This is a genomic window from Candidatus Epulonipiscium sp. (genome assembly GCA_012519205.1).
Classification (GTDB): Bacteria; Bacillota; Clostridia; order Lachnospirales; family Defluviitaleaceae; genus JAAYQR01.
In genome coordinates this window covers 1-57,671 of the sequence record JAAYQR010000004.1, presented here as the reverse complement: position 1 = coordinate 57,671, position 57,671 = coordinate 1, and the positions used below count along the sequence as shown (strand labels likewise).

General features: G+C 33.5%; 54 protein-coding genes (1 of these 54 running past the window's edge). 46 read left to right on the top strand and 8 right to left on the bottom strand.

Annotated elements, in window-relative coordinates; translation table 11 throughout:
* A protein-coding gene (locus GX308_01030) for a S8 family peptidase (protein ID NLK20675.1) crosses the window boundary here: on the top strand, positions 1–46 show its end. The gene continues 1,025 nt to the left of window position 1, outside the view; the window shows 46 of its 1,071 coding nt (coding positions 1,026–1,071); the start codon falls outside the window, past its left edge; it ends in the stop codon at positions 44–46.
* A complete protein-coding gene (locus GX308_01025) occupies positions 30–368 on the top strand; it encodes a hypothetical protein (GenBank protein ID NLK20674.1) in 339 nt (112 codons plus the stop codon). Before GX308_01030 ends, GX308_01025 begins: the two co-directional genes overlap by 17 nt.
* A 46-nt stretch (positions 369–414) precedes the next feature.
* Here GX308_01025 and GX308_01020 read toward each other — a convergent pair whose 3' ends face one another.
* Both GX308_01020 and GX308_01015 read right to left on the bottom strand, forming a co-directional pair.
* A complete protein-coding gene (locus GX308_01020) occupies positions 415–576 on the bottom strand; it encodes a hypothetical protein (GenBank protein ID NLK20673.1) in 162 nt (53 codons plus the stop codon).
* A gap of 178 nt (positions 577–754) precedes the next feature.
* Positions 755–964, bottom strand: coding sequence for a hypothetical protein (locus GX308_01015; GenBank protein NLK20672.1), 210 nt, complete (start codon positions 962–964; stop codon positions 755–757).
* Positions 965–1,340: 376 nt separating this feature from the next.
* On the opposite strand from GX308_01015, the gene GX308_01010 reads away from it, so the two are divergent.
* The 12 genes from GX308_01010 to GX308_00955 all read left to right on the top strand — a co-directional run bounded on the left by GX308_01010 (position 1,341) and on the right by GX308_00955 (position 16,545).
* Positions 1,341–2,138 (top strand): hypothetical protein, encoded by a 798-nt coding sequence (locus GX308_01010; protein NLK20671.1) that lies wholly within the window; start codon positions 1,341–1,343, stop codon positions 2,136–2,138.
* 14 nt (positions 2,139–2,152) lie between these two features.
* Positions 2,153–2,395, top strand: a complete 243-nt coding sequence (locus GX308_01005) for a hypothetical protein (GenBank protein ID NLK20670.1) — start codon at positions 2,153–2,155, stop codon at positions 2,393–2,395.
* Positions 2,396–2,635: 240 nt separating this feature from the next.
* Positions 2,636–3,997, top strand: coding sequence for a 2-isopropylmalate synthase (locus tag GX308_01000; protein ID NLK20669.1), 1,362 nt, complete (start codon positions 2,636–2,638; stop codon positions 3,995–3,997).
* A 29-nt stretch (positions 3,998–4,026) separates the two neighbouring features.
* Positions 4,027–6,312 carry a hydratase gene (locus GX308_00995; protein NLK20668.1) on the top strand — a complete coding sequence of 762 codons (2,286 nt, stop codon included), beginning with the start codon at positions 4,027–4,029 and terminating at the stop codon, positions 6,310–6,312.
* Between the two features lie 129 nt (positions 6,313–6,441).
* Complete coding sequence (locus GX308_00990) at positions 6,442–7,530, top strand: isocitrate/isopropylmalate dehydrogenase family protein (protein NLK20667.1); 1,089 nt, start codon at positions 6,442–6,444, stop codon at positions 7,528–7,530.
* A 182-nt stretch (positions 7,531–7,712) separates the two neighbouring features.
* Positions 7,713–8,366, top strand: a complete 654-nt coding sequence (locus tag GX308_00985; GenBank protein ID NLK20666.1) for an HAD family hydrolase — start codon at positions 7,713–7,715, stop codon at positions 8,364–8,366.
* Between the two features lie 426 nt (positions 8,367–8,792).
* A complete protein-coding gene (locus tag GX308_00980) occupies positions 8,793–10,097 on the top strand; it encodes an extracellular solute-binding protein (protein NLK20665.1) in 1,305 nt (434 codons plus the stop codon).
* A gap of 81 nt (positions 10,098–10,178) precedes the next feature.
* Positions 10,179–11,060 carry a sugar ABC transporter permease gene (locus GX308_00975; GenBank protein NLK20664.1) on the top strand — a complete coding sequence of 294 codons (882 nt, stop codon included), beginning with the start codon at positions 10,179–10,181 and terminating at the stop codon, positions 11,058–11,060.
* Complete coding sequence (locus tag GX308_00970; protein ID NLK20663.1) at positions 11,061–11,900, top strand: carbohydrate ABC transporter permease; 840 nt, start codon at positions 11,061–11,063, stop codon at positions 11,898–11,900. It abuts the gene before it with no gap.
* 17 nt (positions 11,901–11,917) lie between these two features.
* Positions 11,918–14,026 (top strand): glycoside hydrolase family 3 protein, encoded by a 2,109-nt coding sequence (locus GX308_00965; protein NLK20662.1) that lies wholly within the window; start codon positions 11,918–11,920, stop codon positions 14,024–14,026.
* 168 nt (positions 14,027–14,194) lie between these two features.
* Positions 14,195–15,787 carry a histidine kinase gene (locus tag GX308_00960; GenBank protein NLK20661.1) on the top strand — a complete coding sequence of 531 codons (1,593 nt, stop codon included), beginning with the start codon at positions 14,195–14,197 and terminating at the stop codon, positions 15,785–15,787.
* 11 nt (positions 15,788–15,798) lie between these two features.
* Positions 15,799–16,545, top strand: a complete 747-nt coding sequence (locus GX308_00955; GenBank protein NLK20660.1) for a response regulator — start codon at positions 15,799–15,801, stop codon at positions 16,543–16,545.
* Between the two features lie 29 nt (positions 16,546–16,574).
* Here the strand turns inward: GX308_00955 and GX308_00950 are convergent, their stop codons facing one another.
* Positions 16,575–18,482: an ABC-F family ATP-binding cassette domain-containing protein gene (locus tag GX308_00950; GenBank protein NLK20659.1), complete on the bottom strand. Its 1,908-nt coding sequence runs from the start codon at positions 18,480–18,482 to the stop codon at positions 16,575–16,577.
* Positions 18,483–18,655: 173 nt separating this feature from the next.
* Between GX308_00950 and GX308_00945 the strand changes: the two genes are divergently transcribed.
* Positions 18,656–19,315 carry a redox-sensing transcriptional repressor Rex gene (locus GX308_00945; GenBank protein ID NLK20658.1) on the top strand — a complete coding sequence of 220 codons (660 nt, stop codon included), beginning with the start codon at positions 18,656–18,658 and terminating at the stop codon, positions 19,313–19,315.
* 30 nt (positions 19,316–19,345) lie between these two features.
* Positions 19,346–20,839 (top strand): DUF445 family protein, encoded by a 1,494-nt coding sequence (locus tag GX308_00940; protein ID NLK20657.1) that lies wholly within the window; start codon positions 19,346–19,348, stop codon positions 20,837–20,839.
* Between the two features lie 38 nt (positions 20,840–20,877).
* On the opposite strand, the gene GX308_00935 is transcribed toward GX308_00940, so the two are convergent.
* A complete protein-coding gene (locus GX308_00935; GenBank protein NLK20656.1) occupies positions 20,878–21,375 on the bottom strand; it encodes a hypothetical protein in 498 nt (165 codons plus the stop codon).
* Positions 21,376–21,628: 253 nt separating this feature from the next.
* Here GX308_00935 and GX308_00930 point away from each other — a divergent pair, with 253 nt between their 5' ends.
* The 14 genes from GX308_00930 (at position 21,629) to GX308_00865 (ending at position 33,966) form a co-directional block, all read left to right on the top strand.
* The gene (locus GX308_00930) at positions 21,629–23,338 is read left to right on the top strand and encodes an S-layer homology domain-containing protein (GenBank protein ID NLK20655.1); all 1,710 of its coding nucleotides are present in this window, start codon (positions 21,629–21,631) and stop codon (positions 23,336–23,338) included.
* 91 nt (positions 23,339–23,429) lie between these two features.
* Complete coding sequence (locus GX308_00925; protein ID NLK20654.1) at positions 23,430–23,927, top strand: GNAT family N-acetyltransferase; 498 nt, start codon at positions 23,430–23,432, stop codon at positions 23,925–23,927.
* Positions 23,905–24,525: a hypothetical protein gene (locus tag GX308_00920; protein NLK20653.1), complete on the top strand. Its 621-nt coding sequence runs from the start codon at positions 23,905–23,907 to the stop codon at positions 24,523–24,525. The genes GX308_00925 and GX308_00920 overlap by 23 nt, the downstream gene beginning before the upstream one ends.
* A gap of 4 nt (positions 24,526–24,529) precedes the next feature.
* Positions 24,530–24,913, top strand: coding sequence for a holo-ACP synthase (locus tag GX308_00915; GenBank protein NLK20652.1), 384 nt, complete (start codon positions 24,530–24,532; stop codon positions 24,911–24,913).
* Positions 24,910–26,463, top strand: coding sequence for an NAD(P)H-hydrate dehydratase (locus tag GX308_00910; protein ID NLK20651.1), 1,554 nt, complete (start codon positions 24,910–24,912; stop codon positions 26,461–26,463). The genes GX308_00915 and GX308_00910 overlap by 4 nt, the downstream gene beginning before the upstream one ends.
* Before the next feature lie 11 nt (positions 26,464–26,474).
* Positions 26,475–26,921: a CBS domain-containing protein gene (locus GX308_00905; protein NLK20650.1), complete on the top strand. Its 447-nt coding sequence runs from the start codon at positions 26,475–26,477 to the stop codon at positions 26,919–26,921.
* 17 nt (positions 26,922–26,938) lie between these two features.
* Positions 26,939–27,586, top strand: a complete 648-nt coding sequence (locus tag GX308_00900; protein ID NLK20649.1) for an outer membrane lipoprotein carrier protein LolA — start codon at positions 26,939–26,941, stop codon at positions 27,584–27,586.
* Between the two features lie 22 nt (positions 27,587–27,608).
* Positions 27,609–28,778 (top strand): alanine racemase, encoded by a 1,170-nt coding sequence (alr, locus tag GX308_00895; GenBank protein ID NLK20648.1) that lies wholly within the window; start codon positions 27,609–27,611, stop codon positions 28,776–28,778.
* A 71-nt stretch (positions 28,779–28,849) separates the two neighbouring features.
* Positions 28,850–29,065, top strand: coding sequence for a hypothetical protein (locus GX308_00890; GenBank protein NLK20647.1), 216 nt, complete (start codon positions 28,850–28,852; stop codon positions 29,063–29,065).
* Position 29,066: 1 nt separating this feature from the next.
* Positions 29,067–29,408 carry a type II toxin-antitoxin system PemK/MazF family toxin gene (locus GX308_00885; GenBank protein ID NLK20646.1) on the top strand — a complete coding sequence of 114 codons (342 nt, stop codon included), beginning with the start codon at positions 29,067–29,069 and terminating at the stop codon, positions 29,406–29,408.
* Between the two features lie 120 nt (positions 29,409–29,528).
* Entirely contained in the window at positions 29,529–30,317 is a 789-nt protein-coding gene (locus GX308_00880) for an amidohydrolase family protein (GenBank protein ID NLK20645.1), read from the top strand.
* A gap of 21 nt (positions 30,318–30,338) precedes the next feature.
* Positions 30,339–32,249, top strand: a complete 1,911-nt coding sequence (locus GX308_00875) for a 4Fe-4S dicluster domain-containing protein (protein ID NLK20644.1) — start codon at positions 30,339–30,341, stop codon at positions 32,247–32,249.
* 144 nt (positions 32,250–32,393) lie between these two features.
* Positions 32,394–33,170: an ABC transporter ATP-binding protein gene (locus GX308_00870; GenBank protein NLK20643.1), complete on the top strand. Its 777-nt coding sequence runs from the start codon at positions 32,394–32,396 to the stop codon at positions 33,168–33,170.
* Positions 33,154–33,966 (top strand): ABC transporter permease, encoded by an 813-nt coding sequence (locus GX308_00865; GenBank protein NLK20642.1) that lies wholly within the window; start codon positions 33,154–33,156, stop codon positions 33,964–33,966. The genes GX308_00870 and GX308_00865 overlap by 17 nt, the downstream gene beginning before the upstream one ends.
* A 5-nt stretch (positions 33,967–33,971) precedes the next feature.
* Here GX308_00865 and GX308_00860 read toward each other — a convergent pair whose 3' ends face one another.
* The gene (locus GX308_00860) at positions 33,972–35,333 is read right to left on the bottom strand and encodes an MATE family efflux transporter (protein ID NLK20641.1); all 1,362 of its coding nucleotides are present in this window, start codon (positions 35,331–35,333) and stop codon (positions 33,972–33,974) included.
* A gap of 167 nt (positions 35,334–35,500) precedes the next feature.
* On the opposite strand from GX308_00860, the gene GX308_00855 reads away from it, so the two are divergent.
* The 5 genes from GX308_00855 (at position 35,501) to hydE (ending at position 40,904) form a co-directional block, all read left to right on the top strand.
* Positions 35,501–35,719 carry a PspC domain-containing protein gene (locus tag GX308_00855; GenBank protein NLK20640.1) on the top strand — a complete coding sequence of 73 codons (219 nt, stop codon included), beginning with the start codon at positions 35,501–35,503 and terminating at the stop codon, positions 35,717–35,719.
* Between the two features lie 127 nt (positions 35,720–35,846).
* A complete protein-coding gene (locus tag GX308_00850; GenBank protein ID NLK20639.1) occupies positions 35,847–36,911 on the top strand; it encodes a flippase-like domain-containing protein in 1,065 nt (354 codons plus the stop codon).
* The gene (locus GX308_00845) at positions 36,901–39,153 is read left to right on the top strand and encodes a glycosyltransferase (protein NLK20638.1); all 2,253 of its coding nucleotides are present in this window, start codon (positions 36,901–36,903) and stop codon (positions 39,151–39,153) included. The genes GX308_00850 and GX308_00845 overlap by 11 nt, the downstream gene beginning before the upstream one ends.
* 45 nt (positions 39,154–39,198) lie before the next feature.
* Positions 39,199–39,852 carry a DUF374 domain-containing protein gene (locus GX308_00840; GenBank protein NLK20637.1) on the top strand — a complete coding sequence of 218 codons (654 nt, stop codon included), beginning with the start codon at positions 39,199–39,201 and terminating at the stop codon, positions 39,850–39,852.
* Positions 39,849–40,904 carry a [FeFe] hydrogenase H-cluster radical SAM maturase HydE gene (gene hydE, locus GX308_00835; protein ID NLK20636.1) on the top strand — a complete coding sequence of 352 codons (1,056 nt, stop codon included), beginning with the start codon at positions 39,849–39,851 and terminating at the stop codon, positions 40,902–40,904. The genes GX308_00840 and hydE overlap by 4 nt, the downstream gene beginning before the upstream one ends.
* Positions 40,905–40,966: 62 nt before the next feature.
* On the opposite strand, the gene GX308_00830 is transcribed toward hydE, so the two are convergent.
* Positions 40,967–41,995, bottom strand: coding sequence for a 3-deoxy-7-phosphoheptulonate synthase (locus GX308_00830; protein ID NLK20635.1), 1,029 nt, complete (start codon positions 41,993–41,995; stop codon positions 40,967–40,969).
* A 131-nt stretch (positions 41,996–42,126) separates the two neighbouring features.
* On the opposite strand from GX308_00830, the gene GX308_00825 reads away from it, so the two are divergent.
* The 4 genes from GX308_00825 (at position 42,127) to GX308_00810 (ending at position 48,251) form a co-directional block, all read left to right on the top strand.
* Complete coding sequence (locus GX308_00825; GenBank protein ID NLK20634.1) at positions 42,127–43,317, top strand: anaerobic nitric oxide reductase flavorubredoxin; 1,191 nt, start codon at positions 42,127–42,129, stop codon at positions 43,315–43,317.
* Between the two features lie 132 nt (positions 43,318–43,449).
* Entirely contained in the window at positions 43,450–43,815 is a 366-nt protein-coding gene (locus GX308_00820; GenBank protein NLK20633.1) for a hypothetical protein, read from the top strand.
* A gap of 234 nt (positions 43,816–44,049) precedes the next feature.
* Positions 44,050–46,491, top strand: a complete 2,442-nt coding sequence (locus tag GX308_00815) for a hypothetical protein (protein ID NLK20632.1) — start codon at positions 44,050–44,052, stop codon at positions 46,489–46,491.
* On the top strand, positions 46,491–48,251 hold the full coding sequence (locus GX308_00810) for a hypothetical protein (GenBank protein NLK20631.1): 1,761 nt from the start codon (positions 46,491–46,493) through the stop codon (positions 48,249–48,251). The genes GX308_00815 and GX308_00810 overlap by 1 nt, the downstream gene beginning before the upstream one ends.
* 61 nt (positions 48,252–48,312) lie before the next feature.
* On the opposite strand, the gene GX308_00805 is transcribed toward GX308_00810, so the two are convergent.
* A complete protein-coding gene (locus GX308_00805) occupies positions 48,313–49,311 on the bottom strand; it encodes an ABC transporter substrate-binding protein (protein NLK20630.1) in 999 nt (332 codons plus the stop codon).
* 353 nt (positions 49,312–49,664) lie between these two features.
* Here GX308_00805 and GX308_00800 point away from each other — a divergent pair, with 353 nt between their 5' ends.
* The 7 genes from GX308_00800 to radA all read left to right on the top strand — a co-directional run bounded on the left by GX308_00800 (position 49,665) and on the right by radA (position 56,756).
* Positions 49,665–50,201, top strand: coding sequence for a zinc ribbon domain-containing protein (locus GX308_00800; GenBank protein ID NLK20629.1), 537 nt, complete (start codon positions 49,665–49,667; stop codon positions 50,199–50,201).
* 13 nt (positions 50,202–50,214) lie between these two features.
* Complete coding sequence (locus GX308_00795) at positions 50,215–50,682, top strand: hypothetical protein (GenBank protein NLK20628.1); 468 nt, start codon at positions 50,215–50,217, stop codon at positions 50,680–50,682.
* 112 nt (positions 50,683–50,794) lie between these two features.
* Positions 50,795–51,313 carry a hypothetical protein gene (locus GX308_00790; GenBank protein ID NLK20627.1) on the top strand — a complete coding sequence of 173 codons (519 nt, stop codon included), beginning with the start codon at positions 50,795–50,797 and terminating at the stop codon, positions 51,311–51,313.
* Complete coding sequence (locus tag GX308_00785; protein ID NLK20626.1) at positions 51,310–52,338, top strand: protein arginine kinase; 1,029 nt, start codon at positions 51,310–51,312, stop codon at positions 52,336–52,338. The genes GX308_00790 and GX308_00785 overlap by 4 nt, the downstream gene beginning before the upstream one ends.
* Positions 52,339–52,368: 30 nt before the next feature.
* Entirely contained in the window at positions 52,369–54,813 is a 2,445-nt protein-coding gene (locus tag GX308_00780) for an ATP-dependent Clp protease ATP-binding subunit (GenBank protein NLK20625.1), read from the top strand.
* A gap of 105 nt (positions 54,814–54,918) precedes the next feature.
* Complete coding sequence (locus GX308_00775) at positions 54,919–55,332, top strand: endosialidase (protein ID NLK20624.1); 414 nt, start codon at positions 54,919–54,921, stop codon at positions 55,330–55,332.
* Between the two features lie 65 nt (positions 55,333–55,397).
* Positions 55,398–56,756 carry a DNA repair protein RadA gene (gene radA, locus GX308_00770; protein ID NLK20623.1) on the top strand — a complete coding sequence of 453 codons (1,359 nt, stop codon included), beginning with the start codon at positions 55,398–55,400 and terminating at the stop codon, positions 56,754–56,756.
* 65 nt (positions 56,757–56,821) lie between these two features.
* On the opposite strand, the gene GX308_00765 is transcribed toward radA, so the two are convergent.
* Positions 56,822–57,235, bottom strand: a complete 414-nt coding sequence (locus tag GX308_00765; GenBank protein NLK20622.1) for a DUF1573 domain-containing protein — start codon at positions 57,233–57,235, stop codon at positions 56,822–56,824.
* Positions 57,236–57,671: the final 436 nt, after the last annotated feature.

Here is a 57,671-nt window from a genome sequence, read left to right as displayed (position 1 = left end):
TAGGAAGCTATTTGAAAGGGGGAATTCTTATGGTAGAAAATATTAATGCCACTGAAATAACCAATATGATAACTAATAGAGAATATATAAAAAATGATATGATGGAAATTACGAACATAGTAAGGAAACTTCTAAATGATAAATACATTTCAAGAATGGATGAACTTGTATCACGACATAAAGAAAATGTTACTAATAATCCACCTAAGGAAGTTATGCTTATGCAGGCAATAAAACCCTTTATGCAAAAAGAGGCACAAATAAATGTCGATAAAGTAATAGAAATGATGAATATCATAAATACTGCAAAAAATCTTCAACGAGAATTAGAAAGAGTTAAGAGTGAGAAAATGAATAGAGATATATAAATAAAAAATATGCACCTTTGAAAATAAGGGTGCATATTTTTTTGAATCAATATCCGTATCCGAAGCCAACTCCACCAAATAAAATTAGGAAAATTAATAAGAAAAAGAAAAGGGAGTTATCAAATTTAGCTCCATAACCTTGATTAAATAATAATAAGAAAAAGAATAAAAAGAAGATACTGTATTGATTATAACCTTTAGCTCCCATTGCGACACCTCCTTCCAAAAGGAAATTTAGATAATTACAACATGGTTCCCAAAATAGATTTCTAGCATTACATGACAAAACAAGGGGTATACAGTTTGAAATCTATAGTACATTCTATGAAATAAAAAAAACAATTGTTACTAAACAAAAAAGTCCCTGAAAGGACTTTTTAAAAGGATTACCATTTATAATCGCTTAAAAGTATAAAAAGAAGTAGAATTAAGAATAAGTCTTCTATGGCAAATGATGAGCGGGCGCTGCTAACGGTTGTTGATGTTTGGGGTTCAGTTGTATTAATCACGTTAATATTAGAAAAGTCTTTACGTTGCCCCCTAAACGGTTCAGGGATATCTTGAAGTCCATAGGAATTCTGATTTAAATGATTCATAGCTACCTCCTTATTCTATAAATATTAAACTTTAAAGTTGTTTCCTTATAAATCTATGTAGAATATTTTTATTTTATGACATAATAATAAGTAATGGTCCTGTACCATTTTCATATGATTTATGTATACCTTGTAACCAAATATCCACAGCTAAAATTTGTATACAAAATAAATGTGGAGTATGTGGAAAAATGGTACGAGCCTTTTAAAATGATAAATAGAGATGTGCATAACTTTGTGGATAGTGTGGATAAGATAAAAAGTTATCCACGGAATATATATAAATTATGTTAAATAGCGTTATAAGATTATAACAATTATGTAATATTAAATAGATTTCCCGTAATAAAGATAACCCTGTGAAAGGAAGAATAAATTGAGAATAAACACTTATATCAAAGATAGGGGACCTTTTGACATTATAGGGGATATTCATGGATGCTATAAAGAATTAAGCATTCTTTTAAAAGAATTAGGGTATCACAAAAAAAACGGAAGTTACATGCACCCTAAGGGAAGAAAGCTTATATCCCTAGGGGATTTAAATGATAGGGGACCTGAAAACTTAAAAACTATAAATCTTATCATTAATATGGTTGAAAATAACAATGCTTTATATGTGTATGGCAATCACTGTAATAAATTTTATAGATATTTATTAGGAAGGAAGGTTCAAATCACCCATGGATTAGAGGGTACGGTAAAAGAATACAATGAACTCACATGGGAAGAAAAAGAAAACTTTAAAAATAAGTATATTAATTTTTACGAAAAACAATCCCATTACTGGATACTAGATGAGGGTGATTTAATAGTAGTTCATGGGGGTATTAAACAATCCCTAGTAGGAAGAGATGATCCAAGAACCCATAAGTTTTGTTTATATGGAGATATAACAGGAAGGAAAGATGAGGAAGGTCATCCCATAAGAAGAGATTGGGCAAAGGAATATACAGGCAGGGCTATGATTGTTTACGGTCATACCCCTATATTAAAACCTATATGGATTAATAACACCCTAGACATTGATTTGGGCTGTGTATTCGGCGGAAAACTTGGAGCTCTTTGCTATCCGGAGAAAAAAATTATAACCGTAGATTCAACGAGGCCCGAAGATGAGGCCCAATTAATAAGGATGAAATCAAAGTATCAGGAACTTACAAAATCTAATTAGGAAGGAAAATCCATATGAATCTGGTTTGTCCCTTATGTAATGCCCTAAAGACCAAAGAAATAATCTGTGAGACTTGTCATACTAAGATGGAGGATGGGGGAATGATAGGTGATTACTATGATGATTACAGCCCTTATCTTCCCATATCCATAACCGCTAGGATAGACGGCTGTCCACCTAGTCAGTGTGTTCATTTATTTTATTGCCCTAAATGTGGTAGGGATAAAAGAGTATCTATAAACAAACAAGAAATATAATCTTGCTTTCAAGAAGTGTTTATTTGAAGGATAAAGATGACACTGATTCATTTTGGTGATAAAACATTCATGATAATATAATTAAATCCTTGGCAATCATGAAGAAATTAATGCATTTATAATATAGAATGCAACTTTCAAAAAGGTAAGATACAATTTCAAGAATATTCATTGACAAAATCGGCATAATTGTATACAATCATACGTAAAAATATAGGAAAAATAATGAGGGGGCACTATATGTTAGAATTTAATAAGAAAACGAATTTATTAGAAAGAACAGAATTTACTTATCCGCTTCAGGATATTAAAGAGCCGAATTTATATCGGAATTTATTTAATTATGAAGAAGTTCCAAAGATAGCATTTAACCATCGTCATGTACCAATAAATATGCCGAGTGAAATATGGATTACGGATACAACATTTCGGGATGGTCAACAATCAAGGCAGCCTTATACTACAGAACAAATAGTTCATATATATGATTTGCTTCATAAACTTGGGGGACCAAAAGGCATTATAAGACAGAGCGAGTTTTTTTTATATAGTAAAAAAGATAGGGATGCAGTTTATAAATGTCTAGAAAGGGGATATGAGTTCCCCGAAGTTACTAGCTGGATTAGAGCTTCTAAAAAAGATTTTGAAATGGTTAAGGAAATCGGGCTAAAGGAAACGGGAATCCTAGTTAGTTGCTCTGATTATCATATTTTTTATAAAATGAAAATGACAAGAAAACAAGCAATTGAACACTATTTATCAGTAGTAAAGGAATGCATCGAAACAGGAGTTAAACCAAGATGTCATTTTGAGGATATCACAAGGGCGGATTTTTATGGGTTTGTGGTTCCTTTTGTGTTTGAACTTATGAAATTAAGTAAAGAATCTGGAATGCCTATTAAAATCAGGGCATGTGATACTATGGGATATGGACTTAGTTTTCCAGGCGTTGCACTTCCAAGAAGTGTACAAGGAATCATTTATGGGTTACTGCACCATGCAAGGGTACCCTCAGAGCTTATTGAGTGGCATGGGCATAATGATTTTTATCGTGCTGTAAACAATGCATCTACGGCTTGGTTATATGGTGCATCTGCTGTTAATTGTTCCCTACTTGGAATAGGAGAAAGAACGGGAAATTGCCCCCTAGAAGCCATGGTGATGGAGTATGCACAGCTTAGAGGGACAACTGACGGTATGGATACAACAGTAATAACAGAAATAGCGGAGTACTTTGAAAATGAAATAGGATATGATATACCCCCTATGACCCCCTTTATAGGCAAGAACTTTAATGTTACAAGAGCAGGGATTCATGCGGATGGACTATTGAAAAATGAAGAGATTTATAATATATTTGATACAGGCAAACTTTTAAATCGTCCTTGTCGTGTAGCAGTATCCAATACATCAGGACTTGCAGGAATAGCCCACTGGATTAATTCTTACTTCAATTTTAAAGATGAAGAGGCTGTAGATAAAAAAGATGAGGTAGTTGTAAAAATTAAAGAGTGGGTAGATGCTCAGTACGATGAAGGAAGAGTAACAGTTATAACTGATGAGGAATTGGAAGAAGTTTTCCTCAAAGTAAAAGGGAACTAGAATTAGATAATAAACAGGAGCTGATTTAATTGATTAATTTGTTCAAAGGGGGAGCCTATTTAATTAATGGGCAAGAAATAGTTGAGGATAACATTAATGCACAGGAAATTATAAAATCAAAAATGGGAAAAACCATAGAAAAGACAGAAGCCTCCAAAAATACTATGGCCTATTCGATTCTGGAGGCTCATAATACTTCAGATAATATGGATAAACTTAAAATAAAATTCGATAGAATGGCCTCTCATGATATCACATATGTAGGTATCATACAAACCGCCATGGCCAGTGGGCTTGAAAGGTTCCCCATACCATATGTATTAACTAATTGTCATAATACACTTTGCGCCGTTGGGGGTACAATCAATGAAGATGACCATATGTATGGTTTATCTGCGGCCAAAAGATTTGGCGGCATATATGTACCTACTCATCAGGGAGTTATTCATTCATATATGAGAGAAATGATGAGTGGTTGCGGCAAAATGATTATAGGTTCTGATAGCCATACCCGTTATGGTGCTCTTGGCACCATGGCTGTAGGAGAAGGGGGACCTGAATTGGTTAAGCAACTTCTTGGTAAAACCTATGATATCGATAAGCCAGAGGTTGTAGGGGTATATCTTACAGGTACTCCCAATAAGGGAGTAGGGCCGCAAGACGTTGCCTTAGCGATTATTGGAGCTGTATTTGATAATGGCTATGTTAAAAATAAGGTGATGGAGTTTGTTGGAGATGGGGTTAAAAATCTTAGTGTAGATTTTAGATGTGGTATAGATGTTATGACTACGGAAACTACCTGTTTATCTTCTATATGGACTACCGATAATAAGGTTAAGGAATACTATGAAATCCACGGAAGAGTTAGGGAATATGCTGAAATTTCACCAAAAGATATCGCTTATTATGACGGGATGGTTTATGTTGATTTATCAAAGATTAAACCAATGATAGCTATGCCATTTCATCCAAGTAATGTATATACTATTGAAGATTTAAATTCAAATCTTTTAGAGATAATAGATAAAGTAGAAAAAACAGCAATCAAACAGTTAGATAATTCAAAGATTAAATTTACCTTGAAAGATAAAATAAGAAATGGAAAATTAATTGTAGATCAAGGGGTTATAGCTGGTTGTGCCGGCGGTACTTATGAAAATATCTGTGATGCAGCAGATATTTTAGGAGGAGTATCTACTGGAGCGGGTAATTTTTCTCTTAGTGTATACCCAGGCAGCCAGCCAATCAATATAACTCTTATGGAAAATGGTGTTATGACAAGACTTGCTACGGCAGGGGCAGTTATAAGGAGCGCTTTTTGTGGACCGTGTTTTGGAGCAGGAGATGTCCCAGCGAATAATGGTTTGAGCATTAGGCATACAACAAGGAACTTCCCTAACCGCGAGGGCTCAAAGCCGGGAGATGGACAAATAGCATCAGTTGCTCTTATGGATGCCCGTTCAATTGCAGCAACGGCGGCAAATAAAGGATTGCTTACAGCAGCTACAGATATTGATGTAAACTTTACAAATCCCAAATATTATTTCAAAAAAGATGTTTATGACAACAGGGTTTATAACGGCTTTGGCAAGGCGGATGATAGGGTAGAAATTAAATACGGCCCCAATATAACACCATGGCCTAATATGCCACCACTAACAGAGAATATTATGCTTAAAGTAGCATCTGTTATAACAGACCCTGTTACAACAACTGATGAATTGATACCCTCAGGGGAAACTTCTTCATATCGCTCTAACCCCTTAGGCCTTGCAGAGTTCACTCTTTCAAGGAAGGATCCTACTTATGTAGGGGAAGCAAAAAAGGTACAAATAATTGAAAAAGCAAGATTAAATGGGGAAAATCCTTTAGAAATTAGTAGTGATTATAAAAAGATATTTAAAACCGTGAGAAAAGTTTATACAGATATAGAGGTAGGCAGTACGGGAGTAGGTAGTGTTATATATGCCATTAAACCAGGAGATGGTTCAGCTAGAGAACAGGCGGCAAGCTGTCAAAAGGTGCTAGGAGGGTGGGCAAATATAGCAAAAGAGTATGCTACTAAAAGATATCGCTCCAATCTTATTAACTGGGGTATGCTTCCCTTTATATTTAAAGAAGAATTACCATTTGAAAAAGGTGATTATATATTTATCCCTGGAATAAGGGAAGCAATAACTAATAAAGCTAATGAAATTAAAGCATATGTTGTACATGACAAGTTAAAAGAATTTACCCTTGAAATGGCGGATTTGACAGACGATGAAAGAAACATTATACTTTCAGGGTGTCTAATCAATTTTTATAAATCCTAATCTAGTGCTTAGGACGTTAGGTATTCGGTTACTGGATGACTAAAAGGAGGGTTATTTGTGAATACGATAATTGAAGAAGCAAAAGAGAAATTTGGTAAACTTATTGAAGAACAGTTGGAAAGAGTAGAGATGATGAAAGCTCAGGAAGATTTTATCAACTATCAGGAACTTGATAAAATCATAATTGGGGTTGCTGGGGGAGATGGCATTGGGCCTGCTATTACAGCACAAGCCGGGAGAATCTTAGAATTTCTCTTAAAGGAAGAAATAGAAAAAGGGAAAGTAGAATTTAGGACAATAGATGGACTTACTATTGAAAATAGAGCAAAAGCCATGAAGGCTATCCCAGAGGACGTTTTAGCTGAACTTAAGGAATGCCATGTAATACTAAAAGGACCTACAACCACTCCAAGAGCAGGAGATCCTTGGCCAAATATTGAAAGCGCTAATGTAGCAATGAGAAAGGAATTAGATCTCTTTGCCAATGTACGACCTGTAAGAGTACCGGAACAAGGTATAGATTGGACTTTCTTCAGAGAAAATACCGAAGGAGCTTATGTACTTGGTTCTAAAGGATTTCATTTAAATGATGATATAGCTTTTGACTTTAAAGTAATGACAACCCAGGGAATTGAAAGGATAGCAAAAGCAGCTTTTGATTATGCAAGGGCCAATGGTAAGAAAAGGGTTACTGTCGTAACCAAAGCCAATGTTGTTAAAACAACAGACGGTAAATTCCTAAATATTTGTAAGGAAGTAGCTAAAGATTATCCTGAAATCGAAATGGATGATTGGTATATTGATATTATGACTGCTAAATTGGTAGATGAAAAAAGAAGAACTCAGTTCCAAGTTTTAGTTCTTCCAAACCTTTATGGGGACATTTTAACCGATGAAGCTGCTGAATTCCAAGGAGGAGTAGGAACAGCAGGAAGTGCCAATATTGGTAAAAGATATGCTATGTTCGAAGCAATTCATGGTTCAGCACCTAGAATGGTAGAAGAGGGAAGAGCAAAATATGCAGATCCAAGTAGTGTTATCCGCGGAGCTTCCATGCTTTTATCCCATATTGGATACATAAGAGAAGCTGAAAAACTTGATAAAGCAATGGACATCTGTTCCCGTGTCGAGAAAAAGCTAGTTATAACAGGAAGAGATACCGGAGCAACCAATGAGGAATTTGCAGATTATATAATGGAAACAATCAAATCCATATAAACCAAGAAAAAGGCTGACATATCGTCAGCTTTTTTGGCGCTTGTTTGTCCACACTTTTATATTTGGGTTGGAAAGTTGACTGTCGACACAATATAAATTATCCTTATAATAGGAATTAATTCATTAATGGTATAGGTATAAGATATTTATATTATGAAAAGATTATTAGGAGGAGTTAATCAATGTTTAAAGAACATGACATAATATTATTTGATTTAGATGGAACCCTTACAGATCCTAAATTAGGAATAACCAAATCCATACAATATAGTTTAAAGCATTTTGGAATTAATGAATCCTGCTTGGATCGATTGGTACCATTTATAGGGCCTCCTTTAAAAGATTCCTTCATGGAATTTTATGATTTCACTGAGGAACAAACGGAGGAGGCAATAAAGAAGTACAGGGAGTACTTTGCGGAAAAGGGCTTATATGAAAATGCTATCTATCCTGGTATATATGAATTACTTGAGGAATTATATAACGGGGGTAAATTCCTATATGTTGCTACTTCTAAACCTACAATTTTTGCTAAAAAGATTCTTGAACATTTTGGTATATCTCGGTTTTTTAAGTCGATTGTAGGGAGTAACCTTGATGGGAGCCGGGTTGATAAAGGAGAAATAATATCCGATGTAATAGAAAACATAGACAATCCAAATTATAATAAGATTGTAATGATAGGGGATAGAAAATTTGATATTATAGGGGCTAGAAAATTAGGATTAGATTCTATAGGGGTACTTTATGGATTTGGTCCATTAGAGGAACTTGAATTGGAAAAACCCACATATATTGCAGAAACAGTAGAGGATTTAAAAAGAAATTTGATTTAAAATATAAAAAGGAGATAAACTAGGCATCGGACATATTAGTAGGACCAAAGATTTCTTTGGTCATACTGGAATGCTAAATATAGATAGATAAGTGGAAAATTAAAAAAATATAAGAATATGTAATAATAATCTCCTCTATTGGTAAAAATATAGTACAAACCAAGGGGGATTTCTTATTGCTCTTGTTATATAAAGAGTAACAATGAATTTAGTATTTATCATAAATATTTAATGCTAAGTTCACATTTTTATTCTATAATCAATCTAAAATATGTGCAAGTTTAACACAAAAACAAGGAGGAAAAGACTATAATGATGGAAAAAGGTAAAAATATTACACATTCAAGTAAAGATTATCCCTTTTATTACCTATTAGAGCCCTCTATAATTAAATTATCAAATAAATTTTTGAGGGGGAAATTAAAGATGAGTAAAAAACTAGTAAGTTCATTACTATGCGTAGTTATGGCTGCTTCTATCTTCGTAGGATGTGGTAAACAGGCAAACCAGCCTAACCAAGGAGAAACACCCGGAACAGAGGGAAATACATCTACACAGGGGGCAAATCTAACCCTTTGGAGCATTGCTACAGAAAGTGACGCATTCCATAGTGCTTATACAAGGGCGATAGCTGATTTTGAAGAGGCAAATGCAGGGGTAAAAGTTAAACACGAAACTTTTGAAAATCAATCATATAAAACAAAAATTAAGTCAGCAGTAGCTGCTAACGAACTTCCAGATATATTCTTCACCTGGGGCGGAGGGTTTTCTAGACCATTTATAGATGCAGGAAAGGTTTTACCTCTTGATGATTATTTTGCACCATACCAAGGTCAAATATCTGATGCAGCCCTTTCAAATGTAATGTATGATGGAAAGCTATATGGTTCTACTTTCACAACTCCATTATCAGCAATTTTTTATAATAAAAAGTTATTTGATGATAATGGAATAAAGGTTCCAACGAACTGGGATGAATTTATAGCTGCTTGTAAAACATTGAAGGATAATGGTATCACACCAATAGGTATTAGTGCAAAGGATACGTGGGTAATTGCCATGACCCATGATAACCTAGTATTAAAATCGGCAGGACCAGAAAAGGTAAATGCAGCCCTCACAAAATCCGGACAAAGTTATAATGATGCCGATTTTATAAATGCCTCAGCTAAACTTAGAGAATTAATAGATATGGGTGCTTTTCCAGAAGGTGCAGCAGGGTTATCTAATGATGAAGCCAGTGCGATGTTCTATAATGGTACCGCTGCAATGTATACAACAGGAAGTTGGATGGCAGGTTCCATTCAAACAGACCCTGAAAATCCTGAAGACTTTGATGTATATCCATTCCCTGCGGTAGGAGGTAATGGGAAAGCAACTGACCTTATGGGTGGGGCAACGGATTCATTTATGGTAAATGCAGCAACTCCTAATAAAGACATTGCAGCTAAGGCAGCATTTGAAATAACAAAAGGTATTTCGAAATATGCTTATCTTGATGGAGCAGGCATAGCGGCTTGGCAGGTGGATTACGATGATAGTCCTGTTCCTGAACTTACTAAAAAAGTAGCAGAACTTGCATCTACAGCAACATCGTTTACAATTTGGTATGATACTTTAATGGAAGCGGAAGACGCAGGTGAATATTTAACATTATTACAAGAACTGTATATGGGTAATATTAGTCCTGAAGATTTTGCTAAGGGAATGGATAATCAGCTTAGCAAATAAAATTCATAAGAGCGTGCGATTTCTGCACGCTTTTATTATGAAAGGTTTTAATCTAAGAAAGCATTAGAATGGAGGTTTAAAATGGATTCTGTAAGAAGAAACAAACTTGCCATATTTTTATTTATCCTTCCCGCCCTTATACTATTTGCTAGTATTATAATTTTACCAATTTTTATGTCTGGATACTATAGCCTACTAAAATGGGATGGCATCACCAAGGGAACATTTATTGGATTTAGCAATTACTTAGAATTGTTCACCAGTAAGTCGGCAGGGTTCCAAAGAACATTTATTAATGCGTTTTTACTTGCATTTTTATCTGTATTTATTCAACTACCTATATCCCTTGGATTAGCATTGTTATTATCAAAAGGGGTAAAGGGAGAAGGATTTTTTGTATCGGTATTTTTTGTACCAGTATTGATTTCGACAGTAGTTATAGGACAGCTCTGGATGAAAATCTATAATCCTGAATATGGTATTATAAATGTTACACTAAGGGCTATAGGGCTTAGTAAGTGGGCAAAACCTTGGCTGGGAACTCAGGAAACGGCCTTAGGGGCAGTATTTGTTCCAATACTATGGCAATATGTCGGATATCATATGCTTCTTATGTATGCGGGCATTAAATCGATTTCAAATGACTACAGGGAAGCAGCTAAAATAGACGGGGCAACTGAATGGCAAATAGCAAGACATATTATTATTCCCATGATTAAACCAGTTTTGAAAATTAGTGTTATCTTTGCAGTAACGGGCTCCCTTAAGGCTTTTGATTTAATTTATGTCTTGACTAATGGAGGACCGGCTCATGCCAGTGAAGTACCAAGTACATTAATGGTAGATATGATTTTTGGGAGAAACCGATATGGTTTCGGTAGTTCTATTGCTATTTTTATAATATTCTTATGCTTTTTCTTTGCCATTGGGATTCAAAAGGCATTTAAGACGGAGGTGGAGTAGATGAAAAAGTCACGAAGTTCAGATATAGGAAAGGTTATAACATATTCTGTATTAATTATATGGACCTTAATAAATCTATTTCCTCTTTATTGGATGTTGACATTTTCCCTAAAAAGCAACAGAGAAATCTTTGGGCAAAATGTTATAGGGCTACCTAGGGAATGGTTGTGGTCTAACTATAGGGCTGCATTAACAACTGGTAATATGGGACTGTATTTTTTAAACAGCTTTATAGTTACAGCCATAACAATTGTATTAACAACAGTGATTTCATTAATGGCATCTTATGCTTTAACAAGGCTTGAATGGAAGGGGAGAAATGCTTTAAATAGCATTTTTATGCTAGGACTTACAGTTCCAATCCATGCATCTCTTTTACCTATATTTATAATTTTACGTAATTTAAAAATGACCAATTCCTATCAAGCATTAATTATACCTTATACTGCATTTGCCCTTGCTATGGCAATTATGATTTGCAATGGATTTATTTCGGGTATCCCTAAAGAATTGGAGGAAGCAGCTTGTATTGATGGAAGCGGAGTGTATGGGATTTTCTTTAGAATTATATTACCCCTTATGAAGCCAGCACTTTCTACCATAGCTATTTTTACTTTTCTACAAGCATGGAATGAGCTTATGTTTGCTGTTATTTTTATTAGTGAATCAAGATATAGAACCTTATCTGTAGGTATTCAAACCCTATCAGGGGCCTATACAACTGCATGGGGGCCCATAGGGGCAGCTCTTGTTATTGCCACTTTCCCAACCTTGATTGTATATATGTTTGCCAGCAGAAAAATTCAAGAAAGTTTAATGGCAGGGGCTATTAAAGGATAAACATAAGGAGGTATGTAATGAAACTTAACAATTCTTATATGGAAAAAGCAAAAAAATTGGTATCACAAATGACCCTAGAAGAAAAGGCAAGTCAACTTACTTATAATTCACCAGCAATTAAAAGACTTAATATTCCTGCTTATAATTGGTGGAATGAGGCACTGCATGGTGTTGCTAGGGCTGGGACAGCTACTAGTTTTCCTCAGGCAATTGGATTAGCGGCTATGTTTGATGAAGAATTTTTAAAAAAGATTGCCGATATTATAGCCGAAGAAGGAAGAGCAAAATATAATGAAAGCACAAAGCACGAAGATAGAGATATATATAAAGGGTTAACATTTTGGTCCCCAAATGTAAATATATTTAGAGATCCTAGGTGGGGAAGGGGACATGAAACTTATGGTGAAGATCCATTTTTATCTTCTAGACTAGGGGTAGCTTTTATAAAGGGCTTGCAAGGAGATAAGGAAGTAATGAAATCGGCAGCTTGTGCAAAACACTTTGCTGTCCATAGTGGCCCAGAGGATTTACGCCATGAATTTAATGCTGAAACAAACCAAAAAGATTTATGGGAAACATATTTACCTGCTTTTGAAGCCTGTGTAAAAGAAGGCAAAGTTGAATCAGTTATGGGAGCTTATAATAGAACTAATGGAGAACCTTGCTGTGGAAGTTATACCCTTCTTCGAGATATTTTAAGAGAAAAATGGGAATTTGAAGGCCATGTGGTATCTGATTGCTGGGCAATTAAAGATTTTCATATGTATCATATGGTAACTAGCACTCCACAAGAATCAGTAGCCTTGGCCATTGATTCAGGTTGTGATTTAAATTGTGGTAATATGTATTTGGTACTATTACAAGCTTTAGGCGAAGGATTAATAACAGAAGAACATATCACAAGGGCTGCGGAAAGATTATTTGCAACTAGGTTCAAATTAGGCCTTTTTGAAGGTAGTGAATTTGATAATATTCCTTATGAGGTAGTAGAATCTAAAGAACATATAGAGATTGCTATTGAAGCAGCAAGAAAAAGTATAGTATTATTAAAGAATGATGATATTTTACCTATTGATAAAAGTAAAGTTAAGACCATAGGAGTTATCGGTCCTAATGCCAATAGTAGGCTTGCTCTTAAGGGTAATTATTATGGAACATCCTCAAGATATATTACTTTACTTGAAGGAATTCAAGACGAGGTAGGAGAAGATATTCGTGTATTATATTCAAAGGGATGTGAACTGGTTAAGGATAGGACTGAAAATTTAGCCCAATCCCATGATAGACTTATGGAAGCAGTAACTGTAGCAGAACATAGTGATGTTGTAATTTTATGTCTTGGTCTTGACGAAACAATAGAAGGGGAGGAAATAGACGAGGGCAATAATTATGGCTCAGGGGATAAAAAGGATTTAGAATTACCGGAAGTGCAGAAAATGCTATTAGAAAGAATAGTAGCAGTGGGTAAACCAGTTATCCTTAGCCTTATAGCAGGAAGCGCCATTAATTTAAGTTATGCTCATCAAAACTGCAGTGGAATACTACTGGCTTGGTATCCGGGAGCAAGGGGAGGCAAGGCTGTAGCAGATATCTTATTTGGAAAGACTTCTCCTTCTGGAAAACTTCCCATTACATTTTATAAAACCCTCGATAATATGCCATCCTTTACAGATTATTCCATGAAGAATCGTACTTATCGATATATTGAAGAAAAGCCGTTATACCCTTTTGGATATGGGTTAACCTACGGGGAAATAGTATGCACCGGTGCAGAGCTTCTAGAAGTAGTTGAGATTGAAAAAGATATAAAAGTTGAAATTTCATTGGAAAATAAAGAAACGATAGCAACAGAAGATGTAGTACAAGTTTATATAAAAGATGAAGAATCACAATATGCAGTTAGGAATACAAGTTTATGTGGATTTTCTAGAGTTTTTTTAAATCCTAATGAAAGCAAAAAGATTACCATATCTATTCCTTTTGATTCTTTAAAGGCAGTCAATGATGCAGGAGAGAAAATCTTAGATAGTAAAAACTTTATTCTTTATGTAGGAACTTCAGGGGTCGATGAAAGAAGTGAAGAATTAACAGGGAAAAAATCTATTAGTATACCCATCACCCTATAATATTTAGAAAGGTATCCGATAGAAACCATGGGAAATATGATAAAAAAAATTAAAGAATGGTTTTACTCAAAAAGGTTAAAAGAAAAAGTAAGATTCTTATTCCTAATGTTAATTGTCTCCTATATCACTATATTCTTTTTGATATATTCTGTTTTCATTAGGAAGAATATGATTGAATATATGATGGATAATAATTATAACTCAATGGTTTCTATCGGGAATAACCTTAATATCGAGTTAGGAGCAATAAGCTCAATGAGTAAACTTATTATGACTAATAAAAATGTGGTGGATTATTTAAAGAGTAATAAAGATAAAAATAGCAGATTACCCCAAAATGCTATTACATCTATATATGATATTAGTAATACCTTTAATTACATATCTTCTGTGTATATATTTAGATTAGATGAGGATTATATAGATATTGGTAGGGAAGTTACCTATGTAGATAAAAAAATTATTAACAGTGAAAAATGGCGTGAAGAAATATTTGAAAAAGCAGGTTCTTATGTCATAAAAATTAATGGAGATGGGGCATTTTCAACAAGAACTGGGACTCCTATTATATCTTTTGTACGGGTCATTAATGATATGGATACTCAAAAACCCATAGGGTTGATAGTCATTAACTTAACTACGAATATACTTGAAAATACATATAAAGATATGATAAATAATGATAAGGGTTTTTGTTACTATGATAAAGATGCTAACATCCTATTTGGAGAGAAGATAGAAGAATTTTCCTATCAAGTAAAAATAGGCGACGAAAAGTTTAAACAGGTGGCAATACAAGGATTAATTAATTCCAAAGTATTATCCTATTATAATGTTCCGGATACCCCCTTTATTATAGCTAAGATTGAAAATCTTTATATTAGCAAATATATTTCTCCCCAGGGAATTATGATAATAACAATTATTATAGCCTTAACCATAGTATGTTTAGTTATTATTGGAGTTTTTATTTCTGTATATATTATTAAACCCATTGAAAAACTTGTACAATATATAGATATATCAAATTTCGGGTGGTCTAAAAAGGAAAGCACACTATTATCTGATAACCCAATGAAATACCTAAAAAAAATTAATGATAATAAATTGGTCGAAATTAATCGATTGGTTGAAGAATTATTAGAAAATGAAAAGGCAAAGCAAAGAGCCGAATTAGAAGTTTTACAAGAACAGATAAAACCTCATTTCTTATATAATACCCTAGGTACCATAGCAGATCTAGCTATACAAAATAATGATAATGAAGTTTATGATGCTATTGAAACCTTGGGAAATTTCTATAGAAAATTTTTAAGTAAGGGTAGCAAAGAAATCACCCTAAGGGATGAAATAGCCATTGTAAAGAACTACCTAAAACTTCAAAACTTAAGATATGAAGGGGTGTTCGAAGATATATATGATTTACAAGAAGAATTGCTAGATATTAGGGTACCGAAATTAATACTACAACCCCTAGTAGAAAATAGCCTATATCATGGAATAAGACCAAAAGGAGAAAAGGGAATTATAAAGATATCTGTTTATAAAAAGGATAAAAAGGTTCATATTACTGTTTATGACAGTGGAATAGGTATGGATAAGGAACAAATATCAACAATGATAAAGGGAAATAATAAAAAAAGCTTCGGCTTTAAGAGAACAATGGATAGGATAGGATATTATTATAGTATTGAGGATGTTTTCGATATTAGAAGCGAAGAAGGGGTATACTGTGAAGTTGATATTAAAATCCCCATATAAGGGAGGGTATAATGTATAAGGTAATGATAATAGATGATGAAAGAGCAATTAGGAATCTCCTAAAAAGGCTTATAGATTGGGAAGAACTTGGACTAGAAGTAGCTGGGGAAGCGGCTAGTGGTATTGAGGCCATTAATATCATTGATGAAGTACAACCAGATATAGCTTTTGTGGACATCAAAATGCCATTTATGGATGGTATTGAGTTTTCAAAACTTGCAATTAATCAGTATCCAAATTTGAAGGTTATTATTTTAACTGCTTTTGGAGACTTTGATTATGCGAGAGAATGCATAGGAGTAGGAGTATGTGATTATCTCTTAAAGCCCATTGTCAGAACTGAAATACAAGAAACCTTACATAGAATAATAAACAGATTAGAAACAGAGCCAAGGAAAGAGCGGGAAAATGAAATTACATATCAAGAAAGTAATACCACCCATAAAATAAAAGAATACATAAATAAAAATTATATTAAAGCAGATTTAAATTTAACATCCATAGCCCAAGTTTTCGGCTTTAACCCTAGTTATTTAAGTAGGCTATTTAAAGTTGAATCAGGAATGAATCTTAGTGATTATCTTTTAAAATGTCGGATAGAAAAAGCAATGGAATATGCAAAAAAAGGTAGCTTAATGTATATAACTGCTAAGATGGTAGGAATACCAGACCCTAATTATTTTGGAAAATGTTTTAAGAAATATACAGGAGAAAGTTATTCTGATTTTATAAAAGATAAATGTGATCAAAATCTATGAAAGAATGCAGAGTAAGAATCTGCATTCTTTCATAGATGATTTAAATTTTCCCATTCCAAATATAGGTTTTCCAGTTGTGCTTCTAATTTTAGCTTTTGTTCATATATAGATGTAGATTTTTCAGGATTGGTGTATATATCCTCAAGATTTAGCTTTTTATCACATTCTTTTATTTGATATTCTATTTCATGAATTTGATTTTCAATATCTTCGATTTGAGATTGGAGTCTTCGTAGATTGGTCTGTTCTTCTTTTTTTCTAAGCCAATCTTCTTTTATCGAAGAGGGCTTTTTATTTTGTGATGTTGTATCATTAGAGGTATTAGGTTTAAGTTGAGTCCTTTTTTCAATATAGTAATCGTAATTTCCAAGGTATTCCTTGATTCCCCTAGGATTAAGCTCTAGTATTCTAGTAGCTGTCCTATTGATAAAATATCTATCGTGGGATATATAAAGTACAGTACCCCTATAACTATTTATGGCATCCTCAAGGACTTCTTTAGATAATAAATCCAGGTGGTTTGTTGGTTCATCAAGGAGTAGAAAATTCCCTTCTGAAAGCATAATTTTAGCTAAAGATACCCGCCCTTTTTCCCCGCCACTTAAGGTAGAAATTTTTTTGAAAACCTCGTCGCCCTTAAATAAAAATGCAGCTAAAACATTTCTAATTTCTCCATGGGTTAATGTTGGATAGGAATCTGAAATTTCGTCAATAATAGTTTTGTTACAGGAAATATTTTGATGTTCCTGATCGTAATAGCCGATTTTTACATTAGCACCTAGATTAAAAGAACCATCATCGCAGTTAGTTTGATTTAAAATGATTCTAAAAAGCGTTGTCTTTCCTGCTCCATTAGGTCCTATAAGCGCTACTTTTTCACCTTTTTTTAAATCAAAGGATACATTTTCAAAAAGTTTTTTGCTATTATAAGCCTTAGATAGATTTTCTACATGAACAATATCATTGCCACTTTGAATTTTAGGCTCTAGATTAAGTGTCATAGAAGAAGGAAGTGCCTCTGGTTTTTCTATTTTATCGATTTTTTCTAAAGCTTTTTCGCGGCTTCTGGCCCTTTTTATTGACTTTTCACGGTTAAAAGAACGAAGGGTTTGAATTACTTCTTCTTGACGTTTAATTTCTTTTTGTTGATTTAGGTATTGATTAAGTTGTATTTCGCGATTAATCATCTTGTGTTTTGCATAAAAGGAGTAATTACCGTTATAGACCGATGCATTATTGTTTTCGATTTCAATAACCTTTGTCGTGATTCTATCTAAGAAATACCTATCATGGGATATTATAATAGCAGTTCCGGGGTAACTTTTAAGAAAGTCTTCCAGCCACTCAATAGCATTGATATCAAGATGGTTAGTAGGTTCATCCAAAAGTAAAACTGACGGGGAAGATAATAATATTCTTGCTAAGGCAATCCGGGTTTTTTCCCCACCGGATAAGATAGATACAGGTTGTGTAAATTGTTCTTCCCTAAAACCTAATCCCTTTAACACGCCTCTGATTTGGCTTTTGAAGCTATAGCCGTTTTTTTCTTCAAATTGATGTTGTAGGGTAGAATATTGATTCATGAGGTTAGTTAGGGTATCATTTCCATGGGTACTCATTTCTTTTTCAAGGAGACGAAGGTTTGCTTCCATTTCAATGAGATCTTGAAAAACTAAAAGCATCTCATCAAAAATATTATTATTAGTATTTATCTCCATATTTTGAGAAAGATATCCTAAGGATACCTCTTTAGGCTTAAAAATTTCACCGCTATCATAGGAGATTTCACCGGCCAGTATTTTAAATAGTGTGGACTTTCCGGCACCATTAATTCCTACAAGAGCAACTTTTTCTTTTTCTTCTATTTGAAAAGTAATATCCTTAAGAATTATATCTGTTCCAAAGGATTTATTTATATTTTTGCATGCTAGAATCATATTGACACCTCAATTTATTAACATATGGATAAAAGTGTAAGGTTTTTAAAATATAAACCTATAATATTTAATATGATATCAAAAAATACATATTAAAGAAAGGTATGATTGACATATTTTTTATAAGAATGTTATACTTTAGACATAGTTTTGTTGAAGGGAGAGAATAGGGATTGAGCGAAAATAGAAGAATTTCAATAGCGGTTATTAAGCGATTACCAAGGTATTATAGATATTTAGGGGAACTCCTTGAAAATGATATTACTCGGATTTCATCTAAGGAACTTAGTATACGAATGGGGGTTACAGCCTCACAAATTCGTCAAGACTTAAACAACTTTGGAGGTTTCGGACAACAAGGATATGGTTATAATGTGGAATATTTATACGAGGAGATTGCCAAAATATTAGGGATTAACAATACATATAAGGTTATTATTGTTGGAGTAGGTAATCTAGGACAAGCTTTAGCAAACTATATAAAGTTCGAGCAAAGAGGCTTTATTCTTAAAGGTTTATTTGATGTTAACCCAAGATTAATTGGGATGACCATAAGAGGGATAGAGGTAAGAGATATAGATGAAATGGAATCTTTTATTAAGGAAAATGAAATCGATGTGGCTTATTTGACTTTGCCAAAGACAAGAGTGAGAAAGGTTGCAGAGGATTTAACAAAATGGGGAATTAAAGGACTCTGGAACTTTTCACCGGTTGATATTGAAGTTTCTCCTGATGTCATAGTAGAGGATGTGCATTTATCCGATAGTCTAATGACTTTATCTTATAAAATTAATAGAAGGATGCTTAGAAAGGAAGCAGAATCAAAAAAATAGTATAAATGAATGGAAGTGTAAGGGTAAACTATGAATCTATTTGACTTTTTTATTAGTCCTATTGCGGGAAGTGTAATAGGATACTTTACTAATTGGCTTGCGATAAAAATGCTTTTTAAACCCCACGAAGAAAAAAGGGTGTTAGGGATTAAAGTTCCATTTACTCCCGGACTTATTCCTAAAGAAAAAGACAAAATAGCAAAAAAAATAGGGGTAACCGTAGGGGAACATCTTCTTTCTGAAGATGCAATAGTAAAAATTCTTATAGAGGAGAGGACTGTTGAAAGTATCCATAATAGGATATCGAATACTTTCTCCAATCTAAAAGAAAAAGAAGAAGGCATAGATGAAATGCTGGACTTTCTCTTGGGAGAGGATAAAATAAAAAGTTTAAAACTGATAGAAGATTACCTTGCGGGGTTTATTCTACAGAAGATTAGTTCTCCAGATTCCCTGGATAGGGTTGCGGAATTTATTACAGGACAAATAGAAAAAATATTAGATAAAAATGTGGCAGATATTAATGTAGATAGGCTGATACAAATTGACTTTATAAAAAATGACTTCTTAAAACAATGGGCGATTGACCTGGTAATAAGTTCAAAAGATAAGCTTAGGCAAGAGGATGCAACCTTATCTAAAATTATCCCCCCTGCCATAAGTAGTGGCATTAAGGATATGATTAAAAGTCAAATTCCGAACTATATGCCTATTTTATTAAGTTATATGGACAAACCCTCAATACAAGATAAAGTCAAAAAACTGTTAGTAGGCATCATTGAAGCTAATGTAGGGAAATTAGGACTTATGTTTGTTGATGAAAAAAGGGTGTATGATAAACTCGTTCATTACCTCGGAGAATATATAGAAAAAGATGAAAATCAAAAAGAAATAATAAAGCAAATAGAAGAATTTATCAATTATATCCTAGAAAAGCCTATAGGGTATTGGGTAAAGAGGATTGAATTTATCAGTGAAAAAGATAAAATAGAAAAAATATATGATAATATAATTTTCTATGTAAGCGATGGCGAAAACATAAATATATTCAAATCAAAACTTAGGGATTATTTATCTTACCAAGGAGATATGAATATCCTTGATATCGCTAAAAGATTTAAACCTAGCATATTATATGATATTAAAAAGTGGATTAAAACACATCACAAGGTACAAAAAGAAGAATTAAACCAGCTAGTTAAAAACCTTATTGCAAAGGAATTAGAAAAGATATTACAAATGCCAATTTCTAAATGGATGGAAGGATTACAACCTTCCACTGAAGAAACAATTAAAGAGTCGATATTGAAATTCTATAAGGATTTCGTTATAAATCATTCCGCTGATATTACTAAAGTGGTAAACATTCCCCATATAGTTGAGGAAAGGATTATAGAATTTGAAACGGATTATGCAGAGAAAATCATTTTATCGGTTGTAGATAAGGAGTTAAAGGCAATAACCTGGCTAGGAGCCGTTTTAGGATTTATAATAGGATTTTTCCCGGTAATTTTTAATATATAAATACGATAAAAAGCTAAGTTCGGTTTGAACTTAGCTTTTTATCGGCTCTTAAACATCTCACCAAAATTATCTGTATTGTCTCTTTTACTTTTTCCATTGCTAATTGTAATATCTAAAATAAAATTAGAAACATATATTTCATCAATAAAATTGCCTGAGGGAGTGTTTCTAAGCTCTTTTTTAATTGACTCAATAAAATAATTGGTTCCATCTTTTTTTGTAATATTATTATAATCAAGGGTAGGGATGATACTTAATATAGAGGATTCTAATTCCTTTATTTGTGATTCGGTTATATTGGGTTGAGAAACAGTAATGTAAAAATCAACAGCTAAGCTATGGTTCTCCCCATCAGAAGATTGGATGGAAGCATACATTTTTTTAATTGAAATGCCTTTTTCCTTCTGGGAAAAGGGAGATAGGGAAGGATAAATAACAGTAATGGTAATAAAAACAGAGGATAAAATCAATATGCAGGAAAACAGAATAATAATCAATATCCATTTTATATTGTATGAAGATTGGTTTTTTGCCATAATAGTTCACTCCTAATAGTTTATATGGATTCCGGGTAGGATTAGATAGGGATTTTTACCCTAGGATTTTCTATTTATATATGTATCGGTGATATTATATTGAAAGCTTAAATAAACTTTACAAACAAGAGTGGGGGATTAAATATATAATAATATTTAATCTAGTTGTAATAATAATTCAATATTTATCTTTTACAATGGATATATGCTTATCCATAAAAATAGATATATAGAAACTTTAGGGGGTCACAGGATGAAAAAGTGTGTTTTTAGATTGAGTGCATTTGTCTTGGTGCTGCTTTTACTAACTAATAATCTTTGGGCAAAGGAAGAAGGAAATTATGGATCTCCCCTTGGAATATATGAAGGTGAAATTGGCATTAAGATTATTAGCTTTTCCAAAAACTGGGCATCTGTAGAAAAATTAAAAACAATCTATGAAGAACTTCTTGAAAATTTTCATGGAGAGGAAATTTTTTACTTATCTACTATATACATTTACCCCGATTCCCCTGATGGAGTTGCAGGTCGTTATTACGAAGACTATGAAATTGATAATAAGGGAAAATACATATATAAAAAGAGCCGCTCTATAGAAATATTTAATGGAAATCAGTATACGGATATATCTCAATTTGCAAGGGTATTATCCCATGAATATGGGCATCATTTCACACTATACTATCTGTTAACCGGGGAAAATAAAAACTTCAATCAATGGAAAGAAACGGACTATGCAAAAATCAGGGGATTATTAGATAATAAAGATGTGGAATATTTTTCAGTTAATACGGTAGAGTATATTCATGAATGGGATATTTCAGAGATTGCTGCAGAAGATTATGTACAGCTTTTTGGCTCTCCTACAGCTAAAAAATCCATAGTTTACAAGGATGTGCAAGAAAGAGTGGATAATAATATAAAGGAGTATTATTATTCTACTAATAGTTTTAATCTTCTTCCACAGGAGAACTTGTCGATTCCCTTAGCAGCAGATGTGCCGGGGCTTTATCTTTATTGGCTTGAATTAGCAGGATATACTACTATAGACCCCAAATTGCCAATAAAGCCTACCCTGACAATTAAGAAATATAAGGAGGTTATGCCCGGATACTGGCAGTATGAAATCTCTTGGAATCCAATTTTATTTAACGATAAAGAATATGAATACACATTAGTATCTTACCCGGCGGAAGATAATAATTTTCCAAGACCCATAAAAACAGTATTAACAGGGGAACCTATGAAAGCTTACATAGGTAGTGCTATTAATTCTAATAATAAGGACACAAATAGATTAATATTAGACGATCAGTATAAAGGGGACTATTATTTTAGGCTTTTCATTAAAGATTCTAAAGGCTTTATTTTTTCAACAGAACCTATGAAATTTAATTTTGGTAACGAGAAAAAAGACTCAGTTTATAGAATGACGGATGTACCGCAAGGACATTGGGCCAGGGAATCTATCCAAACAGTTATAGACAAAAAAATAGCCAAGGGGTATGAGGACGGTTCTTATAAGCCAAATAATAAAATAACAAAAGCGGAGTTTATGACTATGTTAATGAGAGCCATAGATTATAAAGTAGTTGGAGGAAAAAACAATGCTCATTGGTTTATAAAAGAAGGATATTTTGAAGGGGCTAAGAAATTAAATCTTATAACAACTGCAGATTATGGCCATGATTATGGAAACTTAGATTTTGATGAGGCTATTACAAGAGAAGAAGTAGCCTTTATGGTAGGGAAAATTCTTAAGGGGCTAGGCTATGGGGAATCTGTTAATTATTCTGGAAGGTTTTCGGATACAAAAAATATAAAGCACAAAAAGGAGTTTGCTATAACAACATATTATTACATTATGGATGGATATTTAGATGGTACCTTTAAGCCCTTTCATACAACTACTAGGGCAGAGGCTGCAAGGATAATTTATAAATTATTGGATTTTACAGATTAATAAAAAACTCCGGGTAAATCGGAGTTTTTTATGTTAATTTATCTAATTCAATGATAAAATAAAAATAAACATAATAAAGTGGTGAAAAGATATGGTCAATATAAGGAAAGCCGATATAAAAGATATAAATCCTTTATTTGCCTTATGGAAAGAATTAATCATATCTCATATGGGTAAAAGAGTTGTTTATCCATTATCCGGTGTATGGAGGGAAGAAAAAACAAAAGAGTTACAATGGGCTATTGAAAGTGAACGTATTATTATTTATATTGTAGAATCAAACGATATTATTTTAGGTTATATTAGGGGAAGTGTACGAAGAAACCCACCACTATACGATATAGTATATGAAGGAAATATAGAAGAAATCTATATAAATCCAAAGTTTAGGAGACAGGGTTATGCTACTTTATTAGCAAATGCTATTATAAAGGAATTTGAAAAAAGAGAAATTGCTTTTATTAATCTTCATGTTGGTATTGGAAACAAAGGTGCCCAAGTATTTTGGAAAGACTTAGGATTCGATACCATATCATTTTATAAGAGGCGTAGGATAGGGGGGGAGAATGATGAATCTACCGTGGAATAAAAAGGAGCCAAAATTAAAATTAGAATTATTAAAAAAGAGTAATGTCCCTATCCTAATTCTAGATAATGTTTGGCATAATATCTTTCCTCCTGATAAGAAAACAAGAACAATACTGATATTAGAGGGAAAATTAAGCACCTTACTTAAACAACAGGGGCAGTTAAATAATAATCTTAAGGATTACTTGAAGTTAAAGAAAAAAATGATGGATGGGATACTAGAACTTACTACAGAGGTATTTACCAATGAGAATGAAAGAGCTAAAAAAGAAATGGAAAGAAACCAAAGAAATATTTTAGAGATAAATAGAAAAATAGAAGAAATTCAAGTTAGGCTAGATAAGATTCCTAAAGAAATAGAAGAAACTAATGGAAAGCTTTTGAGAGAAAGCGTTAAGGTATGCTATAAAGAGATGCGAGAACATCAGGAATATTTGAATGAATTAAACTCATGGATTGAGGAAACAAGGGAAAAATTAAAGAAGAAGTTAGAAAAAAAGGTGTTTCACGAGGAGAAAGCAACACAAATCTATACTTACCTACATAATTTGATAGGAGCGGAATTTATTGAGTATTTAGATAAACATTATTGGCGGTGATAAAATGATTGTAGGTATAGGAACGGATATAATCGAAATTAGAAGAATAGAGGAGGCTATCAAAAGAAATCCTAAATTTACAAATAAATGCTTTACTAAAGAAGAACAGGAGTTATTTAAGGATAAAAATAATAGTATTCAGACTATAGCAGGCACTTTTGCTGCTAAGGAAGCAGTAGTTAAGGCAATGGGAACAGGATTTAGAGGATTTGGGATACAGGATATAGAAATCCTTAGGGATAAAAAAGGTAAGCCCTATGTAAATTCATATAGTAATGCTAGATTAATATTTAATGAGTTAAACATTGCAGATGTTTTAATTAGTATATCTCATTGTAGGGATTATGCAGTAGCTTACGCATTAGCTAAGAGGGGGGGGAAGTTATGAAGGTATGTAGTGGAAAGGAAATGGAAGTCATAGACGATATTACCATCAATAAGATAGGCATACCAGGGATTGTGTTAATGGAAAATGCATCTATATGTATTTTGAATGAAATAAAAAAAGATTTAAGAGGTATTACAAACCCCAAAGTGTCCATTATTTGTGGGCAAGGAAATAATGGTGGGGATGGTCTTGGGGCTGCAAGGCATCTATTTAATCGAGATATAGATGTGACCATAATTTTTATCGGGGATTATCTTTTATTAAAAGGTGATGCTAGGATGAATTTTGATATTGCTCGAACCCTTCAAATACCCATGGAGATACTAAAAGAAGGAGTTTTTATAGATGATGAAATTGCAAACCTAATTCAAAAAAGCGATATCATAGTAGATGCCATTTTTGGAACAGGATTATCTAAAAAAATAAAGGGGGTTTTTAGCGATCTAATTGACTTAATTAATTTTTACGGAAAACATATTATTTCAGTGGACATTCCTTCGGGCGTTGATTCTAAAACAGGAGCTATTTTGGGTAATGCGGTAAAAGCTAATAAAACGATTACCTTGGCATTGCCTAAAAGTGGCCTTTATTTATATCCTGGGACAGAATGTGTAGGGGAATTAGTTATTGGGGATATAGGGATTCCAAAAATAGTGATAGATGAAATAGAATTAAAAATGAATGTACTTAAGAATGAAGAAATAAAAAGCCTTATTCCTAAGAGACCGCCAAGAAGTAATAAAGGAACTTATGGGAGAGTTCAAGTGATTGCAGGATCAAAGGGAATGACAGGGGCAGCAGCCCTCTCGTGCAAAGGGGCCTTTAGAATTGGAGCCGGTGTAGTTAATTTGGCCGTTCCAGAGAGTATAAACTATGTTTTAGAAGAAAAGTTGACGGAAGCAATTACTACCCCTCTCCCAGAGGACAGTGGAAAGATATGTGAAAAGAGTTTTGATACAATAAAATCTCAACTTGAAAAGGCTACAGTAATAGCCGTAGGGCCAGGGATGGGGCAAACTTTGGAAATCGTAAAGTTTATGGAAAAACTTATTACAAATACAACTGTTCCCTTGGTAGTTGATGCAGATGGGATTAATGCTATTGCAAAAAATATTAATATGTTAAAAAACTTAAGGGTACCTGTTGTTCTGACACCCCATCCAGGAGAAATGGGAAGATTAACAGGTAAAAGCATTGAAGAAATATTATCAGAACCCATAGAAATTGTAAGGGAATTTTGCCATAGGTGGAATATAATTTTGGTGTTAAAAGATGCTAGAACTATAATAGGACATCCCGATGGAGAAATATACATTAATACAACAGGAAATTCTGGAATGGCTGTTGCAGGTTCAGGAGATGTGTTAACTGGGATTATCTCGGGGTTGATTGCCCAAGGAATGAATCCCTATAAGGCAGCGGTATTAGGAACATTTTTACATGGCAAGGCGGGGGATTTAGTAGCCAATGAATTAGGTTTACATGGAATGCTAGCAGGGGATATATGTAATTGCATTCCAAAAGCAATTAAACTATACTATGAAAATTAGGAGGATGTAATATGAAAGCTAAAGATATTATGCAAAGAAATGTAATGTATGTAAAAAGAGATGCACGAATAGAAGAGGTTGCTAAAATATTATTTGAAAATAAGATAAGTGGAGTTCCGGTTGTGGAAGATGATAAGACAGTGATTGGCATAGTTACCGAAAAAGATTTATTGGTTAAGGATAAAGAACCAAGATTTCCGTCATATGTAGAGTTTTTGGGGAGTATAATATTCGTAGAGGGAGTAAAACAATATGATGAAGAGCTAAGAAAATTAGCGGCGACTGTTGCAGAAGAAATCATGACAAAGAATGTTTATACCATTACTGAGGAGGCTCCAGTCGAAGAAATTGCAAAAATCATGGTGGAAAAGGGTGTAAACCGTGTACCGGTAGTTGATGGGAAAGGAAAGCTAATAGGCATTATAAGCAGAGCTGATATGTTAAAGACAATCTTATAGTTTTATGGGGGGATTGCGTGAAAAAATTAAAAGCCTTATTTTTAGCAGTTACTATGGGATGTGTTATTCTTACCTCCTGTGCTCCTAAAAAGGTTCAAAAGTCACCTATAGAAGAAATTAATGACAAACTAATGACTATGGAAACCTATGGATGCATTGCTGATTTAACTTATATTTCCAATAAGGGGGAAAATACATATAAGACAAAGCAGTATTATAGAACTACGGGGGAGTATAGAGTTGAAATGATTGCTCCCGAGGAGGTAAAAGGCCTAGTAACTGTATATGATGGAGAAAAGGTGATGCAATATAATCCCCGAATAAATGGAGAGGTCATTGATGAAATCCCAGAATCGAAAAATCGAAACGAAATATTTTTAGGAGTATTTCTTAAAAACTATCTTCAATCTGAGGAAGTAACTTTAGAAGTCTTTAACATAAACGATGAGGAATATTCTGTTTTGGAAGCTGTAATCCCTGAGGGCGGTAAATATCTTGCTACGGAAAAATTATGGGTTTCAAATAAAACTTTAGAACCTAACAAGTTGATAGTATATGATATAGAGGGAAAAGAAAGAATCATTGTTAAATATGAACAATTTAAGTATAATATTAAGCTTGAGGATAGAATTTTTCGCATAAGTAAATCCAACGAAGGACAATGAGGTGTTTTAGGGGAGGATACAAATGACACAAGAACACTACCGTGTAATTGCAGAAATTAATTTGGATGCTATCAAACACAATATAAATCAAATTCAAAAAAACCTTACTAAGGACACAAATATTATGGCTATTGTCAAAGCTGATGCCTATGGCCATGGAGCTGTCGAGGTGTCAAAAGTATTATTAGAAAGCGGGGTAGAGCGTTTGGCAGTTGCCATCTTAGAAGAAGGCAAACAACTTAGAAGGGAAGGGTTTAATGTACCGATACTTATTTTAGGATATACTCCTCTTGAACTGGCAAATGAAATTGTTTCTTTTAATTTTACACAGACTGTATTTACTTATGAAATGGCAGAGGCTATTTCTTATGCAGCCCTAAAACAAAAGAAAGAAGCAAATATTCATATAAAAATCGATACAGGGATGGGGCGAATAGGCCTTAAGCCCAACCAAGCATCTTTGAATCTCATTGAAGAGATAAGCAAATTACCTAATATCAACATTGAGGGTATTTTTACCCACTTTTCTTCTGCAGATGAAGTTGACACAATCTTTACTAACCTACAATTTGAAAATTTTACTTCATTTACTAGAAGGTTGGAAGAACTAAACATTCACATTCCTATTAAACATTGTTCTAATAGTGCAGGCTTTATTAGCTACAAGAATATGCAAATGGACTTAATTCGTCCTGGAATCATACTCTATGGTTTATATCCTTCAGAAGAGGTTGAAAAAGAAACTTTGAACCTAAGACCTGCAATGACATTAAAGTCTCAAGTAGTATATGTAAAAGAAGTAGGGGAAGATGTTCCTATTAGTTATGGGAGAAAATTCATAACTAATAGAAAGACAAAGGTCGCTACAATCCCTGTAGGATATGCCGATGGGTATTCTAGAAGATTATCATCCATAGGCAGAGTATTGATAAAGGGGGCTTATGCTCCAATCATTGGAAATATATGCATGGACCAATTTATGGTTGATGTAACCCATATTCCCGGTGTAGAGGCTGGGGATGAGGTAGTTTTAATAGGAATGCAGGGAGATAAAATAATTTCTGCCGAGGAAATCGCCGAAAGCATAGGAACAATAAATTATGAAGTTGTATGTATGATAGGAAAAAGAATACCTAGGGTTTATAGAAAACATTGCATAAAAACCTATTTCATGGGCAAAGATATGAGATAGATATATGTGCAAATAAATTATCTTCCGATTGAGTGAAAAATATAAACTCGGTTTAAAGGGAGTGATTTGCAGTGTCAAGAGGAAAAAAGGTAATCAACATGAAAAAAAGTTCTAATATGGATGAATGGATAGCAAATAAAAATCACAGTCCCAAAGGGCAGATAAAAGATGTCATGATTAAAGGATATATAGAAATGGCAGAAATTAATTTAGGGTTATCAGAATACTGCTTTGAAGCTGAAAGAGAGGTTGAGCAGTTTTTTGAACAAATTGCGGAGTGTGAGTGACGTGGTAGTTAAACGAGGAGATGTTTTTTATGCTGATTTAAGTCCAGTTGTCGGATCTGAACAAGGAGGTGTGCGGCCAGTACTTATTGTACAAAATGATATCGGTAATAAATATAGCCCCACAGTTATATGTGCGGCAATCACTTCCCAGATTAATAAAGCAAAGCTACCTACTCATATAGAGGTTGATGCAACCTCTTATGATTTGGTAAAGGATTCAGTGGTTTTATTAGAACAGATTAGAACCATCGATAAGAAAAGGCTAAAAGAAAAGATTTGCCACCTAAATAAGGATTTAATGCATAAAGTGGATAAAGGCTTAGCCATAAGCTTCGGGCTATGATACATAGAGTAAGCACCCCCCTATTCTTCAAGGAAAGGGGGTTATTTTATTCTAGTTTAATTTGACAGAATATACTAAAAGTAATAAAATAGTAAGTAATCAAGCTAAGGAGAAAGCATTATGATAATTGATATACATACCCACTGCTTTGATAACAAAATTGCTAAAAAAGCAGTTCAAGTCTTGGAAAAAGAAGCTAATGTTAAGGCATACACAGATGGAACAATATCCGATTTAAAAAGGTCCATGGAAAAAAGCAAGATTGATATAAGTGTTATACAACCCATTGCAACGAAACCACAACAAACCCCCATAATTAATTCATGGATAGAATCAATTATGGATTCAAAGATTATACCCTTTGGAACAATTCACCCTGAATATGATGATTGGCAGGAGGAAATAAATAAATTAGCATCCCTTGGAGTTAAGGGCATAAAATTACATCCTGATTATCAAAAGTTTTATGTTGATGATATAAAACTTATGAAACTTTATGAAGAAATAATTAAAAAAGATATGGTTATTTTATTTCATGCGGGAATAGATATAGGCTTGCCAGAGCCTTGTCATTGCACTCCTAAAAGATTAAAAACGGTATTGAATAATATGAAAGGAGGAAAGATTATTGCAGCCCATATGGGAGGCTATAAACTATGGGAAGAAGTAGAAGAATATCTTTTGGGAGAAGACATATATTTTGATACGTCCTATACTTCTCATGCCATGAATATGGATTTTATGGAAAGGCTTATTAGGAATCATGGAGCAAAGAAAATTATTTTTGGTACTGATTCCCCATGGGGAGAACAAGAAAAAGAAGTAGGATTTATAAAAAGGCTTTCAATAACAGACGAAGAAAAAGAAAGGATTTTTGGAATAAATGCGGTAAAGCTATTAAAATTATGAAAGTATACGGAGGGAGATATAATGGGTACTTCTTTAATTTTTACTAATGATAATTGTATTGGTTGCAATAGGTGTATTTCTGCCTGTCCGATTCCGGAAGCTAATTTGGCACAAGAGGTGAATGGTAAAAATAAAATTGTGATTAATGGAGAAAAATGCATTCACTGCGGGAATTGTATAGATGCATGTGCCCATGATGCCAGGGATTATTATGATGATACCGATGCTTTTTTTGAAGACCTAAAAAAAGGCAAAAAGATATCCTTAATCGTTGCCCCATCTATCAGAACCAATTTTCCTGAAAACTACAAAAAGTTATTTGGGTATTTTAAGGCCGTAGGAATAAATTATATATATGATACATCTTTTGGGGCAGACATTACTACATGGGCTTATTTAAAAGCTATTCATGAGAAAAAGCTTTCAGGAACTATATCACAACCCTGTCCTGCTATAGTTAATTATATCGAAAGATATCAGCCGGGGTTATTACCAAAATTGGCCCCGATACATAGTCCTATGATGTGTGCAGCTGTATATATGAGAAAGTACGAAAAAATAGAAGACTCTTTTGCTTTTATTTCACCATGTATTGCTAAAAAGGATGAAATAGAGGATCAAAATACCAAAGGCATCATCAGGTATAATATTACCTTTAAGAAGTTAATCAATTATATAAGTAATAATATTGATTTATCCCAGTATCCAGAATGTGAATTTGATGGTATTAAAACTGAACTAGGGGCCATTTTTCCTAGGCATGGAGGCCTAAGGGAAAATGTGGAATTCCATTTAAATGGCCAAGTATGGATAAGGCAAATAGAGGGTCAGGGGGATGCCTATAGATATCTAAATGCCTATCAACAAAGGATAGGACAGGGGAAGGAACTTCCTCTTTTGGTGGATATCTTAAACTGTAGACATGGGTGCAATTTTGGAACAGGAACTTCAAAGCAAGAAACTGTAGATAATGCTGATTTGATACTTCACAATAAAAAACTAGCGACCATTAAAGAATCAAAGGGACTTAGAAAGAAGAAATCTGATTTATTTAAGTACTTTGATAAGAATTTGAACATTATAGATTTCGAAAGGGAATATGATTTAATACCCATAGAAGTATATGAAGTGAAAAAAGAAGAAATAAATGCAGCCTTTAATAAGCTTATGAAAGAAACTGATAGTGAAAAATCCATAGATTGTTCCTCCTGTGGATATAAGACTTGCCTAGAAATGGCAGGAGCTATTGCTAAAGGATTAAATTATGAAAAGAATTGTATTCATTATAATAAAAAAATGGTGGAATTGGAAAATGAGAAGATAGAGGAAAAGAATAAAGAAGTAGAAAGAATGTTTAGAGAAGTAAATAAGATGAGTCTGGATAGAAAGAAAGAAGCTGAAGATCTAAAAGATAATGTTGAACTAATAACCCAAGCGCTAGAACAGGTTACAAAGGCCAGCGAAGATACTGCGATAGTAGTAAATACCATAAGTGGTGAAACCAATGATGTGGTTGAACAGGTACAACAGTTAAGAGAAATAGTAGATTTGATACAAAGAAACATTAACAAATATGTAGAAACATCAGATGTTATCGTAAGTATATCTGAGCAGACGAACTTACTTGCCCTTAATGCCTCCATAGAATCGGCTAGGGCAGGAGAACATGGAAGGGGCTTTGCCGTTGTAGCAGAAGAGGTAAGGAAACTAGCAGAACAAACTAAGTTATCAGCAGAAACTGCCCAAAATAATAATCGTTCAACCCTTCCAAATTTACAAAAGATTATCTTTATGTCCCAATCTTTCTTAAGTAAAATGGAGGAAATAAACTCAGCTATTCAGACTATTGCTGCAAGCACCGAGGAAATTACATCCCAATCTGAAGAAATAGCTAGCACTGCATCCCTAATAGTTCAAAAACAAGAAGATTAGTAGTATTACAAATAGGAGTTATTCTTAGATAAAAACCTTTTTACATCTAAGAGTAACTCTTATTTAATTTGGAAAATTGTCACATTTAATCGTTTATTTTAATATATTAGTTATTGAAACACTTATTTTAGGGAGGCAGATAATATGAAGCCTGTCGTAGAATTAAAATCGATTGTAAAAAATTACCATACCCCTTCGGGAGAAACAAAGGCCATAGATAACCTCAGTTTTACCATTAACAAGGGGGAATTTATAAGTATTATAGGTCCTAGTGGATGTGGTAAATCAACCATTTTATCCTTAATTGCAGGGCTCATAAAGCCTTCTGCGGGGGAAACATTGGTTTTTGGAAAAGTAGTAAAGGGTACGTCTTCTAGGGTCGGGTATATGCTTCAAAAAGATCATTTATTTGAATGGCGGACAATTCTTAGAAATGTCTTTCTAGGTCTGGAAATCCAAAATAAGCTAACTGAAGAAAGTAAAAAGTATTCGAAGGAACTCTTAAATATGTATGGATTAGGAGAATTTGAAAATCATTTTCCTTCAGAATTATCGGGAGGAATGAGGCAAAGGGCAGCACTTATTAGGACCCTTGCAGTAAAACCAGACATTCTTCTTTTAGATGAGCCATTTTCGGCATTAGATTATCAAACTAGGCTAAGTGTAGCTGATGAAATAGGGAGCATTATCAAGAAAGAGAATAAGACTGCTATACTGGTTAGCCATGATATTTCTGAGGCTATAAGCATGGCTGATAAAGTAATAGTATTAACCCAAAGGCCGGCTAAGATTAAAGCGATTCACCCAATAAAGTTGTCTATTGATGATAGAACTCCACTTAAATCTAGGGAAGCCCCTGAATTCAGGGAATACTTTAACCTTATGTGGAAGGAGTTGAAGTCTGATGAAGAGCAGCAATAGTGTTTATTCAAATGAACATCTTAAGTATATGAATAAAATAAAAAAAACGAGGATAGCTGTTAAAATTACACAAGTCTCTATACTGGTAGGATTGCTTTTAATTTGGGAAGTAGCAGCATATTTCAAATGGATTGATCCATTCATATTTAGTCAACCTAGTAAAATTCTAAAAACTTCCTGGAATATGATATTAGACGGGAGCTTGTTCATTCACACAGGTGTTAGCCTTTTTGAAACAGTTTTAGGATTTCTCTTGAGTACATTTCTTGGTACAGCCATAGCAGTTTTATTATGGTGGAATAATTTTGTCCTAAAGGTTTCTGATCCTTATCTTGTTATTATTAATAGTCTTCCTAAGACAGCATTAGCTCCCATTCTTATAGTATGGATGGGTAATAATATGAAGTCTATTTTATTTACAGCCATATTAATGTCTATAGTCGTAACTACCCTAACAGTTTTGAGTGGTTTTTTAGAAGTGGACCATGATAAAATAAAATTGATTGAAACATTTGGAGGAGGTAAAAAAGATATCCTTAACAAGGTAATACTTCCCGCTAATGTTCCAACCATTATTAATGCCCTAAAGGTAAATGTTGGTTTATCTCTTGTAGGTGTTATGGTAGGAGAGTTTTTAGTAGCTCAATCAGGGTTAGGTTATCTTATTATATATGGCAGCCAAATCTTTAAATTAGATTGGGTAATGACGAGCATTGTTATACTTATTATACTAGCTGCCCTATTATACAAGGCGGTACTTATACTAGAAAAAAAGTTTCTTAAATGGAGAGAGTAAGTATGTTATCCCATGTGATTCACTAAATTGTGAATCCATTTTTTTGAAAGTAATCTACGAAGACCAAATATGGCTTTAAAAAGTTCTTCAGAAGATACCAAGGCAAATACCCAATAAATAGGAAGATTTAAAACTAGCCCTCCAATAAAGGCAAAGGGAACCCCGATAAGCCATACTCCAGCAGCATCCATAGCTAATCCATAGGTTGTATCTCCGCCACTTCTTAAGATTCCTACTACGGTAAATAGATTAAATACCTTAAAGGGTAATATCAGAGCAAAGATTGCTATTATCTTTGTAGAGTCTAAATAAACATTCTGAGAAATATTAAATATAGATAAAATAAGAGGAGAAGTTATTACTACGATAACCCCCATGATTAGAGCAAGAATAGGTCCTATAATGGCAAAACGTTTGGCATAGGAAAATGCCTTTTTTTCATTTCCATATCCGATTTCATTTCCTAACATGACCCCACAGGCACTACTTATACCAAAAAAGATGACCATGGCGATTTGCTCTACATTACTAGAAATGCTGATAGAAACAACAGCTTCCTTACCCATTCGACCATAAGCGATGGAGTAAAGAGTTGTCCCTAGAGCCCAAATAAATTCATTTAAAATAACAAATATAGTCGTTTTATAGAAGGCTTTCATAAAATCAGAAGAGATATCTATCATTTCTTTAAAAGAAGCTGCGAGGGAAGTATTTTTTTTATATACAATCCATAAAAACAACCCTAATTCGACTACTCTAGCAATAACGGTAGCAATTGCTGCTCCCCTAACCCCCATGGGATTAAATCCAAAATGACCAAAAATAAATGTCCAATTTAATAAGGTATTCACCCCAAGTGAAATCATACTGATTACCATAGGAATGACAGCTTCTCCAGTACTACGAAGGAGAATAGAGTAGGAAAAAGTAATGGCAGTAATGAGATAGCTAAATGCAACAATTCTTAGGTACTGGCTTCCTAAATCTATTACTTCGGTATCTTTTGCGAAAACATACATTAACTCTTTGGGAAAAAATATTGCCCCAATAGAGAAAATTATTGCAGCTATTCCCCCTGACACCAGACATATTCCCAGGACTTTTCTTATCCCTTTTATATCTTTTTTACTCCAAAATTGTGCTGTAAAGCTAGAGCCCCCGCTATTGATTCCAAATAAAATTAAGGTAAATAAGAAAAAAATCTTATTAGCTTGTGCCACGGCGGCTATAGGAGTTTCACCTATTTTCCCAATCATAAGAGTGTCTACCATATTTAACGAGGAAGAAATAAAGTTTTGTATAGCAATAGGGAGAGCTAAAGTAAAGAGGCGTTTATAAAATTCTATGTCTATTATTATTTTTTTCATGGTATTTTCATCTTTCTAGATAATTTAATTTTTTATGCATTTTTTTATTATATATGAAAAAGATAAAAAGAGAAAGATGAAAAAAGTAGTATTAAGTAAACTTATTATTATTTAATACGTATATAATATAAATAAGGCAATAAAATATGAAATAGGAGTGTATGAAAATGGAAAAGAGATTGTATAAATCAACAATTGATAGAAAAATTAGTGGTGTTTGCGGAGGTTTAGGGAAATATCTTGGACTAGACCCGACTCTAGTAAGGATTCTATGGATTTTGTTTATATTATTTGGTGGTAGTGGGGTCTTAGCATATATTATATGTGTCTTAGTTATCCCAGATGAACCTATAGGAAATGATTACTATGGTAATAATAGCAATTAACTTTAAAAACAGTCAATGATTATAGAATAATTGACTGTTTTTTAATTTGCATTTGTTTATATAATATGTTGAAATGTGGAAACATACATATTATTATAGATATAATAAATAAAAAGGGGTTGTAAAGATGACTCACATTGTGCCACCTAGGAAATGGGCCTATATAATATTTGCATTTTTTTTCATAGGAACTTCTATTTTATCCTTAATATTTTTATATCAACATTTTGGGGACGGTACTTCCTTTCTTGAATTAAGGAAGTTTAGGTATGAAACTTTATATATTATTGGTATAATGCTTATAATGTATTATGTTTTTGATGCTCTTAGGCTTTTTTATATTATCCGTGCCTTGGATATTAAAATATCTTTTTTGTATGTTTTAAAACTAGTTTTCATAAATATATTTATATCTAATATTACTCCTTTTGCTACAGGCGGAGGTTTTGCACAGATTTATTTTTTGAATAAAAAAGGAATATCTATAGGAAACTCTACAGCTGCGACTACTATAAGAACAGTTATAGCTACTGTGTTTTTTCTTATTACGACACCCATAATTATATTTACTGAAAAAAGTTTGATTGATATCTTTTCAAAAGGCGGAGGAATTGTATATGTCTTTTTAATTATTTTTATATATTTTGTTTTAATTTACATATGTTATAAGTTTATTTATCGAACTAAAATTATTAAGGGAATAATATTTAGTAGCTTTAATTTTTTGGAAAGAAAAAAATTAATCAGCAATAGAAGAAATAAAAAATGGAGCCGTTCTCTTTATAAAGAAATAGATACATTTTCAAATAGCATTAAAAGTTTTGCTAAGGGAGAGCCGAAATATATTTTATTATCTATAGGATTTGCCATTATATATTTATTTACTCTTTTTTATTTTTCAGTGGTACTTATTAATGGATTGGGATATCATATCCCTGTTATAAGCATTATTTCTTTTCAGGTCCTTATTACTTTTATTATGTACTTTGCTATTACTCCAGGAGCATCTGGAATTGCAGAAGGGGGGTATACCTTAATTTATTCAAACTTTATCAAACGGGGGGATATTATCTCTTTAACTTTTACATGGAGGTTTGTTACGGTTTATATAGGTATGGTAATAGGCGGTATTATATTTTATAAAGAAATGTTTAAAAGTGGTTTTCCAGGAGGCTATATCAATGCAAAATAGGCAGAAAACAAGGGTCTATTTATGGGCAAATGCAGCTATATTAGCGGTACTTATATCTTTTAGAGTATGCACTTATTTTTCTAATACAGATTTATGTTCTTTAAACTATAGTAATATTAAAAGAATACAAGGATTATCCAAAAATAAAGAAGATATAACTTTTGCAGTAATAGGAAATATAAAAAGTTCTGTGGAGGTATTTGATAAACGTATTATAAAAACGATTAAGGATGATGATATAGATTTTGTTATCTCTGCAGGTAACGCTGTAGTAGATGGTTCTAATAATAAATATAGGGTTTTGAATAAAAGTATCAATAAGTTAGGTGTTCCTTTCGTCATGGCTATAGGAGAAGGAGAGGTATCGGGGGAAGGTGCATTTAGATTTTACGAATATTTTGGTCCTCTATATTTTTCTTTTGGTGCGGGGGATAGTTATTATATTTTTATCGATGCTACGGAAAAGACTTCAATGTCTTGGCAAAAAGAATGGCTTATAAGGGAGCTAGAAGAGGGAAATAAATATAAAAATAAATTTGTATTTATAAGCAAATCGCCCTATAAGCCAAATCAAATAGATTATCCTGTACATAATAATTTATATATTTCCGATGCGGCATATAGTAAATTTTTAATGGATTCTTTTACAAAATATAAAGTTAATGGGGTATTTTCATCAAGTATAGGGGTGTATCACGAAGAAATAATCAACGAGGTCCCCTATTACATCACTGGCGGAGGAGGGGGCCCTCTTGTTTTAGGTAATCAAAATAGCTTTTATCATTATGTTAAGGTAAAGCCTTCTCTTGATAAGGTTGAATGTCAAGTTAAGAAAATAGGCAAGGGAGAAGAAAAAGGATTAAAGAGCGTTTTAAGTAGCAAAGCAGCTTATTTTTATTCATTGTTTAAGATAAACTTTATCAATTTTCTAATAGGATTATTTGTATTGTCTTTAGCAATACTGTTCATTTATAAAAAGGTCATAGGAGAAGTTGATTATTATAGGGACTTTGATTATTCGGAAGATGATGACTATCAAGGTGAAAAATTAAATATAGCAATGTTTACAAATAATTATTTTCCTTTCGTGGGAGGAGTTCCAATTTCTATAGAAAGACTTTCAAGGGGACTTAGAAAACAAGGCCATAAAGTATACATATTTGCCCCAGAATACCCCCAGAAATGGGAAGACGATGAAGATAGTGTTGTCAGATGCAAATTAATTACATACTACGAAACCAATCAATTTGATTTTCCTATAGTTAATGTTTTCCTGCCAGAAATAGAAAAGGAATTTTCTATGCGTAATATAGATATACTTCATATCCATCATCCTTTTGGCATCGGCCACAAGGGACTGAAGCTTGCAAGGAAATATAATATTCCTACGGTTCTTACATACCATACAAGATATGAAAAATATGTTCATAATCTACCGGTTGGTGGTAAGCTTTTTAAAAGTAAGATTCCTCATAAAATAATAAGGAAGTTTGCTCAAAGATGCAGTACAATCATTGCGCCGACAGGAAGTGCCAAGGAATATCTTGAACATATAGGGGTGACAAGACCCATAGAAGTCCTACCGACGGGGATTGAATTTGAACAATATGAAAATATAAATATGGAAAGAGTCAAAGAAATAAAGAAAAAGTATGTTGAAAATGAAGTGTTATTATGTTCCGTATCTAGATTGACTAAAGAAAAGAACTTATACTTTCTTATAGATGGTATCAAGTATATTAGAGAAAAAACTAAAAAAGATGTAAGATGCATTATTATAGGGGATGGGCCCGAAAAGCAAAAATTACAACAAGTAATAGATGACTACAATCTACAAGACACGATTTTACTGATAGGAAAAGTAGAACCTAGGGAAATAGCATTTTACTATAGAGCCTCTGACATTTTTGTCTTTGCATCCCGTTCTGAAACTCAGGGTATGGTTCTTCTAGAAGCTATGGCAGGAATGTGTCCAGTAGTTGCAGTTCGTTCTAGTGGAACCGATGACATGATTATAGATGGCGAGAATGGATACAAAACAAAGGCAAATATCAAGGAATGGGGAGAAAAGGTAATAGAGTTGGTAGAAGACGAAGATTTAAGGGTTAAGACGGGTAAAAATGCATATGATTTCTCAAAAGGGTTTTCTATCGAAGAAATGGCAAAAAAAGCATCTAGGGTATATCATAAGACTATAAGGGAACAAGAAAATGCTCTTTCTATTAGAAAAAGTTTAGATTGATATATCTATAGAGATAGGAGTTGTATTACTGACAGGGAGGATGGCATGAAAAAAGTACATGATTTGTTTCAAAAGATTATTAGTGTCATATTTATAGTCTATATACGTTTGGTTTATGCTACTAGTAAAATTGAGTTAAGCGGTAATGGTGAATACCTTAAATCCAATCATGAAGAAAAGTTTATCTTTTCATTTTGGCATGGTTCTAGCTATTCTTTTTACCCTTTATTAAAAGGAGAGCGGCTGTGTGTAGTTACCACCAAAGACCCTAGGGGAAATTATATATCAAATATATGTAAAAGTTTTGGTTATGTGCCTATTCGTGTTCCAGATGAACCATCGGGGGGGAATTTTTTTCTGAAGATTAGGAGTATCATTAGGGAAGAGGCGAACTCCAGTGTGGCAATTACCTTTGATGGCCCCCTAGGGCCTTTTCATGAACCTAAAATCTTTCCTTTCGCAGTTGCTCTCTTTTCTAAAAGAAGAGTTGTACCTTTATCCATCAGGGTAAGAAGAAAAATATCCTTAAACAAAAGGTGGGATAAATTTGTTATTCCGTTTCCCTTTAATGAAATAAAAGTATGTATTCATGAACCAGTAGAAGTAAATAAAGAGGATTTAAAAAAAGAATTCATAGAACAAAGGATAAAGGTTAGAACCGTAATGGAGCAATGGGAAAATACCGGGGGTGCTTTATGAAAGGTTTAATTGATAAATTATATGAACTTAATAATTTAGATGATGGGGAATTACTTAAACTTTTTAAGGGTATAGATGAAGAGAATACTAAATATTTAAAGGAAAAGGCTAGGAAGACTAGGGAAAAATATTATGGGGATAAGGTATATTTACGGGGGTTAATAGAATTTACAAATTATTGCAGCAGAGATTGTGTATATTGTGGAATTCAGGCTTCCAATAAAAACGTGGACAGGTATAGGTTATCCATTGAAGAAATCCTTGAATGCTGTGAACTAGGCTATAACTTAGGATATAAAACCTTTGTACTTCAAGGGGGAGAAGATAGGTATTATAACGATGAAAAGATATTAAAAATGGTATATACCATTAAAAATAAATACCCTGAATGTGCAATAACCCTTTCAATAGGAGAAAAATCCTATGAATCCTATAAAAGATATTATGACGCAGGGGCAGACAGATATCTTCTAAGACATGAAACAGCAGATAAGAAACTATATGAAACTCTTCATCCAAAGGGCAATTTTGAAAATAGAATAAAATGTCTATGGAATCTAAAAGAAATAGGATACCAGGTGGGGGCAGGGTTTATGGTAGGACTTCCAGACCAGGCCTATGGGCATTATATAAAGGATTTAAGATTTTTAAAAGAACTTAATCCCCATATGGTAGGAGTTGGTCCGTTTATTCCTCATAAGGAAACTTCCCTTTCCAAGAAAGAAGGAGGAACCACCGAAATGACTGTTATACTGCTTGCGATTATTCGTCTTTTACTCCCTAGTGTCTTATTACCGGCAACCACAGCCCTAGGAACCTTAGATGCAACAGGAAGGGAAAAGGCTTTAAGGGCAGGGGCCAATGTAGTAATGCCCAATTTATCCCCCATCGGTATAAGGGAGAAATATTCCCTTTATGATGGAAAGATATGTACTGGAGATGAGGCAGCAGAGTGCAGAAAATGCATTGAGAAAAGAATTGAAAACGCTGGTTTTCATGTGGATTTATCTAGAGGAGATAATGCATTATATAGCAAAATAGTCAATGCCTAATATTGTCAGGCATTGACTACAAAATTACAGTGGATTGGATTAGCTATTTTAAGCATTGGGTATTATAAATTTTCAGCAATATAATAAATAAGTTTTTCAGAGTCTTCCCAGCCAAGACAAGGGTCAGTTATGGATTTACCGTAGACTCTTTCATTGGCATTTTGATTTCCTTCTTCTATATAACTTTCAATCATAAGCCCCTTTACCATATCTTTTAGAATTGGAGAATGTCTTCTACTATATAGGACCTCTTTTACAATACGGGGTTGTTCCTTAAATCTTTTCATGGAATTGGCATGATTGGTATCAACGATAATAGTAGGGTTAGTAAGCCCCCTATCTTCATAATCTTTAGCAAGATTCATCATGTCCTCATAATGATAATTTGGTATATTAGTACTATAATGATTCACTGCACCTCTTAAAACAGAATGGGCAAGGGGATTGCCACTAGTCTTAACTTCCCAACCTTGATAGAGGAAGGTATGACCATGCTGCGCAGCCTGAATGGAATTTAACATAACGGAAGTATCTCCACTAGTGGGGTTTTTCATACCTACAGGAATGTCCATACCACTTACTGTTAGGCGGTGCTGTTGGTCTTCTACAGAGCGGGCACCTATTGCCACATAGCTTAGGACATCCTGAAGATAGGTATAGTTTTCCGGATAGAGCATTTCATCTGCAGGGGTTAAGTAAGATTCACTGATGGCCCGTATATGCATTTTTCGAATTGCCTTAAGTCCCTCTAGAATATTTGGTTTATCCATGGGATCCGGTTGATGAAGCATCCCTTTATATCCTTCGCCGGTAGTTCGTGGTTTGTTAGTGTATATTCTAGGTATAATAATAATTTTTTCTTGTACTTTTTCTTGTACCTTAGCAAGACGGCCGATATAATCGCAAACAGCATCTTCATCATGGGCAGAACAAGGACCGATTATTAGGATAAATTTATTGGAACTTTTTTCTATTACAGCTTTTATTTCCTCATCTCTTTTTTGTTTAAGAATGCCTAATTCTTTAGGTAAAGGAATTTCACTTATAATCTCTTCTGCGGAAGGAATATTTCTTATGTATTTAAAGCTCATCTTAAAGCTCCTTTCTACTTAAATTTTAACCATTGTATACTTTTTTTACGTATGTGTCAATAAAAGCATGAATAGGAATTAGATTTTCAATATATACTAAAATAGATAAAAACTAAGAAGGGGTTGATTATATGTCTTTTAAAATTACAGACAGTGTAACATATGTTGGGAAAAGGGATTGGGAGCTTCGCACTTTTCATGGGGAAGAATACTCAACCCATAGAGGGTCTACATATAACTCTTATCTTATTAGAGACGAAAAAGTAGCTCTTATTGATACTATTTGGAACCCATATAGTGAAGAATTTGTAGAAAACCTTAAAAAAGAAATTGACCTTAAAGAGATAGACTATGTTATCGTTAACCATGGAGAAATAGACCACAGTGGTTCTTTGTCGCGACTTATGGAGGAAATACCCGACACGCCTATATATTGTACAAAAAATGCTGTTAGTTCTCTAAAGGGACAATATCATAAGGATTGGAATTTTAATACTGTAAAGACAGGGGATAAGCTTAGCTTAGGCAGTAAGGAACTTATATTTATCGAGGCTAGAATGCTCCATTGGCCCGATAGCATGTTTTGTTATCTTACAGAAGAAAATATCCTATTTAGTAATGATGCATTTGGTCAACATTTGGCGACTGAACAAGTCTATAATGATCTAGTAGACCAATGCGAGCTTTATCAAGAAGCAATAAAATACTATGCAAATATATTAACTCCTTTTAGTTCTTTAGTTATAGATAAAATTAAAGAGGTTTTAAGCTTCAACCTACCTCTAAATATGATTTGTACAAGCCATGGGGTCATTTGGAGAGATAATCCTGTACAAATAGTAGAACAATACCTAAAGTGGGCAGACAATTACCAAGAAAACCAAATAACTATTTTATACGATAGTATGTGGGATAATACAAAGAAGATGGCAGAAGCCATCAAAAAGGGGATACAGCAAGAGGATAAAGAAGTAATCATCAAACTATATAATATTGCTCGGACTGATAAAAACGATGTGATTACAGAAGTATTCAAATCAAAAGGAATATTGGTAGGGTCTTCCACAATTAATAATGGAATATTGTCTTCGACTGCCGCTATACTAGAAGAAATGAGAGGGTTAGGATTTAAAAATAAAAAAGCAGCAGCCTTCGGCAGCTATGGTTGGGGTGGTCAATCCACAAAGATGATTTCTGACAGATTAAAAGAAGGAGGTTTTGAGCTTATTAATGATGGAATAAGGGTTTTGTGGACTCCAGATGAAGAGGCAACTAAAAGATGTGAGGAATTTGGAAAAAGCTTTATAAAAAGTTTTGTATGATAAAGATAATAAAGATAATAGGGTATCTTCAAGATACCCTATTATTTTACATAAAAATCAAAAGGTATTGAAATTTAGAGGAATTATATATACACTATAAAGGATTACATATAATCTAAAGGGGGAAGTAAGATGGCAGCAAAAGTATCAGATTTACAGCAAAAGGTTTTACAAAAGCTAGTATTGTTAGGAGAAGAAGTGCATTATAAAATGCGCAAAAATGAACTAGAGGATTCTAAACTTAAGGCTATATCAAATGAAATATGTCTGCTAGAAAATGAAATAGCACAGGAAAACAAAAACATTATACATAAAAAGGCAGAAAAGATATGTCCAAAATGTAACCAGCCCTTGGATGAAGGGACAAAATTTTGCAATAGCTGCGGCCTTGACATTAATAAATTCTATATGGAAGAAGTAAAGGAATGCGGAGTATGTAAGGGCTTAATTCAGAAAGAATCTGCTTTTTGTAATATTTGTGGGAGTAAGCAGATATAAGGAGGGATAGTGTGTATTGTAATCAATGTGGAAATGAAAACAAATCAAGTAATAATTATTGCCATAGCTGTGGCATAAAGATCAATTTATATAATGTACCAAATGTAGCCTTTGTAAAAAAAACAGAGCGATTTTTGTAATCAATGTGGTGTTAGATTAGTAGGTCAATATTGCTCTGAATGTGGGAGACCGGTAGATATATATTCTATTAGTAATAAAAAAATCTCACTAGATATGGAAACTGTTAAGTCCAATACCCAAAATCTTATAACTAAGGATGGCTTTTTAGCCGAAAGAATTAAAAATTTTTTTTTGGAAGATAAAAAGGTCTGGATAGAATCATTAATTGGAGCAGGAATCGCATTTATAGTAGGGTTAGTTATTTGTTTTATGTTAGACCTTGTATTTTTAAGGGGTATAAAAGAAGGAATAAATGAAATATATAATCAAACCAATACAGTAGAGTCATCTATAAAAATGAGATTAAAGCCTAATGCTATTGACATACTCCAGGCATCTATGCAAACGCCGTTTAAGATATCTTTTAGGGGTAATTTAGGAGGGACAAATAACAATATATTAATTTCATTTAGATTTGCGTTTCTTTTATTTTTATTAATACCCGGAAGTTCATTTTTAGCGGGAAATTTTAGGAAATACAAAGAAGGCAGCTCTACTATAGATGGTTTAGGGTATTATATAAGAACATCACTAATCTTTAGTATTGTTTTAAATGTATTTTCTTTACTCAACTACAAATTGATTTCCGGAGCAAACAAATTTATTATAGACTTTTCTTTTAAATTTCACGGAGGATTTGCATTTTTCAGAGGATTATTGGGAACTTTTATGATAGCATTTCTTATTCAATTAATCTGGAGCCTAATAATAAAGAAGGAAAGCATATCAAATATTTATAAGGAAATGCCCTTTTCAGATAGTATTGGCTCCTTTGTATGGATTATTAAATGGCAGTTTATATACAGCGGAATATTAGTTCTTGTTCTATATATTTTATCAGTGATCGGTATTTTGGGAAGTGAAATGGCAAATACGATGAGAAATATAAAAGCCCTGTTATTTATTCCTAGTCTGTGGGGGTATGGAGCTTTAGCTGTACTTGGTAATGGATTTCGTGTACAAATCGGACAAGCATTTATTAAATTGGGCCTTTTTAGGGTAGCAGCGGAAGGGGTATTACCTGGTTCTGTAGATAAATCTTATGCCTTTACAGGCCTGAATGTATTGGTAGTATTGGGAACAATAGTTATTTTATATTTAGGCTTTAAGAGGATTAAAGATAAGAAAAACTGGAAAGATTTTGGAGTATTGGGTATCCTATTAGCAGTTTGGAATGTGACTTTGGCAATCACTACCCAATCGTATATTAATATAAGGGGTAATCTTGATACAGTTGGGGAGGCATTATCCATACTAGGTTTAGATATTCCCGTATATTTGCAGGAAAAAATGTGGGTGGGATACTCACCAGTATTTGTTTTTATTAATATCTTCGTATGGATTTTACTGTTTGGAATACTTAAATATTTTGGTGGAGAAAAAATAAAGCTAGATGTTTTAGAAGAAAAACTAATGAAATATCGTACATGGTGTCTAGCAGGTGGTGGAATATTAGTGTCGGTGATGATGGTAGTAGGATTTAAGGTAGTATCACCACAACCTAAGAATGTTAAGACCAATGAAAACAGAGCGAATGTGAAGGCTGTATCCCTACTTGGAAAAGATAATAGTTCTCAGATAAATGATACCTTTAATATTAATAATATAGAAACCGTGCTATTAGGTAACAATAATACATATTTTATAAAAACACATAATTCTATTTATAGATATGAGCCAAGGAAAAATAAAATTAAACCAATCTACCAAACAAATGGAGAAATCGTCTTTTTAAATATTTCTAAGGATAATGAAAAACTAGCATTATACGATGAATCCTATGATGGCGATAAAGTAATCATTATCAACGATAAGGGAAAAGAATTAAATAAAAAACCTTTTAATGATTTATATAATTTACAATGGAATTCTAAGGGAAGCGCGCTTATTTTAGAAGGGGTTACCCATCAAATGATGTTTCCTAAAAGAAGTGACAATGAGATGCTCGAAATAGGGGGAAACAATCTAATATGGACCGGGGATGATAAGATTGCCTTTCTTGAGGATGAAAAAGTATATGAATACGATTATAAAAGCAAAGTTAAAAAGGATATGGAATTAGAAGCTAACTCCCTATGGAATGGAGGAGCAAAGGTACTGGCAATAAAAAATGAGAATAGGGAAATAGAAAATGAAGATGGTAGCATAACTTCCGAATACATAACCTTTTTAGAAAGTATGGATCATACGATTTCAGAAGAATCTATTAATGAGACGATAATGCAGTATCTAGTAGATGATAATAATCAAAAATATATTATCAAGCATGATAAAGAAGGCGATAACATACTAGAAATACTAAGAAAAGACGAAACTATTGCATTAGAAAATGAAGTTTCTTATATATCGGATATCTCAGAAAAGGACGGAAAGCTGATAGTAAGGCGTATGGATACTCTAGATTACTTTATGTATGATGCAAAATCAAATGAGTGGGAAAATATTACGATGAATCTTATATATACACTAGAGCAGATGAAAGAAGGTGCAAACTGATGAATAGATGGAAGAGGGGGTTTTTATTCTGCCTATTATTTACACTTGTTGTTATCTTGTCGGGTTGTGGAGCCCAAATTACATCTAACATAAGTATTGATGAAGACGGTAAGGGAACAAAAACCGTTTATGCCTACATTAGTAGTAGTGATCTCGAGTATGTAGAAGGTGGAATTAATGCTCTAGAAGAAGTTTTGACTAAAGCAAAGCCGGATGTATTAACAATGTCGAAAGAAGATTCGGAAACTGCCGGGTCAGGGGTTCAGTATGTTTTTACATATAGCTTTGATAGCATTGATGATTATAATAAAAAAACGGAAGCCATTACGGGGAAACCCCATGATGCTATTTATGTTGCTGAAGAGAGTTTATTTGGTAGAGTTTATCGTTTTGAAGAAACAAATCCCTCTTATGATCTTGTAAAATGGGCTACGGATGCAGTAGATGCTTCAGAAATAATTTCAGAGGGTAGTGGGACAGACTTGTTTGACATGCAAGACATAACTGTTGATATTCCAGGGTATTCTGATTCATTCTATAATAGGACCGCAAATATTAAAGCAGAAGTAGATGAAACCTACCCTATAAAAAGAATAGAAATAAATACTTTCTTAGACTTTAAGGATACTATTACTAGAGAATTAAAAATAATATTTGATTCAAATATAGATAGCAAGATAGGTCAAAAAGATCTTAAAGATTACTTTCACAAGTTTTGCAATAAAGTAGAAAGAAAAGAAGAATCAGGAGAAGGTATATATACACTTTTATTTGAAAAAATGACCACTGAACAGTTAACCGAAGAAATGAACAAGTTATCAAAGGATAAGCAAAATAAAATACATTTAACTCCCAGTAAACATTCTAACACTCTACATCCTTTTTATAATTTTGATGAAGATATTGTAATTGACGAACTGTTAAAGGGAACCTACGTTAATGATAATGTAATGTATAGATTATATTATCCCAGGGGTTATGAATATTCTATTGATGGAACAAGATATTTTAATGGATACATAGATGATGAAAAAAATCAGGCTGCATTAGAATCTTATTATTCTGGGGAAGAAGTATTTTCAGTTTTTGGAGAATTTGAAAAGAGATTTTACATGAATTCCATTGATATTTCCGTAAAGATTTTAAATAACAATAAGGCAGAAAAAAGCACGAAATACATATGGAATAAGTATACTGCTAATGAAATAGGTTATGAAGAACTTGACTTGTATTTTAAAGAATTACACCCACAGATAAAGGTTATGGAAAGCGGACAACAAAGGATATACGAAGACGTATGTAATATTACTAAAGAAACAAATCAAAATTCCAGTGAAAACTTTAGTTATTATAAAAAAACAGAGGTGTCCGATAATAATAAGGATGTGTATTTATTATACGATTCTATATCCTTTAATTCTATATTAGGAGGATTAGGATTAGAAGAAGGAATAAATTATGATGTGTATATACCTAATAATTCAAAATTAAAATATGCTTCAGGTAACAGGGAAACTAAACGTATTGAAAAGAACACGAAAACTAAGACTGATGAAGATAAAAAAGAGCAATTACTTCAATTTAGGTTTAATGAAAATCACGCAGTAGTAAAAGTTTTATTAGAAAAGACTGCATTTCCTATTGTTTCCTTATTGATTTTAGGGCTGATTTTATTTATCGGAATGGTGGTAATTATTGCATTAGTAGTTAGAATAAAAAGAAAGAAAGATACTTCTTCAAATCAAGATGAACTTTCTTAAACAAAATAAAAGCATGGCAATTGCCATGCTTTTATTTTGGGCATATAGGCTTAACCTTTTGTTATTTTTTAATAGCTTCTTCTGCAAAATCAGTTGTTACAATATCTTCATAAGGAGCTCTTTTATCTAGAACACCTCCGATTTCTAATATCTCTTGAAGTAAAGTTAATGATTCTTCACTCATAACTGGGGTTTCGGGCCATGTATCTTGATCTTTATATCTTTTTATTATAATTGTCAGGAGTTCTTTATCTGTTTCCTTAAATTGCGGATGGATAGCCTCGGCGATTTCTTCAGGAGTATGTTCATTAACCCATACTAGAGCTTTATAAAGAGCATTTGTGAATTTTTGTACTGTTTCAGGATTTTTTTCTGCGTATTCTTTAGAAGCCATAAAAACGGTATAGGGTACTTTACCACTGGCTGTTCCTAGGGAAGCAACAACATGACCATTGCCTTGATACTCGATAGTAGAAGCAGTAGGTTCAAACTCTACGGAATAATCCCCCATGCCACCTACGAATGCCCCAGCGGTTGCAGTAAATTGTAAATTTGTAATGATATTTACATCCTCAAAGGGTTTTATATCATTTTGTTTTAAAATGTATTCGAATACCATTTGAGGCATTCCTCCTGGGCGTCCACCAATAACAGTTTTTCCTTTTAAGTCAGACCATTGAAAATTAGGCTCTTCTTCACGGCTTACAAGGAAATTTCCAGCTCTTTGAGTTTGTTGAGCAAATATAATACCGTGATTTTCTTGGCCTTCATTGTAAACATATACAGCAGCCTCAGTTCCCATCATTCCAATATCAGCATCTCCAGAAATAAGGGCTGTCATAGACTTATCTGCTCCCCAACCAGAAGAAAGTTCGATTTTAAGGCCTTCTTCCTCAAAAAAGCCTTTTTCGATTGCTACATACTGTGGGGCATAAAATGCGGAGTGCACTACCTCGTTAAGCCTAATTTTAGTTAAGTTATCATTACTACAACCGGTAAAAAAGCTGCCCATTATTCCTAAAATAAGCATAAGAATAATGCTAAATTTTAATTTGCGCATAGATAAACCTCCCTTAAAGAATAGATACTGTATTGTATTCAATTCCAACTTGTACTTGTGAATAAATGGGGCTGGAAATAATCCCAAATAATATTTAAGCAGTACCCTATACCGAATAAAAACTGTATTGCTATATAGTTAGTAATATGGTTTTTTAATTTTAAGAGAAAGATAATATTAAAAAAGTAAAGCAATGATATATTGCATTATTATAATATGAGATATATAATAAATAATAATAGATATTAATTGAGAAAAGAGTAACTGAACAATGGCTATTTACCAGAAATTATCAATATGATAAAATAATACTTAGTATAATATAAAGTTAAAATATATAAGAAGGTGAAAACATGCCATTTGATGATTGGAGAAATAAACTAGCTCAAGCATTGAAAACTGTAAAAGATGGTACGGGGGAATTATATCAGACTACCAAGGTAAATGTGGATCTTGGCAAAGAACAGGAAGTTTTAAAAAAAATATATTACGAAATAGGAAAAAAGGTCCATGAAATATATCAGTACGGAGGTTCCTTGGGGAAATTCTTTGATGAAAAATATACAGAAATAAAAGAAGTGGAAGAAAAGATTGAGGAACTCCAAAAGAAGATGGAGGAGCTTAGAAAATCAAGAATATGTATCGAATGCGGAAAAGAAGTGGAAAAAGGTGCAAAATTTTGCCCAAAGTGTGGGGCGCCTATGAATGACAGTGCGAAGGAAGAAGCGATGGCTAAAATAGTAAAAAAAGAAGAATCTCAGGATACCTTGTCCCAAATAAAAAACAAAGTACAATCCCAAAAGGTAGAAATAAAACGATGTCCAACCTGTAGGGCGGAAAACCAAATGGAAGATAAATTCTGCCTATCTTGTGGCAGAGCACTTTTTTAAAAGGAGAAAAAACATGAAATATCTTGAAAAAATAATAAAAAACATGGAAACAGCAACGGCATATATAGGTAAAAAAGCAAGGGATGGTATTGATTTTGCAAGACTTAAAAATACCTTATCAAAGGAGGTTAAAGATCTTAATATATTATACAAAGAACTAGGGAAACTCTCCTATGAAATCCATATTAGCTATAATGGTGATGCAGATAACATAAATAAAATCGATAATATATGTAGACAAATCAAAGAACAAATTAAAACAATTAAAAGATTGGAAAATGAAATAAAGAACATGAAAGAAGTAAATGGTGAACTTGAGGATATAAATGAGGATGTCCTAAAAGATAATATGGATAAAAGATATGCCATGGAACCTACAATAGGGGTGGGAGGATTTGCATTATTAAAATTTTGCCCTAACTGCCAAGTGGGAAATAGTCCAGAAACTAAAAAGTGCATCGCCTGTGGTGGGAAGTTATAAGCATATATTTTAAAGCATCTTATGTTATATTTATAAATGCCATGTATAAATAGCAAGAAATTGTGGGATATATAGGAAAAAGAATTGTAACTTAAGGAAAGGGGGAAATCATATGCTATGTGAACGCTGTGGTAAGAACATAGCATCGGTACATGTAACCCATATTAACAATGGGGAAAAAGCAGAAGTATATCTTTGCGAACATTGTGCAAAGGAAACAGAAACCATTCACTTTCATACCCCAATATCTTTCCAAGATTTTCTAACGGGATTATTGGATATGTCTTTGGGGGGGCAGGCACAATCAAAAGGTTATAAGGAAAACAACGAAGTATTTCAATGTCCTACTTGCAAGATGACATATGATGATTTTAAAAAGATAGGGCGTTTTGGATGTTCGAACTGCTATTTAACTTTTAAAAAACAGCTAAACCCTATTATAAAAAAACTTCATGGTGATAATATCCATACGGGAAAATTTCCTAATAGGATTGCAGGCAAATTAAAGATAAAAAGAGAAGTAGAAATCCTTAAAAAGGAACTCCAAAAGGCAATTAAGGCAGAAGAGTTCGAAAGAGCAGCTGAGCTTAGGGATAAAATCCACACACTTAAACAGGGGGGGAAAGAATGAACAAGTGGTATGAAGGAAATTTAGATACAGGTATTGTAGTCTCTAGTAGAATTCGATTAGCTAGAAATTATAAAAAATATCCTTTTTCTGCTCGTATTCCACAGCCACAAGCTGAAGATATGATTAATGAAACTAAAAGGGCCTTATTGTCTGGAAATACGATTTTATCTAGGGAGTTTGAGTATATTCCTGTATTTGGAAAGACCCCCCTAGATAAGAGGGCCTTGATGGAAAGCCATGTCATTAGCCCTGAATTGGTTAAAAAGGCGGCTCCTTGTGGAGTTCTACTTAGAAACGATGAAACCCTAAGTATAATGGTTAATGAAGAAGATCATATTAGGATACAATCCGTAGCAATAGGAATGGACATGGAAAAGGCATGGGACTTAGCAGATAAAGTAGATGATGTTCTAGAAGAATCCATAGAATATGCCTTTGATGAAGAATTAGGATACTTAACTTCTTGCCCCACAAATGTGGGAACAGGGATGAGGGCATCTTATATGATTCATATCCCTGCTCTTGAATGGTCGGGGCAGCTACAAAACATTCTCCAAGCTATTGGAAAATTAGGAATTACAGTTAGAGGATTATATGGTGAAGGAACAACGGCCCAAGGAAGTCTCTATCAAATCTCAAATCAGATTACCCTAGGTCAATCAGAGGATGAAATAATAGAGAATTTAAACAATATAACCTTACAAATTGTAGAGAGAGAAAGGCAAATAAGGGAAGGAATCCTGATAGAAAAAAGAGCAGAGTTTCAAGATAGAATTTATAGATCTTATGGAACACTTTATTATGCTAAAATGTTATCTACAAAAGAAGCCGCAACCCTTCTATCAGATATTAAGATGGGCTATGAAATGGGTATACTAGAGGAACCTAAGCCGGTTCTCAATTTTTATGAGTTTATGATATATATACAATCCGCCAATCTACAAAAAAGGGTAGGGATGGATTTAAATAGCCAGGAAAGGGATACCCATAGGGCATCTTTTATAAGAAAACAATTTGAAAAATAAATGTACAAATAAAAAGGAGGAATGCTTAATATGATGGGAAAATTTACAAAAAGGGCCCATGAGGCATTACAGGCTTCTCAAATAGCAGCAGCAGAATTAGGGCATGGATATGTGGGTACTGAGCATTTATTATTAGGCTTAATCCGCGGAGAAGATAGCGTGGCTGAAAGGGCATTAAAAAACCAAGGGGTCTCGGAAAAGGATATAGTAGATAAGCTGAAATCTGTTATTGGTAGCGGTGATGTGGTGACAGCAGAGCCACAGGACTTCACACCTAGGGCCAAAAGAATTTTAGAAATGAGCCTTAGGGAAGCACTGAAAATGGGAACAGGATATATAGGTACGGAACACCTTCTTTTAGCCCTTCTTAGAGAACCAGATTCGATAGCAATAAAACTACTTAGTAGTTTAGGAATTAATCCCCAAAAAATATATGATGACATTATGAGCATGCTAGGAGAAGGGGAAAAATCTCAAGATGGAACGCCAATGAGTAAGCAGGGAAGAAGGACAGGCAAATCAGATACCCCTACCTTAGATCAATTTAGCAGGGACCTAACTGTAATGGCAACGGAACAGAAATTTGATCCGATTATAGGAAGGGATAAGGAAATAGAAAGAGTTATTCAGGTATTAAGTAGGAGAACTAAAAATAACCCTTGTCTTGTAGGAGAACCAGGAGTAGGTAAAACAGCCATAGCAGAAGGTTTGGCACAAAAAATAGTAGAAGGCAATATCCCAGAAATTCTAAAAAATAAGAGGGTTGTATCCCTTGATTTATCTGCAATGGTTGCAGGTTCCAAATATAGAGGGGAATTCGAAGAAAGAATAAAAAAGGCATTAGATGAAATCCGTACATCAGGAGATGTAATACTATTTATTGATGAGCTTCATACAATAATAGGGGCGGGGGCTGCAGAAGGGGCAATTGATGCCTCTAATATATTAAAGCCTTCCTTGGCTAGGGGAGAAATCCAAGTAATAGGGGCTACAACCCTAGACGAATATAGAAAATATATTGAAAAGGATGCGGCTTTGGAACGCCGTTTTCAGCCGGTGAAAGTAGAACAACCAACGGAAGACGAGGCAATAGAAATACTAAAGGGATTAAGAGATAAATATGAAGCCCACCACCAAGTCCATATCACAGATGAATCCATTGTAGCAGCTGTAAAACTATCAAGCAGATATATAACCGACAGGTTTTTACCGGATAAAGCAATTGATTTAGTTGATGAAGCGGCTTCGAGGGTAAGGCTTCGTACTTTTACAGCACCCCCCAATGTTAAGGAGCTAGAAGAAAAGTTAGAAGAATTGGAAAAAGAAAAGGAAGCAGCTATTAAAACAGAAGAGTTTGAAAAAGCGGGGGAAATTAAAAAGAAACAAGATGAAATTAAAAAACAACTGGAAGATGAAAAAAACAATTGGAAAGACAGTCATACAAAATCAGCGCAAGTGGTTACAGAGGATGAAATTGCAGATATTGTAGCTAGTTGGACTGGAATACCTGTGCGCAAATTAGCCGAAGAGGAAAGCGAACGCCTAAGAAATATGGAAGGAATTCTTCATAAACGGGTTATAGGTCAAAAAGAAGCGGTAAAGGCAGTATCGAAGGCAATAAGGAGAGGGAGAGTAGGGCTAAAAGATCCCAATAGGCCGATTGGTTCTTTCTTATTCCTAGGGCCAACTGGAGTTGGTAAAACAGAACTTACTAAAGCTTTAGCTGAGGCTCTATTTGGGGATGAGAATTCGATGATACGCATTGATATGTCGGAATACATGGAAAAACATAGTGTATCTAAGTTAATTGGTTCCCCACCGGGATATGTGGGATATGACGAAGGTGGACAACTAAGTGAAAAAGTAAGGAGAAAGCCTTATTCAGTTATCCTTTTTGACGAGGTGGAAAAAGCACACCCCGATGTATTTAATATCCTTCTTCAAGTATTGGACGATGGTCATATAACAGATGCTCAGGGAAGAAGAATTGATTTTAAAAATACAGTTATCATTATGACCTCTAATATTGGAGCGAGGAATATTATTGCCCCAAAAAGATTAGGTTTCACTTCCGTGGATAATGTAGCAAAAGACTATGAAGACATGAAGAAGAATGTAATGGATGAAGTAAAAAGGATATTTAGGCCTGAATTTTTAAATAGAATCGATGAGATGATAGTATTCCATCCTCTAGATCGGGAAGATATTAAAAATATTGTATCCATTATGATTGGGCAACTGGCAAAACGAATAAAACAAAACATGGGTATTGCCATAGAAATTACTGAGACTGCCAAGGAATATTTAGCTAAAGAAGGATTTGATCAAGCCTACGGGGCTAGGCCTCTAAGAAGGGCAATACAATCAAAGATTGAAGATGAGATGGCAGAGCAGATTTTAGATGGCAAAATCAAAGAAAATGACAGTATAAAAATTGACTTAGAAGATGAAAAATTGTCCTTTATAAAACTCTAGGCATGAATTTTTTGTGTAAATTTTAGAATATAGATTTTCGATGGAATTAATGAGTAAAATAAGGTATAATGAAATAAAGTATAATTAGTCTAGGGGGTTACGAGTGTGGCAGTTATTAGAGAGTTAATACGTGTAGAAGATGATAAGACCATAAGCTTTGGGAACCATCTAATGGAAACAAAAAAGAAAGTGCTGGATTTTGAAGTAGATGGCGACTTATATAAAGTAAAAACATATAATAAGATTACAAAGCTAGAAAAGAACGGCATTTTATTATATGAATCAGTCCCTGGGACAACAGTTCACTATTTTAATATGAATGAGAAACTTGTTTCATTTTCTGTGGAGGGGGAAGAGGATGCCCAAATTACTATGGAATTAGAACCTGAAAAGGATTATAAAATATTTATTGAAAATGTGCAGGTAGGAAAGGTAAAATCAAGTCTGGCAGGGAAAGTAACATTTAGTGTTGAACTTAATGGCAGGGAGAAAGACATTAAAATAGAAAAATTAGGCTAATAATAAAGCACATCTATAATAGATGTGCTTTATAGATTTATATCAATAGAAAAAAGGAAGATAATATGGCGAAAACAAAAAATGTTTATGTATGTCAAGAATGTGGATATGAATCCCCAAGATGGCTTGGAAAGTGCCCAGGCTGTAATGAGTGGAGTACTTTTGTTGAAGAAATAGTAGCTAAAAAGGCATCTATTCAATCTAAGACCAATATAAAACTTAACCCAGTGATATTAGAAGATATAGGAATTGACAAAGAAGAGAGAATATTAACCGGGGCAGGAGAATTGGATAGAGTATTAGGGGGAGGGATAGTAAAGGGTTCCTTGGTGTTAGTAGGGGGGGATCCGGGAATAGGAAAATCCACTTTGCTGCTGCAGATGTGTGAATATATAGGAGAAAAAGGAAGCAAAATACTGTATGCCTCAGGAGAAGAATCCATTAGACAGATTAAGATGAGAGCTGACAGATTAGGAGTAGCTACAAAAAATTTACTCCTTATATCAGAAACCAATATAGACTTAATAGAAGGAGTAATAAGTAGTAGTAAGCCTGATTTAGTCATAATAGACTCAATACAAACAGTTTTTAGAGAAGAGATAACATCGGCGCCGGGGAGTGTGAGCCAAGTTAGAGAAGCCACTTCAAGTTTAATGAGAATTTCAAAAGATCAAAACATATCCATCGTTATTGTAGGCCATGTGACAAAAGAAGGATCTCTTGCAGGGCCGAGGGTTTTAGAACATATGGTGGATACAGTACTATATTTTGAAGGAGAAAGGCATGCAGCCTATCGTATTTTAAGAGCGGTTAAAAACCGTTTTGGTTCGACTAATGAAATTGGAGTTTTTGAAATGCAAGATAAGGGATTAGCAGAGGTAAAGAACCCCTCAGAGCTGATGTTAGCAGGAAGACCCTTTAATGTTTCAGGTTCCGTTGTCACATGCAGCATGGAAGGGACAAGACCTATGTTAGTAGAAGTACAGGCCCTAGTGAGCTTTACTAATTTTGGAATGCCGAGAAGAACAGCGACGGGTATAGATTATAATAGGGTAGTTCTTTTAATGGCGGTACTGGAAAAAAGGGTGGGGATGCAATTAATAAGCTATGATAGCTACGTAAACTTAGCAGGGGGAATCAAGATTACCGAACCTGCCATTGATTTGGGAGTAATTGCAGCGATTGCTTCTAGTTTTAAGGACCAAGCAATAGATCCTCACATGGTAGTGTTTGGAGAAATAGGATTAACAGGAGAAATAAGAGGGATAAGTATGGCAGAAAAAAGAGTAATAGAATCAGCTAAATTGGGGTTTAAATCCTGTGTTATACCAAAGGCTAACCTAAGGGGAATGAAAAAGGTAGATGGTATAAAAGTATACGGGGTGGAGAATGTTAGTGAAGCTCTTCAAATTATATTAAGATAATATATTAAAATATTTATGGGCGAATTAATTCGCCCATAAAACTATACCAAAAAGATTTGTGTCATTTACCGTAATGTGAACTTTCCCAACATGCGAACCCGATTTAATTCTTTAATAATAATATCATATAGATTTAAGTCTAAGGTATTGCATAAAGAGGCGAGATAAAATAAATTTCTACCGATTTCTTTTTCTATTAGGTCACGGCAGTTTTCACATAAATCGCCCTGTATATGGTCATTCATCATAGGTTTTAGATCTTCTAATGAAAAATCGGAATCATTATCTGGATATTTTTGTTTGTCAGCGAGAATTTTAATACAGCCACAATGGGTAGTTGCTTTAACGATATTTCGATTAACACGGGAACAGGAATCCTGGTACTTTGTAATTTGATCTAATATACTTTTATTTCGAACCAAAAGATTTTCTACTGTATACTGGAATTCATCAGTTATAGTACTTCTAAGATCAGACATACGGGTCACTCCTCTTAAACATGTTTTTACCTTAAGTCTATTATACCATAAGTTTATTTATTTAAGAAAGAGTTATTAAGGATTATAATTTAGAAAGAACTAGTAATTCTAACTACCCCATCGAAATTGCTCTATAAAAGTAAAAAATGAGAAATTATATTGACATGGATTAGTTTTTTGTATATAATAATTTTCGCAGCAAAAATTTAAGACAAACAAACATTAATGGAATAAAATGTAATTAGAAAAATGATTGACAGGTTGTACAAAAAATGTTATGATATATTTTGTCGGCAAAAAGAAAGTAGCCGTTGATCCTTGAAAACTAAACAGCACAAACCAAACCCATCAATTCTTAAAGAATTGTATAAAAGATTTCAAAACGCAAGCATCATCTTGCAAAGGATATTAACATGAGAGTTTGATCCTGGCTCAG

Bases quoted from the DNA above. Each gene is read 5' to 3' on its own strand.
- GX308_00880 (NLK20645.1), top strand. From the start codon at position 29,529: ATGATAATTGATATACATACCCACTGCTTTGATAACAAAATTGCTAAA.
- GX308_00990 (NLK20667.1), top strand. From the start codon at position 6,442: ATGATGAAAGCTCAGGAAGATTTTATCAACTATCAGGAACTTGATAAA.
- GX308_00915 (NLK20652.1), top strand. From the start codon at position 24,530: ATGATTGTAGGTATAGGAACGGATATAATCGAAATTAGAAGAATAGAG.
- GX308_00785 (NLK20626.1), top strand. From the start codon at position 51,310: ATGAACAAGTGGTATGAAGGAAATTTAGATACAGGTATTGTAGTCTCT.
- GX308_00845 (NLK20638.1), top strand. From the start codon at position 36,901: ATGCAAAATAGGCAGAAAACAAGGGTCTATTTATGGGCAAATGCAGCT.
- GX308_00935 (NLK20656.1), bottom strand. From the start codon at position 21,375: ATGGCAAAAAACCAATCTTCATACAATATAAAATGGATATTGATTATT.
- GX308_00930 (NLK20655.1), top strand. From the start codon at position 21,629: ATGAAAAAGTGTGTTTTTAGATTGAGTGCATTTGTCTTGGTGCTGCTT.
- GX308_00830 (NLK20635.1), bottom strand. From the start codon at position 41,995: ATGAGCTTTAAATACATAAGAAATATTCCTTCCGCAGAAGAGATTATA.
- GX308_01025 (NLK20674.1), top strand. From the start codon at position 30: ATGGTAGAAAATATTAATGCCACTGAAATAACCAATATGATAACTAAT.
- GX308_00790 (NLK20627.1), top strand. From the start codon at position 50,795: ATGCTATGTGAACGCTGTGGTAAGAACATAGCATCGGTACATGTAACC.
- GX308_00970 (NLK20663.1), top strand. From the start codon at position 11,061: ATGAAAAAGTCACGAAGTTCAGATATAGGAAAGGTTATAACATATTCT.
- GX308_00965 (NLK20662.1), top strand. From the start codon at position 11,918: ATGAAACTTAACAATTCTTATATGGAAAAAGCAAAAAAATTGGTATCA.
- GX308_00840 (NLK20637.1), top strand. From the start codon at position 39,199: ATGAAAAAAGTACATGATTTGTTTCAAAAGATTATTAGTGTCATATTT.
- GX308_00980 (NLK20665.1), top strand. From the start codon at position 8,793: ATGAGTAAAAAACTAGTAAGTTCATTACTATGCGTAGTTATGGCTGCT.
- GX308_00950 (NLK20659.1), bottom strand. From the start codon at position 18,482: ATGATTCTAGCATGCAAAAATATAAATAAATCCTTTGGAACAGATATA.
- GX308_00955 (NLK20660.1), top strand. From the start codon at position 15,799: ATGTATAAGGTAATGATAATAGATGATGAAAGAGCAATTAGGAATCTC.
- GX308_00765 (NLK20622.1), bottom strand. From the start codon at position 57,235: ATGTCTGATCTTAGAAGTACTATAACTGATGAATTCCAGTATACAGTA.
- GX308_01005 (NLK20670.1), top strand. From the start codon at position 2,153: ATGAATCTGGTTTGTCCCTTATGTAATGCCCTAAAGACCAAAGAAATA.
- GX308_01000 (NLK20669.1), top strand. From the start codon at position 2,636: ATGTTAGAATTTAATAAGAAAACGAATTTATTAGAAAGAACAGAATTT.
- GX308_00825 (NLK20634.1), top strand. From the start codon at position 42,127: ATGTCTTTTAAAATTACAGACAGTGTAACATATGTTGGGAAAAGGGAT.
- GX308_00975 (NLK20664.1), top strand. From the start codon at position 10,179: ATGGATTCTGTAAGAAGAAACAAACTTGCCATATTTTTATTTATCCTT.
- GX308_00910 (NLK20651.1), top strand. From the start codon at position 24,910: ATGAAGGTATGTAGTGGAAAGGAAATGGAAGTCATAGACGATATTACC.
- GX308_00810 (NLK20631.1), top strand. From the start codon at position 46,491: ATGAATAGATGGAAGAGGGGGTTTTTATTCTGCCTATTATTTACACTT.
- GX308_00800 (NLK20629.1), top strand. From the start codon at position 49,665: ATGCCATTTGATGATTGGAGAAATAAACTAGCTCAAGCATTGAAAACT.
- GX308_00875 (NLK20644.1), top strand. From the start codon at position 30,339: ATGGGTACTTCTTTAATTTTTACTAATGATAATTGTATTGGTTGCAAT.
- GX308_00905 (NLK20650.1), top strand. From the start codon at position 26,475: ATGAAAGCTAAAGATATTATGCAAAGAAATGTAATGTATGTAAAAAGA.
- GX308_00940 (NLK20657.1), top strand. From the start codon at position 19,346: ATGAATCTATTTGACTTTTTTATTAGTCCTATTGCGGGAAGTGTAATA.
- GX308_00795 (NLK20628.1), top strand. From the start codon at position 50,215: ATGAAATATCTTGAAAAAATAATAAAAAACATGGAAACAGCAACGGCA.
- GX308_00780 (NLK20625.1), top strand. From the start codon at position 52,369: ATGATGGGAAAATTTACAAAAAGGGCCCATGAGGCATTACAGGCTTCT.
- GX308_00820 (NLK20633.1), top strand. From the start codon at position 43,450: ATGGCAGCAAAAGTATCAGATTTACAGCAAAAGGTTTTACAAAAGCTA.
- GX308_01020 (NLK20673.1), bottom strand. From the start codon at position 576: ATGGGAGCTAAAGGTTATAATCAATACAGTATCTTCTTTTTATTCTTT.
- GX308_00855 (NLK20640.1), top strand. From the start codon at position 35,501: ATGGAAAAGAGATTGTATAAATCAACAATTGATAGAAAAATTAGTGGT.
- GX308_00815 (NLK20632.1), top strand. From the start codon at position 44,050: ATGGAAACTGTTAAGTCCAATACCCAAAATCTTATAACTAAGGATGGC.
- GX308_00920 (NLK20653.1), top strand. From the start codon at position 23,905: ATGATGAATCTACCGTGGAATAAAAAGGAGCCAAAATTAAAATTAGAA.
- GX308_00865 (NLK20642.1), top strand. From the start codon at position 33,154: ATGAAGAGCAGCAATAGTGTTTATTCAAATGAACATCTTAAGTATATG.
- GX308_00805 (NLK20630.1), bottom strand. From the start codon at position 49,311: ATGCGCAAATTAAAATTTAGCATTATTCTTATGCTTATTTTAGGAATA.
- GX308_00850 (NLK20639.1), top strand. From the start codon at position 35,847: ATGACTCACATTGTGCCACCTAGGAAATGGGCCTATATAATATTTGCA.
- GX308_00870 (NLK20643.1), top strand. From the start codon at position 32,394: ATGAAGCCTGTCGTAGAATTAAAATCGATTGTAAAAAATTACCATACC.
- GX308_00860 (NLK20641.1), bottom strand. From the start codon at position 35,333: ATGAAAAAAATAATAATAGACATAGAATTTTATAAACGCCTCTTTACT.
- GX308_00960 (NLK20661.1), top strand. From the start codon at position 14,195: ATGATTGAATATATGATGGATAATAATTATAACTCAATGGTTTCTATC.
- GX308_00985 (NLK20666.1), top strand. From the start codon at position 7,713: ATGTTTAAAGAACATGACATAATATTATTTGATTTAGATGGAACCCTT.
- radA (NLK20623.1), top strand. From the start codon at position 55,398: ATGGCGAAAACAAAAAATGTTTATGTATGTCAAGAATGTGGATATGAA.
- GX308_01015 (NLK20672.1), bottom strand. From the start codon at position 964: ATGAATCATTTAAATCAGAATTCCTATGGACTTCAAGATATCCCTGAA.
- hydE (NLK20636.1), top strand. From the start codon at position 39,849: ATGAAAGGTTTAATTGATAAATTATATGAACTTAATAATTTAGATGAT.
- alr (NLK20648.1), top strand. From the start codon at position 27,609: ATGACACAAGAACACTACCGTGTAATTGCAGAAATTAATTTGGATGCT.
- GX308_00925 (NLK20654.1), top strand. From the start codon at position 23,430: ATGGTCAATATAAGGAAAGCCGATATAAAAGATATAAATCCTTTATTT.